General features: G+C 66.6%; 56 protein-coding genes and 2 riboswitches (2 of these 58 running past the window's edge). Of the genes, 31 read left to right on the forward strand and 25 right to left on the reverse strand.

What is annotated here, in order from left to right; genetic code table 11:
- The 3 genes in view from QUV18_RS19245 to QUV18_RS19255 are tightly spaced (at most 18 nt apart) and all read right to left on the reverse strand, a layout consistent with a single transcriptional unit that may run on beyond the window.
- On the reverse strand, window positions 1-221 hold the 5' portion of the coding sequence (locus QUV18_RS19245; RefSeq protein ID WP_300895714.1) for a potassium channel family protein. 157 nt of this gene lie to the left of the window's left edge; 221 of the gene's 378 nt are visible here — the first part of the coding sequence; its start codon is at window positions 219-221; its stop codon lies beyond the left edge, outside the window.
- Window positions 222-239: 18 nt separating this feature from the next.
- Complete coding sequence (locus QUV18_RS19250; protein WP_300895715.1) at window positions 240-890, reverse strand: DsbA family oxidoreductase; 651 nt, start codon at window positions 888-890, stop codon at window positions 240-242.
- Window positions 877-2,403, reverse strand: coding sequence for a class I adenylate-forming enzyme family protein (locus QUV18_RS19255; protein WP_300895716.1), 1,527 nt, complete (start codon window positions 2,401-2,403; stop codon window positions 877-879). The genes QUV18_RS19250 and QUV18_RS19255 overlap by 14 nt, the downstream gene beginning before the upstream one ends.
- A 65-nt stretch (window positions 2,404-2,468) precedes the next feature.
- Here QUV18_RS19255 and QUV18_RS19260 point away from each other — a divergent pair, with 65 nt between their 5' ends.
- Window positions 2,469-3,092 carry an XRE family transcriptional regulator gene (locus QUV18_RS19260; RefSeq protein ID WP_300895717.1) on the forward strand — a complete coding sequence of 208 codons (624 nt, stop codon included), beginning with the start codon at window positions 2,469-2,471 and terminating at the stop codon, window positions 3,090-3,092.
- A 173-nt stretch (window positions 3,093-3,265) separates the two neighbouring features.
- On the opposite strand, the gene QUV18_RS19265 is transcribed toward QUV18_RS19260, so the two are convergent.
- Together QUV18_RS19265 and QUV18_RS19270 are read right to left on the reverse strand one after the other, a co-directional pair.
- Complete coding sequence (locus tag QUV18_RS19265; protein WP_300895718.1) at window positions 3,266-3,958, reverse strand: EI24 domain-containing protein; 693 nt, start codon at window positions 3,956-3,958, stop codon at window positions 3,266-3,268.
- A complete protein-coding gene (locus QUV18_RS19270; RefSeq protein WP_300895719.1) occupies window positions 3,955-4,533 on the reverse strand; it encodes a nitroreductase in 579 nt (192 codons plus the stop codon). Before QUV18_RS19270 ends, QUV18_RS19265 begins: the two co-directional genes overlap by 4 nt.
- Window positions 4,534-4,636: 103 nt before the next feature.
- Here QUV18_RS19270 and QUV18_RS19275 point away from each other — a divergent pair, with 103 nt between their 5' ends.
- On the forward strand, window positions 4,637-4,891 hold the full coding sequence (locus QUV18_RS19275) for a DUF167 domain-containing protein (protein ID WP_300895720.1): 255 nt from the start codon (window positions 4,637-4,639) through the stop codon (window positions 4,889-4,891).
- On the opposite strand, the gene QUV18_RS19280 is transcribed toward QUV18_RS19275, so the two are convergent.
- Window positions 4,878-5,126, reverse strand: coding sequence for a hypothetical protein (locus QUV18_RS19280; RefSeq protein ID WP_300895721.1), 249 nt, complete (start codon window positions 5,124-5,126; stop codon window positions 4,878-4,880). The genes QUV18_RS19275 and QUV18_RS19280 overlap by 14 nt on opposite strands.
- Window positions 5,127-5,243: 117 nt before the next feature.
- Between QUV18_RS19280 and QUV18_RS19285 the strand changes: the two genes are divergently transcribed.
- The 3 genes from QUV18_RS19285 (at window position 5,244) to QUV18_RS19295 (ending at window position 6,635) form a co-directional block, all read left to right on the forward strand.
- A complete protein-coding gene (locus tag QUV18_RS19285; RefSeq protein WP_300895722.1) occupies window positions 5,244-5,939 on the forward strand; it encodes a M48 family metallopeptidase in 696 nt (231 codons plus the stop codon).
- A gap of 9 nt (window positions 5,940-5,948) precedes the next feature.
- Window positions 5,949-6,302: a YigZ family protein gene (locus tag QUV18_RS19290; protein ID WP_300895723.1), complete on the forward strand. Its 354-nt coding sequence runs from the start codon at window positions 5,949-5,951 to the stop codon at window positions 6,300-6,302.
- Between the two features lie 69 nt (window positions 6,303-6,371).
- The gene (locus QUV18_RS19295) at window positions 6,372-6,635 is read left to right on the forward strand and encodes a DUF6455 family protein (protein WP_300895724.1); all 264 of its coding nucleotides are present in this window, start codon (window positions 6,372-6,374) and stop codon (window positions 6,633-6,635) included.
- 7 nt (window positions 6,636-6,642) lie between these two features.
- On the opposite strand, the gene QUV18_RS19300 is transcribed toward QUV18_RS19295, so the two are convergent.
- Both QUV18_RS19300 and rimO read right to left on the reverse strand, forming a co-directional pair.
- Window positions 6,643-7,296 (reverse strand): hemolysin III family protein, encoded by a 654-nt coding sequence (locus tag QUV18_RS19300; RefSeq protein WP_300895725.1) that lies wholly within the window; start codon window positions 7,294-7,296, stop codon window positions 6,643-6,645.
- A 201-nt stretch (window positions 7,297-7,497) separates the two neighbouring features.
- Window positions 7,498-8,874, reverse strand: a complete 1,377-nt coding sequence (gene rimO / locus QUV18_RS19305; protein ID WP_300895726.1) for a 30S ribosomal protein S12 methylthiotransferase RimO — start codon at window positions 8,872-8,874, stop codon at window positions 7,498-7,500.
- A 107-nt stretch (window positions 8,875-8,981) separates the two neighbouring features.
- Here rimO and QUV18_RS19310 point away from each other — a divergent pair, with 107 nt between their 5' ends.
- The gene (locus tag QUV18_RS19310) at window positions 8,982-10,961 is read left to right on the forward strand and encodes an AsmA family protein (protein ID WP_300895727.1); all 1,980 of its coding nucleotides are present in this window, start codon (window positions 8,982-8,984) and stop codon (window positions 10,959-10,961) included.
- Between the two features lie 27 nt (window positions 10,962-10,988).
- The gene (locus tag QUV18_RS19315) at window positions 10,989-12,407 is read left to right on the forward strand and encodes an FAD-binding oxidoreductase (protein WP_300895728.1); all 1,419 of its coding nucleotides are present in this window, start codon (window positions 10,989-10,991) and stop codon (window positions 12,405-12,407) included.
- Between the two features lie 119 nt (window positions 12,408-12,526).
- Here QUV18_RS19315 and QUV18_RS19320 read toward each other — a convergent pair whose 3' ends face one another.
- Entirely contained in the window at window positions 12,527-12,985 is a 459-nt protein-coding gene (locus QUV18_RS19320) for an Lrp/AsnC family transcriptional regulator (protein ID WP_300895729.1), read from the reverse strand.
- 73 nt (window positions 12,986-13,058) lie between these two features.
- Here QUV18_RS19320 and QUV18_RS19325 point away from each other — a divergent pair, with 73 nt between their 5' ends.
- The 9 genes from QUV18_RS19325 to QUV18_RS19365 all read left to right on the forward strand — a co-directional run bounded on the left by QUV18_RS19325 (window position 13,059) and on the right by QUV18_RS19365 (window position 21,191).
- Complete coding sequence (locus QUV18_RS19325) at window positions 13,059-13,877, forward strand: phenylalanine 4-monooxygenase (RefSeq protein WP_300895843.1); 819 nt, start codon at window positions 13,059-13,061, stop codon at window positions 13,875-13,877.
- A gap of 75 nt (window positions 13,878-13,952) precedes the next feature.
- Window positions 13,953-14,771 (forward strand): TerC family protein, encoded by an 819-nt coding sequence (locus QUV18_RS19330; RefSeq protein ID WP_300895730.1) that lies wholly within the window; start codon window positions 13,953-13,955, stop codon window positions 14,769-14,771.
- 127 nt (window positions 14,772-14,898) lie between these two features.
- Window positions 14,899-15,114, forward strand: coding sequence for a hypothetical protein (locus QUV18_RS19335; protein WP_300895731.1), 216 nt, complete (start codon window positions 14,899-14,901; stop codon window positions 15,112-15,114).
- A 5-nt stretch (window positions 15,115-15,119) separates the two neighbouring features.
- Window positions 15,120-16,022: a 5-bromo-4-chloroindolyl phosphate hydrolysis family protein gene (locus QUV18_RS19340; RefSeq protein ID WP_300895732.1), complete on the forward strand. Its 903-nt coding sequence runs from the start codon at window positions 15,120-15,122 to the stop codon at window positions 16,020-16,022.
- Window positions 16,023-16,035: 13 nt separating this feature from the next.
- Window positions 16,036-17,235, forward strand: coding sequence for a toxic anion resistance protein (locus QUV18_RS19345; RefSeq protein WP_300895733.1), 1,200 nt, complete (start codon window positions 16,036-16,038; stop codon window positions 17,233-17,235).
- Between the two features lie 50 nt (window positions 17,236-17,285).
- The gene (locus tag QUV18_RS19350; RefSeq protein ID WP_300895734.1) at window positions 17,286-18,206 is read left to right on the forward strand and encodes a DUF2927 domain-containing protein; all 921 of its coding nucleotides are present in this window, start codon (window positions 17,286-17,288) and stop codon (window positions 18,204-18,206) included.
- Between the two features lie 21 nt (window positions 18,207-18,227).
- A complete protein-coding gene (locus tag QUV18_RS19355; protein ID WP_300895735.1) occupies window positions 18,228-19,361 on the forward strand; it encodes an SPFH domain-containing protein in 1,134 nt (377 codons plus the stop codon).
- 13 nt (window positions 19,362-19,374) lie between these two features.
- Complete coding sequence (locus tag QUV18_RS19360; RefSeq protein ID WP_300895736.1) at window positions 19,375-20,505, forward strand: TFIIB-type zinc finger domain-containing protein; 1,131 nt, start codon at window positions 19,375-19,377, stop codon at window positions 20,503-20,505.
- A gap of 11 nt (window positions 20,506-20,516) precedes the next feature.
- A complete protein-coding gene (locus QUV18_RS19365) occupies window positions 20,517-21,191 on the forward strand; it encodes a nitroreductase (protein ID WP_300895737.1) in 675 nt (224 codons plus the stop codon).
- Between the two features lie 19 nt (window positions 21,192-21,210).
- Here the strand turns inward: QUV18_RS19365 and QUV18_RS19370 are convergent, their stop codons facing one another.
- Window positions 21,211-21,708, reverse strand: a complete 498-nt coding sequence (locus QUV18_RS19370; RefSeq protein WP_300895738.1) for a hypothetical protein — start codon at window positions 21,706-21,708, stop codon at window positions 21,211-21,213.
- Between the two features lie 130 nt (window positions 21,709-21,838).
- A complete protein-coding gene (locus QUV18_RS19375; RefSeq protein ID WP_300895739.1) occupies window positions 21,839-22,858 on the reverse strand; it encodes an extracellular solute-binding protein in 1,020 nt (339 codons plus the stop codon).
- A gap of 237 nt (window positions 22,859-23,095) precedes the next feature.
- Between QUV18_RS19375 and QUV18_RS19380 the strand changes: the two genes are divergently transcribed.
- Window positions 23,096-24,994: an acyl-CoA synthetase gene (locus QUV18_RS19380; protein ID WP_300895740.1), complete on the forward strand. Its 1,899-nt coding sequence runs from the start codon at window positions 23,096-23,098 to the stop codon at window positions 24,992-24,994.
- Here the strand turns inward: QUV18_RS19380 and QUV18_RS19385 are convergent.
- The gene (locus QUV18_RS19385) at window positions 24,991-25,584 is read right to left on the reverse strand and encodes a TetR/AcrR family transcriptional regulator (RefSeq protein ID WP_300895741.1); all 594 of its coding nucleotides are present in this window, start codon (window positions 25,582-25,584) and stop codon (window positions 24,991-24,993) included. The two genes, QUV18_RS19380 and QUV18_RS19385, sit on opposite strands and share 4 nt — an antisense overlap.
- A 163-nt stretch (window positions 25,585-25,747) precedes the next feature.
- Between QUV18_RS19385 and QUV18_RS19390 the strand changes: the two genes are divergently transcribed.
- From QUV18_RS19390 to QUV18_RS19400, 3 genes are all read left to right on the forward strand, one after another.
- A complete protein-coding gene (locus QUV18_RS19390) occupies window positions 25,748-26,236 on the forward strand; it encodes an anthrone oxygenase family protein (protein WP_300895742.1) in 489 nt (162 codons plus the stop codon).
- A gap of 111 nt (window positions 26,237-26,347) precedes the next feature.
- Window positions 26,348-27,109, forward strand: coding sequence for an SDR family oxidoreductase (locus QUV18_RS19395; protein WP_300895743.1), 762 nt, complete (start codon window positions 26,348-26,350; stop codon window positions 27,107-27,109).
- A 111-nt stretch (window positions 27,110-27,220) separates the two neighbouring features.
- On the forward strand, window positions 27,221-28,036 hold the full coding sequence (locus tag QUV18_RS19400) for a hypothetical protein (RefSeq protein ID WP_300895744.1): 816 nt from the start codon (window positions 27,221-27,223) through the stop codon (window positions 28,034-28,036).
- An 85-nt stretch (window positions 28,037-28,121) separates the two neighbouring features.
- Here the strand turns inward: QUV18_RS19400 and QUV18_RS19405 are convergent, their stop codons facing one another.
- Entirely contained in the window at window positions 28,122-29,768 is a 1,647-nt protein-coding gene (locus QUV18_RS19405) for a 2-isopropylmalate synthase (RefSeq protein WP_300895745.1), read from the reverse strand.
- Between the two features lie 261 nt (window positions 29,769-30,029).
- Between QUV18_RS19405 and QUV18_RS19410 the strand changes: the two genes are divergently transcribed.
- The gene (locus tag QUV18_RS19410; RefSeq protein ID WP_300895746.1) at window positions 30,030-30,695 is read left to right on the forward strand and encodes an SDR family NAD(P)-dependent oxidoreductase; all 666 of its coding nucleotides are present in this window, start codon (window positions 30,030-30,032) and stop codon (window positions 30,693-30,695) included.
- Complete coding sequence (locus QUV18_RS19415) at window positions 30,689-32,215, forward strand: cryptochrome/photolyase family protein (RefSeq protein WP_300895747.1); 1,527 nt, start codon at window positions 30,689-30,691, stop codon at window positions 32,213-32,215. Before QUV18_RS19410 ends, QUV18_RS19415 begins: the two co-directional genes overlap by 7 nt.
- A 128-nt stretch (window positions 32,216-32,343) precedes the next feature.
- On the opposite strand, the gene QUV18_RS19420 is transcribed toward QUV18_RS19415, so the two are convergent.
- On the reverse strand, window positions 32,344-33,825 hold the full coding sequence (locus QUV18_RS19420; RefSeq protein WP_300895748.1) for a 2-isopropylmalate synthase: 1,482 nt from the start codon (window positions 33,823-33,825) through the stop codon (window positions 32,344-32,346).
- Window positions 33,826-33,982: 157 nt separating this feature from the next.
- On the opposite strand from QUV18_RS19420, the gene QUV18_RS19425 reads away from it, so the two are divergent.
- Complete coding sequence (locus tag QUV18_RS19425) at window positions 33,983-35,641, forward strand: NAD+ synthase (protein ID WP_300895749.1); 1,659 nt, start codon at window positions 33,983-33,985, stop codon at window positions 35,639-35,641.
- 18 nt (window positions 35,642-35,659) lie between these two features.
- Here the strand turns inward: QUV18_RS19425 and QUV18_RS19430 are convergent, their stop codons facing one another.
- Together QUV18_RS19430 and QUV18_RS19435 are read right to left on the reverse strand one after the other, a co-directional pair.
- Window positions 35,660-35,851, reverse strand: a complete 192-nt coding sequence (locus QUV18_RS19430) for a hypothetical protein (protein ID WP_300895750.1) — start codon at window positions 35,849-35,851, stop codon at window positions 35,660-35,662.
- Between the two features lie 142 nt (window positions 35,852-35,993).
- The gene (locus QUV18_RS19435) at window positions 35,994-36,389 is read right to left on the reverse strand and encodes a metallopeptidase family protein (RefSeq protein WP_300895751.1); all 396 of its coding nucleotides are present in this window, start codon (window positions 36,387-36,389) and stop codon (window positions 35,994-35,996) included.
- 131 nt (window positions 36,390-36,520) lie between these two features.
- Here QUV18_RS19435 and QUV18_RS19440 point away from each other — a divergent pair, with 131 nt between their 5' ends.
- On the forward strand, window positions 36,521-37,855 hold the full coding sequence (locus QUV18_RS19440) for an MFS transporter (RefSeq protein WP_300895752.1): 1,335 nt from the start codon (window positions 36,521-36,523) through the stop codon (window positions 37,853-37,855).
- Window positions 37,856-37,914: 59 nt separating this feature from the next.
- Window positions 37,915-39,240, forward strand: coding sequence for a glutamate--tRNA ligase (gene gltX / locus QUV18_RS19445; RefSeq protein WP_300895753.1), 1,326 nt, complete (start codon window positions 37,915-37,917; stop codon window positions 39,238-39,240).
- Here gltX and QUV18_RS19450 read toward each other — a convergent pair.
- Window positions 39,224-40,504 carry a DUF2254 domain-containing protein gene (locus tag QUV18_RS19450; protein ID WP_300895754.1) on the reverse strand — a complete coding sequence of 427 codons (1,281 nt, stop codon included), beginning with the start codon at window positions 40,502-40,504 and terminating at the stop codon, window positions 39,224-39,226. The two genes, gltX and QUV18_RS19450, sit on opposite strands and share 17 nt — an antisense overlap.
- Before the next feature lie 36 nt (window positions 40,505-40,540).
- Window positions 40,541-41,155, reverse strand: a complete 615-nt coding sequence (locus QUV18_RS19455; RefSeq protein WP_300895755.1) for a gamma-glutamylcyclotransferase family protein — start codon at window positions 41,153-41,155, stop codon at window positions 40,541-40,543.
- Between the two features lie 60 nt (window positions 41,156-41,215).
- On the opposite strand from QUV18_RS19455, the gene QUV18_RS19460 reads away from it, so the two are divergent.
- The 5 genes from QUV18_RS19460 to QUV18_RS19480 all read left to right on the forward strand — a co-directional run bounded on the left by QUV18_RS19460 (window position 41,216) and on the right by QUV18_RS19480 (window position 47,458).
- Window positions 41,216-41,668: an Rrf2 family transcriptional regulator gene (locus QUV18_RS19460; RefSeq protein WP_300895756.1), complete on the forward strand. Its 453-nt coding sequence runs from the start codon at window positions 41,216-41,218 to the stop codon at window positions 41,666-41,668.
- A gap of 30 nt (window positions 41,669-41,698) precedes the next feature.
- A riboswitch (glycine riboswitch) is annotated at window positions 41,699-41,786 on the forward strand.
- A riboswitch (glycine riboswitch) is annotated at window positions 41,787-41,870 on the forward strand. It abuts the riboswitch before it with no gap.
- 86 nt (window positions 41,871-41,956) lie between these two features.
- Window positions 41,957-43,081, forward strand: a complete 1,125-nt coding sequence (gene gcvT, locus QUV18_RS19465) for a glycine cleavage system aminomethyltransferase GcvT (protein ID WP_300895757.1) — start codon at window positions 41,957-41,959, stop codon at window positions 43,079-43,081.
- A 21-nt stretch (window positions 43,082-43,102) separates the two neighbouring features.
- Window positions 43,103-43,462 (forward strand): glycine cleavage system protein GcvH, encoded by a 360-nt coding sequence (gene gcvH, locus QUV18_RS19470; RefSeq protein ID WP_300895758.1) that lies wholly within the window; start codon window positions 43,103-43,105, stop codon window positions 43,460-43,462.
- A gap of 112 nt (window positions 43,463-43,574) precedes the next feature.
- Window positions 43,575-46,424: an aminomethyl-transferring glycine dehydrogenase gene (gene gcvP / locus QUV18_RS19475; RefSeq protein ID WP_300895759.1), complete on the forward strand. Its 2,850-nt coding sequence runs from the start codon at window positions 43,575-43,577 to the stop codon at window positions 46,422-46,424.
- Window positions 46,425-46,507: 83 nt separating this feature from the next.
- Window positions 46,508-47,458 (forward strand): GlxA family transcriptional regulator, encoded by a 951-nt coding sequence (locus QUV18_RS19480; RefSeq protein WP_300895760.1) that lies wholly within the window; start codon window positions 46,508-46,510, stop codon window positions 47,456-47,458.
- Window positions 47,459-47,614: 156 nt separating this feature from the next.
- Here the strand turns inward: QUV18_RS19480 and QUV18_RS19485 are convergent, their stop codons facing one another.
- The 3 genes from QUV18_RS19485 to QUV18_RS19495 all read right to left on the reverse strand — a co-directional run bounded on the left by QUV18_RS19485 (window position 47,615) and on the right by QUV18_RS19495 (window position 51,757).
- Entirely contained in the window at window positions 47,615-48,481 is an 867-nt protein-coding gene (locus tag QUV18_RS19485) for an inositol monophosphatase (RefSeq protein ID WP_300895761.1), read from the reverse strand.
- A 70-nt stretch (window positions 48,482-48,551) separates the two neighbouring features.
- Window positions 48,552-51,074, reverse strand: a complete 2,523-nt coding sequence (locus tag QUV18_RS19490; RefSeq protein ID WP_300895762.1) for an FtsX-like permease family protein — start codon at window positions 51,072-51,074, stop codon at window positions 48,552-48,554.
- Entirely contained in the window at window positions 51,071-51,757 is a 687-nt protein-coding gene (locus tag QUV18_RS19495; RefSeq protein ID WP_300895763.1) for an ATP-binding cassette domain-containing protein, read from the reverse strand. Before QUV18_RS19495 ends, QUV18_RS19490 begins: the two co-directional genes overlap by 4 nt.
- Before the next feature lie 16 nt (window positions 51,758-51,773).
- On the opposite strand from QUV18_RS19495, the gene QUV18_RS19500 reads away from it, so the two are divergent.
- Window positions 51,774-52,433 (forward strand): arylesterase, encoded by a 660-nt coding sequence (locus QUV18_RS19500; protein ID WP_300895764.1) that lies wholly within the window; start codon window positions 51,774-51,776, stop codon window positions 52,431-52,433.
- 61 nt (window positions 52,434-52,494) lie between these two features.
- On the opposite strand, the gene QUV18_RS19505 is transcribed toward QUV18_RS19500, so the two are convergent.
- The 4 genes from QUV18_RS19505 to QUV18_RS19520 all read right to left on the reverse strand — a co-directional run.
- Window positions 52,495-52,701 carry a cold-shock protein gene (locus tag QUV18_RS19505; protein ID WP_300895765.1) on the reverse strand — a complete coding sequence of 69 codons (207 nt, stop codon included), beginning with the start codon at window positions 52,699-52,701 and terminating at the stop codon, window positions 52,495-52,497.
- Between the two features lie 237 nt (window positions 52,702-52,938).
- Entirely contained in the window at window positions 52,939-53,517 is a 579-nt protein-coding gene (locus QUV18_RS19510; protein ID WP_300895766.1) for a L,D-transpeptidase, read from the reverse strand.
- 120 nt (window positions 53,518-53,637) lie between these two features.
- The gene (locus QUV18_RS19515) at window positions 53,638-53,961 is read right to left on the reverse strand and encodes a hypothetical protein (protein ID WP_300895767.1); all 324 of its coding nucleotides are present in this window, start codon (window positions 53,959-53,961) and stop codon (window positions 53,638-53,640) included.
- A gap of 124 nt (window positions 53,962-54,085) precedes the next feature.
- Window positions 54,086-54,823 carry the 3' portion of a geranylgeranyl reductase family protein gene (locus tag QUV18_RS19520; RefSeq protein ID WP_300895768.1) on the reverse strand. Its footprint extends 435 nt past the window's final position, so the window shows 738 of its 1,173 coding nt (coding positions 436-1,173); the start codon falls outside the window, past its right edge; its stop codon occupies window positions 54,086-54,088.

Raw genomic sequence — 54,823 nt, forward strand, 5'->3', positions numbered from 1 at the left:
GCGAAGATGCCGAGGCCCACGAAGATGAAGATCGTGGTGCCGATCTTGCCCGTCGCGGTGGCGGGCACCAGCTCTCCGTATCCCACGGTCGAGAGGGTCACGACGGTGAAGAAATAGCTGTCGATCCACGACCAGCCCTCGACATGGTGGAAGAAGATCGTGCCGCCGATGATGATGGCCGGCAGGGTGGAGAATAGGGCGATGACGCGGCGCCAGTTCATCCCTTGCCCCCTCGATCCTCAGCCGTTGCCGGCCTGAGCGGGCTGGTTGTTGAGCTCGTCGATCACCTTGATCCAGAGCTCGGGCGGCTGACAGCCGGGCACGGCGTGCTTGCCCGCGACGATGAAGGTGGGCACGCCGGTGATCCCCATTTCACGAAAACCGGCGTCCTTCTTGTGGATACCTTCGAGGTCGGCATCGGATTTGAGCAATTTCAGCACCACGGCGGCATCCATCTCGGCCCCGTCGGCAATGTCGGCCAGCGTGTCGTGATCGGCGATATCGCGACCCTCGTGGAAATAGGCGCGGAAGAGCGCCATGGCGACGGCCATCTGCCTGCCCTCGATGCCGGCCCAGTGGATCAGGCGGTGGGCGTCGAGCGTGTTGGGCGTGCGCTTGATGCCGGCGAGGTTGAGGTCGAGCCCCGCGGCCTCGGCCGCCTCGACGATGGGGGCATAGGCGCGCGCCGCGCCTTCCTGCCCGCCGAATTTCTTTTCGAGGTAAACGTGGCGGTCCATCCCCTCGGGCGGCATGTCGGGGTTGAGCTGGAACGGGTGCCACTCGATCTCGAACGGGTGGTCGGGGCGCTCGGCCAGCGCCTTGTCGAGCAGGGTTTTCCCGATATAGCACCAGGGGCAGATCGGGTCGGAGATGATATCAAGCTTGACCATGGAGCGCCTTGTAGATCGGCCGCAATTCGCGGCGCAGGATTTTGCCGTTCGCGCCGGTGGGCAACGCGTCGAGGTGGAAGAAACCGCGGGGGCATTTGTAGCCTGCCAGCCGCTCTTTCGCAAATGCGTGCAGTTCGGCCTCGGGAAGCGGTTCGGGGCCGGTGTAGAAGGCCATGATCAGGCGGGCGTCGGCCTTGACCTCGATATCGGTGACGGCGGTCTGAAGGATGCCGGGGTGGGCGTTGAGGACGGCCTCGACCTCCATCGGGGAGACGCGGAAGCCGCCGGCGTTCATCATGTCGTCGGCGCGGCCGAGATAGGTGATGGCGCCGGTGCCGTCCATCGCGCCCTGGTCGCCGGTGAGGAACCAGTCGCCGCGGAATTTGCGGGCCGTGGCCTCGGGCGCGCCGAGGTAGCCCAGCATCAGGCCGGGATCGGAGCGGTGGACGGCGATGGTGCCTTCCTCGCCCAGGGGCACGGGGCCGTCTTCGCCGACGATCGCGACGCGGCGGCCGGGCTGGGGGTAGCCGAGCGTGCCGCGCGGGGCCTGGTGGCCCGGCGCGGCGGAGATGAAGGTGGAGCATTCCGACATGCCGTAGGCCTCGAAGATCTCGGTGCCGGTGGCGGTTTTCCAGGCGTCGCGGATGGTGTCGGCGAGTTTTTCCCCGGCGGAGAGGCCGTGGCGGAGTTTCGGCAGGTCGAGGGCGGTGCCGTCTTTCAGGAATTTGCGGTAAACGCCCGGGGCCGCGGCGAAAATCGTCGCGTCGTGGCGTTTCATCAGCAGGGGAAGCTGGGCCGCGTCGATGCCGGATTGGGGGATGAGGGCGGTGGCGCCGGTTGTCCACGGGTCCATCAGGCCGGTGCCGAGCGTGTAGGTCCAGTTGAAGGCGCCGGCGTGGCAGAGGCGGTCGGTCTCGCGCAGGCCGGACCAGCCGTCGACCATCATCTGGCGGGCCCAGATGGCGCGGTGGGCATGCATCACCGCGCGGGGCGTGCCGGAGGTGCCGGAGGTGTAGATGATGTAGGCCATGCGCTCGGGGTCGCCCATGTCGTAGGCGGCGGGCGGCAGGGTGCGCATGGTTTCAAGGGTGTCGGGGGTGATGACGGGGATGTCCGTCTCGGGGCAGGCGATGGCGGGGTCGCGGAGGATGGCGCCGGGGGTGACGGTGGCGATGATGCCCGCGACCTCGCGCTCGGTGAGCTGCGAGGAGGTGGGCACGGGAACGAGGCCCACGGCAATGGCGCCGAGATAGGCGATGGGGAATTCGACGGTGTTGCCAAGGCGCATGAGCACGCGGTCGCCGGGCTGGAGGCCCGCCTGCAGGAGGCCCGTGCCGGTGCCGAGGACCGCCGCTTTCAGCCGGGCGTAGCTCCAGCGTTCGGCGCCGGAGAGGCCGAGGACGGCGAGCGCCACCTTGTCGGGCGTTTCGTCGGCGTGCCGGAGGACATGCGCCGCGAGGTTGAAGGGCGCGGGGCAGGGCGCGAAGGCCGGTGAATTCGTCTGCGACAACATGGCATTGCTCTAGGCACAGGCGGGCTCAGTTGCAAGTCGTTCGGGCCGGGCGTATAGCGTTTGACATGAAGGAAACGCTGCCCGGAAACCTCATCAGGATCTCGCGCCAGGACGGGGCGGAGGAGCAGGCCGAACCGCTCAACCTCGGCGAGCGGGTGCGGGAGCTTCGGAAGGGGCGCGGCTGGACGCTGGAGCAGGCGGCGAAGCAGGCCGGGCTGGCGAGATCGACCCTGTCGAAAATCGAGAACGGCCAGATGTCACCGACTTACGAGGCGTTGAAAAAGCTGGCCGTTGGCTTGCAGATCTCGGTGCCGCAGCTGTTCACGCCGCCGCAGCGGGACCAGATCAGCGGGCGGCTGGCGGTGACCAAGGCGGGCGACGGGACGCATCACGCGACCACCACGTACGAGCACGAGCTGCTGGGCGAGGCGCTGAGCAAGAAGCGGATGCTGCCCTATCGGGCGCGGATCAGGGCAAGGTCGGTCGAGGAGTTCGACGGCTGGGTCCGGCATGATGGGGAGGAGTTCCTCTACGTGCTGACCGGGGTGGTGCGGCTGTTCACCGAGTTCTACGAGCCGATCGAGATGCGCCGGGGTGACAGCGCCTATTACGACGCGACGATGGGGCATAACGTGGTGTCGGTCAGCGACGAGGATGCCACGATCTTGTGGGTGACGTCGCTGGCCTGACGACTCGGTGGTTAACGGCGTTGTTTTGCTGGGATTCCAACGTCGGTATCACGTCGGTATTCTGTCGGTATCGTGTCGGTGCGGGGTCGGTGGCCGGGGGCCGTTGACACAAGGCGCGTTGCGCAACGGCCCGGCTTTAACCCTATTTTGAGATTCGCCGGCCAGGGTGCGGGTCAGGCGTTGCCCGCAAGCCGGTGATAGATGTGGGTGAAGGTCGCCGCGCCGAGGATCGGGATGATGAGATTGATGAGCGGGATCGAGAGCGGCAGGGCCATCAGGATGCCGGCGAGCCAGATCGTCGTTACGTGGCGGCGGCGTTCTTCCTTGGCCTTCTGGCGGCCCACGCGGCGGATGGCGACGAGGGTGAAATACTCCATGCCCAGGAGGTAGCCGTTCATCGCGTAAAAGATGAATGGCGCGGCGGGCGTGAAGAAAACGTAGAGGACGAAGGCCAGGAGGTTGGCGGCGATGATGATGCCGAGGAAATTGATCGTGTCCTTCACCGCCTCGCCGAAAGGTGTGCGGTTGGCCGGCGGCAGGCGCGGGTAATGGCGGTCTTCGACGGCCTGTGCCACCTCGTCGAGGAACATCGACGTGATGGCCGAGGCCACCGGCACCATCAGGAAGGCCGAGAGGAACAGCATCAGGAAGAGGGAACCGACGCTGAGCAGATCGCCGACCCAGGTGACCTCGCCCACGATGGGGAGGTTGGTCGTCTCGCCCGTCAGCCATTCGATCACGGCGAGGAGCCCGGCATAGGTGGCGATCAGCAGCGCCAGCGTCAGGCCGATGCCGAGGATCAGCACCTTGCGGAACCGCGGGTCGCCCAGCTGGCCCAGGGCCTTGAAGAAGCTCGAGAAGATCATTCGCTTACCCAGGTGGTGATGGCCTCGAGATCGGGGCGGGGGCGTTCCGGCGGGGCCGAGGTTTCGGTGCCGATATGGATCAGCCCGGCGATGCGTTCGCCAGCGTCGAGGCCGAAGCCCGTCTCGACGAAGTCGCGGTCATGGACGGCCCAGCCGGTGAGCCAGTTGGCGCCCCAGCCCGAGGCCAGCGCGGCGTTCAGGAGCGCGAGGCAGACGGCCCCGGCGGAATAGGTCTGTTCGAGGAGCGGAATTTTCCCCGAGGGTTTCTGCACCTCGACCACGGCGATGGCGAGATGGGCGTCGGTGTACTGGGCGCGGGCCTTGGCGATATCCTCGGGCGGTTTGCCGAGCCGTTCGCCGCATTCGTCGATCAGCGCGGCGAGGCGCAGGAGGGCGTTTCGTTCCAGAACGATGAAGCGCCAGGGTTCGAGCTTGCCGTGGTCGGGGCTGCGGGCCGCGGCTGTCAGGATCGGCGCGAGCGCCGCGCGGTCGGGTGCCGGCGTGGTGAGCGTCTTGGCGGGGCGCGAGCGGCGGTTGAGCAGAAACTCCATCGCGGCCGGGTTCGGATCGGGCATGCCTAACTTCCTGTCCTGTTGCGCGCTTACATGTCGGGTGCCAGCGCGCGGGGGTCAACCCTGCATCTTCCGCCGGGCGGGGAAAGAGGCTAGGGCTGGGCACATGAAACTGCCCGACCTGAGCCATCTTGCCGAGGCCGGCGCCACCGTGACGGTGCGCGTGACGCCGAAGGCCGCGGCCAACGGGATCGTGCTGCGCGAGGGTCAGATCCGGGTCAGCGTGACGGCGGCACCCGAGGGCGGCAAGGCGAACGCGGCGGTGCAGAAGCTGTTGGCGAAGGCGATGGGCGTGCCGAAATCGCGGCTTGAACTGATCCGGGGCGCGACGGCGCGCGACAAGGTCTTCAGCGTGGATTGAGGGTCTTGCCGTTCAGGGAATAGACCCCTTCGGGCAGGTTGAGCGCCGCGCCGAGATCGCGCAGCTGGGCCGGGGAGAGGGTGATCTTCTCGACCCGGTCGGTACGCGGATCGTATTGCTCGATGGTGACGCATTCCTCGAAGGCGTTGATGATCACGTCTTCCTCGAGCCGCGGGCGGCCTTCGTCGACGAGGGTGATGACGGTGGCGTCGAATTCGTGTTCAATGGAAAACATGGCGCCACCTTATTCGCTTGGCGGGGCATTGCAAGCAGGCCGCTGCGTTTCCATTGGGGGGCTGGCGGGCGGGGCAAACCCTGCTAGAACCTATGGGAAAGACGATTGAGGATATCGATGCGCTGGTTTCTGTTGTTGAGTGTGATGATCGGTCTGGCGGGCTGCGTGACGACGGCGCCGGCCCCCGGGCCCAATGCCGTGGCACGGGCGCCGCAAGCGCCGGGGGCGAGCGACATTCAGCGGTTCCAGTCGGTGGTGAGCCGGGTGGAGCCGGTGGCGGAGAGTATCTGCCGGAGCCGCGCGCGCTCGGCGAACTGCGATTTCCGGATCGTGCTGGATGACCGCGCGGGCCTGCAGCCCAACGCCTACCAGACGCTTGACGATAACGGGCGGCCGATCCTGGCCTTCACCCGGTCGCTTCTGGCGGATGTGCAGAATGCCGACCAGCTGGCTTTCGTCATGAGCCACGAGGCGGCGCACCATATAGCCGGCCACATTCCGCGGCAGCAGCAGAACGCCATGGCCGGCGCGATCCTGATGGGCGGGCTGGCCTCGCTCTCGGGGGCGGATTCGGCCGGGATCGAGGCGGCGGTGAACATGGGCGCGGGCGTGGGCGCGCGGCGGTATTCCAAGGATTTCGAGCTGGAGGCGGATGCCATTGGCACGGTGATCGCCCACGAATCGGGCTATGACCCGGTGCTGGGGGCGGAGTATTTCATGCGGATCGCCGACCCGGGCGACAGTTTCCTGGGCACCCACCCGCGCAATGCCGACCGGATCCAGACGGTGCGGCGCGTGGCGGCCGGGCTCTGATCGCGGCTCATGCAGCAACTGCCGGATGTGGTGCGCGACCGGGGGTCGAAATATGCCGTCTCGGGCGGTGTTGCGGCCAGCCGGGAGGATGCGGACGCCTTCCTCGCAGAGCTGAAGCGGGACAAGAAATTCGCCAAGGCGACGCATAATACCTGGGCGGTGATCCTGTCGGACGGGACGCCGCTGAAGGGGGATGACGGCGAATCGGGGGCGGGCAACGTGATTTTGCGGATGCTGGAGCGGGATGGCGTGACGGACCGGATACTGGTGGTGACGCGCTGGTACGGCGGCAAGCACCTGGGCGGCGACCGGTTCCGGCACGTGCAGACCTGCGTGCGGGCGTGGCTGGAGGCGTTCGGTTGATGCAGGTCAAGGACGGGGGGTGCCGGGCGGTCTAGCCTTGGTGGCGTATAACGCGACGGGAGAGACGACATGCCCAACCTGACCTACAAGCGCCATGCCGATCTGGTCGACCGGATGGCCAACGCGCTGGGGATCGACCTGGAAGAGAAGATCATGCGGGGCAAGCTGCAGATCGACACGCTGGGGGACGCGGTGCTGCGCTGTACCGGCTGCGCCGATCCCTGTGGCTGTGAGCAGTGGCTGGCCGCCCGGGTCGAGGTGGCCGACGAGGCGCCGGCGATGTGCCGGAACGCCGAGCTGTTCGACGGGCTGAAGCAGGGGCGGCGGCTCTGACCCGGGGTCAGAGCGGGATCTGCACGGCGCTGGCCAGGGCGGCGGAGATGCCCATGAAGAAGCAACCCGTCGCCACCAGCACGAAGGCGTGCCAGATGGCGTTGGCATAGCGCAGGGTTTCCCAGCAGTAGAAGATCACCGCGACCGAGTAGATGATGCCGCCGGTGAGGATCAGCCAGAGGCTTTGCGGGGGCAGCAGCGTCCAGAGCGGCACGATGAGCGCCACGCCGATCCAGCCGAGCGCGACCTGGGGCCACCAGCCGGTGGTCATGGCGCCGCGGGCCGCCATGAGTTTCGCCCCCGCGCCCACCAGCGCCAAAAGCCAGACCAGCCCGAGGACGATATAGCCGAAGGCGGTGCCCAGAAGCACGCTGAGCGGGGTGAAGGTGCCGGCGATCTTGAGGTAGATGGCGGCGTGGTCGATGCGGCGGAGGATCGGGCGGGCGGCGGTGTGGGCGCCGAGGTGATAGGCGGCCGAGGCCGAGAGCATCAGGATGAGGCCCGCAGCATAGACCGAGGTGGCCACGAAGGTCGACCACGGCATGTGCTGGTACCACATCCAGAAGATCGTGGCGACGCCGGCGAGCGCCGCGGTGACGCCTGTGACGTGGACGATGCCGTCGGCCCAGCGTTCGGCGCGGGTGTAATTGGGATAGGACATGGTCCCGGTACCTCCTGCCCGGTTCTTGGCATCTCTCCACGACATCCTGATGTCGGCATCCGCGCAAAACTGTGGTTTGTTTTCGGCCGGTTTGAAACCGGGGCCGACGCGACGTCATGCAGGGGATCAAGCGCCGATGGGGGCGAATGGTTCCCGAGGGATGGGGCGGGCAAAGCCGGGATTGGCGGCGGAGCGCCGGTGTCAGGCGCGGGTGATCTGCCCCCACAGATCGTACTCTCCCGCCTCGTCGACCTCGACCGTGACGATATCGCCGACCGAGAGCGCCTCGGTGCCCTCGTCGATGAAGAGGCAACCGTCGATTTCGGGGGCGTCGGCCTTGGTGCGGCAGGTGGCGATGCCGTCTTCGTCGATATCGTCGACGATCACGTCTTGCACAGATCCGACCTTGGCGGCCAGTTTATCCGCGGAAATGGCCTGTGCCTTTTCCATGAATCGCTCCCACCGCTCCTGCTTGACCGGTTCGGGCACGTGATCGGGGAGGGCGTTGGAGCGGGCGCCTTCGACGTTTTCGTATTTGAAGCAACCGACGCGGTCGAGGCGGGCCTCGTCAAGCCAGTCGAGAAGGGTCTGGAATTCCTCCTCGGTTTCGCCCGGGTAGCCGACGATGAAGGTGGAGCGCAGGGTGATATCGGGGCAGATCGCCCGCCAGGCGTTGATTTCATCGAGGGTTTTCGCCGCCGCCGCGGGACGCGCCATGCGTTTGAGCGTGTCGGGATGGGCGTGCTGGAACGGGATGTCGAGATAGGGCAGGATGCGCCCCTCGGCCATCAGCGGGATGAGGTCGCGCACATGCGGATAGGGGTAGACGTAGTGCAGGCGGACCCACGCGCCGAGATCGCCGAGGTCACGGGCGAGATCGGTGATATGGGCGCGGTGGCCGCCGGTTTCGGCGTGCCTGGTGTCGACCCCGTAGGCGGAGGTGTCCTGACTGATGACGAGCAGTTCCTTGACCCCGTTCTCGACCAGTTTCTCGGCCTCGCGCAGCACCGCGTGGGCGGGGCGGGAGGCCAAGCGGCCGCGCATGTCGGGGATGATGCAGAACTTGCACTTGTGGTTACAGCCCTCTGATATCTTTAGGTAACTGTAATGCCGGGGCGTAAGCTTCACGCCCGAGGAGGGGAGCAGGTCGACGAAGGGATCGGGGCTGGGCGGGACGGCGGAATGGACCGCGTCGAGCACCTGTTCGTACTGGTGGGGCCCGGTGACGGCGAGCACCTTGGGGTGGGTGCCGGTGATGTATTCGGGCTCGGCCCCCAGACAGCCGGTGACGATCACGCGGCCGTTTTCCTGAAGCGCCTCGCCAATGGCTTCGAGGCTTTCGGCCTTGGCGCTGTCGAGGAAGCCGCAGGTGTTGACGATGACCGCGTCGGCCCCGCCGTAATCGGGCGAGATGCCGTAGCCCTCGGCCCGGAGCCGCGTGAGGATGCGTTCACTGTCGACCAGCGCCTTGGGGCAGCCGAGGGAGACCATGCCGATGACCGGCTGGCCCGGGCGGCTGGCCTCGGAAATGGTGGAGCGCGCGAGATCGGGGCGCAGGTCGGGGGGGTTGGTGCTCATGTGGCGCGATATAGTCGCTCGCGCCCCCTCGCGAAAGTGAAAACGAGGTTGTTGCGCGGGGCGCCGGGGCCTAACCTTGCGGGAAAAGACGCGGAGGGGTGAGCGGTATGCGTTGGATCGTGCGGGCCTTCGGGCTGTTGCTGCTGGCGGTGGTGCTGGTGGCGGGTGTCTTCCTGCTTCTGCCGGGCGACAAGATCGCCAAGGTCGCGGCGAGCCAGCTGTCGAGCTGGACCGGCCGCGAGGTGACGATGAGCGGGGAGACGACGCTGAGCTTCTATCCCATCCTCGGCGTCAGTACCGGGGCGGTGACGGTGGCCAATGCCGAGTGGAGCGACGGGCCGCCGATGTTTCGCGCCGAGAGCCTGAAGATCGGGGTGGAGCCGCAGGTTCTGTGGGGCGGGGATATCCGGATCACCGGGCTGGAGGCGGTGGGGCCCGTCATCAACCTCGAGAAGGCCGCCGACGGGCGCGTGAACTGGGAGCTGAATGTCGAGGGCGTGGCGCCGTCGGGTCAGGCGGGCGAGGGTACAGCGCCGGAGCAGCCGGACGGGATGGCGCGGTCGGACCGGCTGGCGCTGACGTTGGACCGGGCGTTGGTGCAGGATGCGACCTTTCTTTACACCGATCACGGCACCGGCGAGCGGACCGAGATGCGCGGCATGGCGTTCGATTTCCGCTGGCCCGAGTACGAGGGGCGGGCGACGTTCGCCATGACGCTGCGGCCGGCGGGCGAGGCGGTGCGGATCGAGGGCTATCTCGACCGGGTGGGCGAGTTCATCGACGGCGCGGTGAGCGACGTGAAGGCGACGGTCAGCACGAAGGGGGGCGAGGCGACCTTCCTTGGCCGGGCGAGTGCGGCGCCGGAGCTGCAGGGCCGGGTGACGGCGGCGGTGTCGGATACGCGCGCGTTCATGGCGTCGCTGGGTCTGCCGGCGGCGGATATTCCGGCCGGGCTGGGGCGGAGCGTGAATGGCGAGACGCTGGTGACCTACAGCGCAGATCAGCGGCTGTCGCTGCGCGAGGTGGCGTTGCAGCTTGACGGCAACCGGATCGGCGGGGCGGCGGACGTGGAGCTGGGCGGCGAGCGGCCGGTGGTGTCGGCGCAGATCAACGCGGGCGCGCTGGACCTGACGGGGATGGAGAGCGAGAGCGGCGGCGAGGCGAGCGCGGGGCGCGCGTCGGTGGCGGCGGACAGGGGGTGGTCGACCGAGCCGATCGATGCCTCGGCGCTGGGCCTGGCGAATGGCGAGATTGCTCTGACGGCGGAGAGTGTCGACCTCGGGGATCTGAAGGTCGGCACGGTACGCTCGATGATCACGCTGGACCGGTCGCGGCTGGTGTTCGACCTGCGTGAGGTTCGGGCGTATAACGCGTTGATTACCGGGAATTTCGTGGTGAACAACCGTTCCGGCCTGTCGGTGGGTGGCGACCTGAAGGCGGCGGGGATCGACATGGAGCGTTTCCTGACCGATGCCGCCGGGATCACGCGGTTTTCCGGCGAGGCGGACGCGAGCCTGAGCTTTCTGGGCGTGGGCGCGTCGCAGCAGGCGATCATGGAGTCGCTGAGCGGCAAGGGCGCGTTCCAGACCGGGCGCGGGGTGATCTCGGGGTTCGACCTGGACAAGCTGATGCGGTCGGGCGTGGCGACGGGTGGCACGACGATCTTCGACACGATGGGCGCGACCTTCACCATGGAGGACGGGTTCGCGCGAAACGACGACTTGCTGCTGAAGCTGCCGCTGGCGAAGGCGGAGGGGGAAGGGGTGGTCTCGCTCGGCAAGCGTCGGATCGATTACCTGTTCACGCCGGTGTTGCTGGAGGGGGAAACGACCAAGGGGCTGGCCATTCCGGTGCGGATCCGGGGGGCGTGGGACGATCCGGAGATCGTTCCGGACATGGAGGCGGCGATCGACCGGAACTTCAGGGACGAGAAGAAGGAACTGGAGGACAAGGCCGAGGAGGAGGTGCGGCGCGCTGTTGAAAAGGAGCTGGGCGTCGAACTGCAGGAGGACGAGTCGGTCGAGGATGCGCTGAAGAAGAAGCTGGAGGAGGAGGCCACGAAGGGGCTTCTGAAGCTCTTCGAGTGATGCAGGATCGGCGCGCAAGGGGTTGAGATGGTGTTGAATTCGGTTGACGAGGCCTTTGTCGGGCGGCTGCGGGAGGTTCTGCCGGAGGCGGCGTTCCGCGAGGTGACGCCGGCCTACCTGGAGGAGCCGCGCGGGCGCTGGGCCGGCCAGGCGGGCGTTCTGGTGGCGCCGGATTGCGTGGAGGATGTGGCGGCCTGTGTGCGCCTCGCCGCGGAGGCAAGGGTGCCGGTGGTGCCCTATGGCGGCGGCACGGGGCTGGTCGGCGGGCAGCTCGTGGCGGACGGGCCGGCGCCGATGCTGCTGAGCCTCGAGCGGATGCGGAAAGTGCGGGGCGTCTGGCCCGAGGAGAACGCGATGGAGGTCGAGGCGGGGGCGATCCTGTCGGATATCCACGCGGCAGCCGAGGCGGTGGACCGGCTGTTTCCGCTTTCGATCGCGGCGAAGGGGAGCGCGCGGATCGGCGGGATGCTGGCGACCAATGCGGGCGGGGTGAACGTGCTGCGCTATGGCAATGCGCGGGCGCTGTGCCTCGGGCTCGAGGCGGTGCTGCCGGACGGGCAGGTCTGGCACGGGCTGCGGCGGCTGCGGAAGGACAATATGGGGTACGACCTGCGCGACCTGCTGATCGGCTCGGAAGGGACGCTGGGGGTGATCACGGCGGCGACGCTGGTGCTGCACCCGAGGCCCGCGGGGGAAGGGACGGCGCTGATGGCGGTGCCGGGGCCCGGTGAGGCGCTTTCGCTGCTGGCGCTGGCGCGGGAGCACATGGCGGAGGGGGTGTCGGCCTTCGAGCTGATGCACCGGGCGGGGCTGGATTTCCTGGCGGAGACGATGCCGGATGTGCGGCTGCCGTTCGACGAGGCGCCGGAGTGGGTGGTGCTGATCGATATCGGGCTGGCCAAGGGGCTGGAGCCGGCGGGAGCGCTGGAGCGGCTCTTTGCGGAGGCGTTCGAGGCGGAGCTGGTGAGCGACGGGATGGTCGCCCAGTCGGAGGCGCAGCGGGCCGCGTTCTGGGAGGTGCGGGAGACGATCCCCGAGGCCAACCGGCGGATCGGGTCGGTCAGTTCTCACGATATTTCCGTGCCGCAGGGGGCGCTGCCGGAGTTCATTGCGCGGGGGAACGGGGCGATGGCGGCGCTGGGGGCGTTCCGGGTGAATTGCTTCGGGCATGTGGGCGACGGGAACTTGCATTACAACGTCTTCCCGCCCAAGGGGCAGAGCAAGGAGGCCTTCACCGGCCAGCGGGACGAGATCAAGCGGGTGGTGCATGACCTCGTGCATGAATTGGGCGGGTCGGTGAGCGCCGAGCACGGGGTCGGGCGGCTGAAGGTGGATGACCTGGAGCGCTATGGCGATCCGGCGAAGCTGTCGGCGATGCGGGCGATCAAGGCGGCGCTGGACCCGGTGGGGATCATGAACCCGGGGGCCGTGTTGCGGGCGGATTAGGGGGCGCTGCCCCCCACGTTGAAATCAGGGATTTCAACGCTCCCCCCGGGATATTTCCGGCCAGAAGAAGCTGGGCGCCTGGTCTTTCATCTTTCTGGAAATACTCAGAATCCTAAGGGTCAGACCGGGAGCGACGTTGTCCGTTTGAGCGCCTTCAGGGAGAAGCTGGAGTGGACGGCGCGGACCACGTCGCTGCGCAGGAGGGCGTTGGTCATGAAATGCTCGTAGCTTTCGACGTCGGCGGTGTGGATCTTCAGCATGTAGTCGGCGCTGCCGGTGATGGCGTGGCATTCGAGGATTTCGGGGTGCCGGTCGATCAGGCGGGAGAAGGCGGCCAGCGACGCCTCGGAGTGATCCTGCAGCGAGACGGTGGCGAAGACGCAGAGCTTGGCGCCGACCTTGGCGGGGTCGAGGAGCGCCACGCGGGCGGTGACGATGCCGGTGGCGTCGAACTCCTGCAGCTTGCGCCAGAGGGTGCTTTGGGCCATGCCGACGCGCTCGGCCAGCGTGGCGAGGGAGGCCGCGCTGTCCTGCTGGATTTCCCGAAGAATTGCTTTTTCCTGATCAGAAAATTTCATGGAATACGGGATAGCGGAATAATTTCTTGAATTCTACTGGTATCGGCGCGTGATCGGGAAAACTCTTCAGGCGGTGCGCGGTAGGCTGAAGGAAAGGAGAGACACCATGGCCAAGGACACCACCTACCACTCGAAAACGCCGGATGCGGACGGTTTTTACAGCTATTCTCCGGAGGAGGATGCCGTCTGGGGCGAGCTGTTCGAGACGCAGATGGCGTATCTGCGTGACAAGGCGACGCCGGAATATTTCGAGGGGGTCGAATTGCTGGGGCTCAAGGCCGGCAAGGTGCCGCAGGTCAAGGAGATCGACGCGCGGCTGGCGGAGCTGACCGGGGCAGGGGTTGAAGGCGTGCCGGCGATCATTCCGCCGAGCCGGTTCTTCGACCTGCTGAGCCAGCGGAAGTTCCCGGTGGCGACCTTCCTGCGGCGGCGGGAGCAGATGGAGTATATCGAGGAGCCGGACCTGTTTCACGAGGTGTTCGGCCATTGCCCGCTGCTGACCAACCCCGATTACGTGGCCTTCATCGAGGGCGTGGGGAAGAAGGCGAAGGCGCTGGGCAAGGGCTATAGCTGGCACCTGTTTAGGCTGTTCTGGTTCACGGTGGAGTTCGGGATGATCCGCCATGGCGATGGCTATCGGGCGTTCGGTGCCGGGATCGTGTCGTCGCCCGCGGAGGCCGCGCATGCCACGGGCGGCGAGGCGGTGACCGAGCCGTTCGATCTGCACCGGGTGCTGCGGATGCCTTACCGGATCGACATCGTGCAGCCGGTGTATTTTGCCATCGACGATTTCGCGCAATTGGCGGCGACGCTGGAGGAGGACTGGCAGGCGGCGATCGACGGGGCGCGGGCGCAGGGCGACCTGCCGGCGCCGTTCGACAAGGCGGCCTGAGCGAGGTTTCGTTTCCTATACCGGGCTGTCTGGGCTAAGCCCCTTCGTGTATTTCCAACGCGAGGGGCTTTTCCAATGGCCGATCTTCTGACCATCGAAAACCTCGGCAACCTGCTGATGCTGTGTTTCCTGCAGGCGGTGCTGGGCTTTGACAACCTTCTCTACATCTCGATCGAATCCCAGCGGGCGCCGGTGGCGCAGCAGAAATCGGTGCGGTACTGGGGCATCATCATCGCCGTCGCGCTGCGGGTGGTGCTGCTTTTCGTGATGATCCGGCTGATCGATGCCATGGCCGAGCCGTTCTACGTGTTCGACTGGGAGGGTGTGCTGACGGGGGGCGTGAATTTCGCGACCTGCGTGTTCATCATCGGGGGCGTCTTCATCATCTACACGGCGGTGAAGGAGATCAGCCACATGCTGACCATCGAGCACCTCGATACGGATATGAGCGACAAGCCGGGCAAGTCGGCCACGCAGGTGGTGATCATGATCGTGATGATGAACCTGATTTTCTCGTTCGACTCGGTGCTGTCGGCGCTGGCGATCACGGATGTGTTCGTGGTTCTGGCGACGGCGATCATCCTGTCGGGGCTGGCGATGCTGCTGCTGGCGGACGGGGTGACGCGGTTCCTGGAGAAGAACCGGATGTACGAGGTGCTGGGCCTGTTCATCCTGCTGATCGTCGGCGTCGTGCTTCTGGGCGAGGCGGGGCAGGCGGCGGCGCATGCGGTGCATGACGAGGCGCTGGCGCTGCGGTTCTTCGGCTACGAGGTGGTGCCGATGTCGAAGACGACCTTCTACTTCTCGGTCATCGTGCTGGTGGCGGTGGAGGTCATCCAGTCGGGCTATACGCGCAAGCTGAACGCGCAGCGGCGGACGGCCTCTCGCCACTGAGGCGGCGCGACGGCAAATCCCGAGGCCTTTGCCGGGCGTTAAGGCGATGTTTACCCTAGCAACGCCTGACGCCATGACCTAAGTTTCGGGGGAGTAAAGAGCCACCGACAGCGGGAGATGGCCCGGCATGGCGCGCCTGTTAATGCTCGTTATCCTGGCACTGGCGCTGTTGGCGCTGGCCGGTTTCGCCGTGTCCGCCATGACGCGGGCCGCGCGCGAGGCCCGGTCGCTGGGGCAGGAGATCGCGCTGACCACAAGGGGAACGAGTGTGCAGAAAATCGCCTATGCGGCCCTGTTCATCCTGATGCTCGGTGTCACGAGCGGCCTGCTTGGAGGGCTGTGAGGGGCATGGCGCGGAAATTCGGCGGCAAATACAGCCCGGACGGCAGCGATGTGCAGGGGCCGGATCAGACCGACGCGGTGCTCTATCGCGGGGCAAGGGTCGACCCGGCGGGGGCGCGGGCGAACCTGATGTTCCTGCCCGCGGCGGTGGTGCTGTTCACCTCGATCACCTCCGGTGCCGCCGGGCTGGCGCTGGGCGTGGCCTCGGCCGGGGTGCTGGCGCTGTCGGCGTGGATGCTGCGCAACGGGCTGAGGGCGGAGGCCGCGTATAACGCGCGGAAGGTGGCGCGGAGCCCCGGCATTCCGCGCAAGCTGTTCTCGTCCGTGCTGGCAGGGCTGGGGGTTGCGATTGCCGCCTACAAGGCCGAGCCGGGCCTGGTGGCGCCGATCATCTTCGGCGTCGTGACGACGGGCCTGCATGTCTTTTCCTTCGGGGTGGACCCGATGAAGAACAAGGGCATGGAAGGCGTCGACCAGTTCCAGACCGACCGGGTGGCGCGGGCCGTGGACAAGGCCGAGAACTACCTGAAGGAAATGATGGACGCCGTGCAGCGCGCCGGCGACCGGCAGGCGGTGGACCGGGTGGAACGGTTCCAGGTGAGCGTGCGGGAAATGCTGCGCACCATCGAGAACGACCCGCGCGACCTGACCGGGGCGCGCAAGTACCTGACGGTGTACCTGATGGGCGCGAAGGACGCGACGGTGAAGTTCGCCGATGTCTACGCGCGGTCCCGCGATGCCAAGGCGCGGGAGGATTACTTCGGTCTGCTGACCGACCTCGAACAGAATTTCAATGCCAAGACCCGGGCGCTTCTGAGCGACGATTCCGCCGATCTGGAGATCGAGATCGACGTGCTGCGCGACCGGCTCGAACGCGAGGGCATTCGCCCGGCCAACCCCAACGCATGAGGACCGATGATCCATGTCTGAGAACAGCCGTCAGAAAGCCGAGGCCGAATTGGCCGAAGTCGAGGAAGTGAGCCGGGTGATCCTGCCGGAGCCTGCGGAAGCCAATGCCGTGGTGCCGCTGGAGAAGGCGGACCCGGCGCAGGGGGCCGAGATCCGCAAGCGGATGGACGAGATCGACATGACCGACACGAATTCGATCGTGTCCTTCGGCTCGGGCGCGCAGGCGGAGTTGCAGGAGATCTCGCAATCCATGCTGTCGGGCGTGCGCAACAAGGACGTGGGCCCGGCGGGGGATTCCTTGCGCAATATCGTGACGACGATCCGGGGCTTCTCGGTCTCGGAGCTGGACGTGCGGCGCGAGCGGACATGGTGGGAGAAGCTGCTGGGCCGGGCCGCGCCCTTTGCCAAGTTCACCGCGCGGTTCGAGGACGTGCAGGGGCAGATCGACAGGATCACCGACGACCTGTTGGGCCATGAGCATGTGCTTCTGAAGGATATCAAGTCGCTCGACCTGCTCTACGAGAAGACGCTGACCTTCTATGACGAGCTGGCGCTTTACATCGCGGCCGGCGAGGAAAAGCTGAAGGAGCTGGACGAGCAGGTGATCCCGGCCAAGGACAAGGAAGTGCAGGCCGCGCCGGAGGACCAGCAGGTGATGAAGGCGCAGGAGCTGCGCGACCTGCGGGCGGCGCGGGACGACCTGGAACGCCGGGTGCATGACCTGAAGCTCACGCGGCAGGTGACGATGCAGTCGCTGCCGTCGATCCGGCTGGTGCAGGAGAACGACAAGAGCCTTGTGACCAAGATCAACTCGACGCTGGTGAACACCGTGCCGCTGTGGGAGACGCAGCTGGCGCAGGCGGTGACGATGCAGCGTTCGGCCGAGGCGGCGGCGGCGGTTCGGGATGCCAATGACCTGACCAACGACCTGCTGACCGCCAATGCCGAGAACCTGCGCGAGAGCAACAAGATGATCCGGCAGGAGATGGAGCGCGGCGTGTTCGATATCGAGGCGGTAAAGAAGGCCAATGCCGACCTGATCGGGACGATCGAGGAAAGCCTGCAGATTGCCGACGAGGGCAAGGCGAAACGGGCCGCCGCCGAGGAGGACCTGAAGAAGATGGAAAAGGATTTGCGCGACACGCTGGCATCGGCCAAGTCACGCCGCGACGGCGTGGGCGACAACGCCGGCACCGCCGTGCCCAAGAGCTGAGGCGTCATTTGAACAGAGCAGTTGGCATAGGGCGGTTCAGGCCGCTGTGGGTGGGTGCGCTTGCGGGCGCAGTTCTGTTGGCGTCCTGCGACACGCCGGAGGCGCCGACGAGCAAGCCGCATGCCCGGCCCGACGGGCTGGTGACCGAGAAACCCTACGAGCCCTCGGCCGAGAGCGCGGCGCTGAGCCGGTATTACAATCGGCTTCAGTCGCAATTGCTGGCGCAGGGCCTGTTGAGAACGGGCGGCGGCGGGGTGGACACGCCCTATACCGAGCGGGACGTCTCGCGCAATTTCGAGCGGATCGCGTTCTACAACGAGTATACGCCGGGCGGGGGGCTCGAGGAATCGAAGGACGGGCCGGACGTGCTGCGCAAGTGGGTCAAGCCGGTGCGGATGACGATCGAGTACGGGAAGACCGTTCCGGAGGAGATCAAGGAAGGCGATACCGCCGCCATCAGGGGCTATGCCGCGCGGCTGTCGCGGGTCACCGGCCATGATATCGCGCTGGATGACGGGGCCCCGAATTTCCACGTGATCATCGCCTCGGAGGATGACCGGCAGGATACGGTGGCGCGGGTGCTGGAGCTGGCGCCGACGATCGGGGCGGCGTCGCGGGACATTTTCGAGAACCCGCCGCGCAAGTTCTACTGTTTCGTGATGACCTTCGGGCGGCCCGGGGCACTGCATACGTTCGACAAGGCGATCGTGCTGATCCGCAGCGAACAGCCGGACCTGATGCGCCGGTCGTGCATTCACGAGGAGCTGGCGCAGGGGCTGGGGCTTGGCAACGACAGCGCCACGGCGCGCCCGTCGATCTTCAACGACGACAACGAATTCGCCTTCCTGACAACGCATGATGAAGAATTGCTGCGGCTGTTGTATCATCCGAGCCTGAAACCGGGGATGACGCTGGATCAGGCCCGCCCGCTGATCAGCCGGATACTGGACGGGGACCCGGGGCAGATTTGATTATTTGAGGAGACCTGAGACATGGGCATTTTCGATTTCCTGACGGGCGAGTTCATCGACGTCATCCACTGGGTCGACGATACGCGCGACACGATGGTCTGGCGGTTCGAGCGCGAGGGGCACGAGATCAAGTACGGTGCCAAGCTGACGGTGCGGGAGGGGCAGGCGGCGGTGTTCGTGCATGAAGGCCAGCTGGCGGACGTGTTCACGCCGGGGCTTTATATGCTCGAGACCAACAACATGCCGATCATGACGACGTTGCAGCACTGGGATCACGGGTTCCAGTCGCCGTTCAAGTCGGAGATCTATTTCGTCAACACGACGCGGTTCAATGACCTGAAATGGGGGACGAAGAACCCGATCATGCTGCGCGATCCGGAGTTCGGGCCAACGCGGATCAGGGCGTTCGGGACGTACTCGGTACGGGTTAGCGACCCGGCGAAGTTCCTCAGCGAGATCGTGGGCACCGACGGCGAGTTCACGATGGACGAGATCAGCTTCCAGATCCGCAACATCATCGTGCAGAGCTTTTCCCGGATCATTGCCGGGAGCGGCATTCCGGTGCTGGACATGGCGGCGAACACGGCCGACCTGGGCAAGCTGATCGCGTCGGAGATCTCGGCGGTGGTGGCCGAGTACGGGCTGATCATCCCGGAGTTCTATATCGAGAACATTTCCCTGCCGCCGGCGGTGGAGGAGGCGCTGGACAAGCGCACCTCGATGGGGCTGGCGGGCGACCTGGGCAAGTTCACCCAGTACTCGGCGGCCGAGGCGATGACCGCGGCGGCGAAGAACCCCAGCGGGGGCGCCGGGATCGGGGCCGGGCTTGGCATGGGGATGGGCATGGCGATGGCGCAGCAGCTGTCGGGCAATAACGGTCCGTGGGGGAATAACGGGCAGGGCCAGCACGCGCAGGCGCCGGCTGCCGCGCCGCCACCCCCGCCGCCGGTGGAGCATGTCTGGCACATCGCCGAGAACGGGCAGACGCATGGCCCCTATTCAAAGGCCGCCATGGGGCGGATGGCCAGCGAGAACAAGCTGACCCGCGAGAGCCTTGTCTGGACCGCCGGGCAGGATGGCTGGCTCAAGGCCGGAGAGGTGCAGGAGCTGGCGCAGCTTTTCACCATCCTGCCGCCGCCCCCGCCGGGCGCGTGAGGCGCGCGGCTTCATGAGCGAGACCACGACCGACACCGTCGCCGACGCCCCGCCGCCCGCCCCGGAAGAGCACCGCTTTCCCTGTGACCAGTGCGGGGCGGATTACCGGTTCGACCCGGACAGGGGGGAGCTGGTTTGTGACCATTGCGGCCACGTGGAGGAGATCGCGCAGGCGGGCCCGTGGCAATCGACCATCCGCGAGCTGGATTTCCAGTCGGCTCTGGCGGGCGAGCTGGGCGACGAGGAGATCGAGGAGACGCGGGTCCTGGAATGCCCGAGTTGCGGGGCAAGGGTGGAGTTCGACGACGCCACCCATTCCAAGGAATGCCCGTTCTGCGCGACGCCCGTGGTGACCGGCACCGGCACGCACCGGCATATCAAGCCCAAGGGGGTGCTGCCTTTCGCATTGGATGAACGCGCCGCAAGGCAGGCGATGACCGAGTGGCTGGGACGGCTGTGGTTCGCGCCGGAGGGCCTGCAGGACTATGCCCGCAAGGGGCGGAAGATGCAGGGGATTTACGTGCCCTACTGGACCTTCGATGCCGATACCAAGTCGAGTTATCACGGCGAGCGGGGCACGGTGTATTACGAGACGCGCACGGTGACGCGCGACGGCAAGCGGCAGACGATCCGGGTGCAGAAGGTGCGCTGGCGGTCGGTGTCGGGGCGGGTGGCGCGGTTCTTCGACGATGTGCTGGTGCTGGCCTCGCGGACGCTGCCGAAGCGGTACACGGATGCGCTGGAGCCGTGGGACCTGTCGGCGATGGAGCCCTACCGGCCGGAATTCCTGGCCGGGTTCCGGGCCGAGGGCTACCAGGTGGAGCTGGAGGAGGGGTTCGTCGAGGCGCGGGCGCATATGGACAACGTGATCGCCCGCGACGTGCGGTTCGATATCGGCGGCGACCGGCAGAGAATTCACGACATCGACACCGCGATCAGCGACGTGACCTTCAAGCACGTGCTGCTGCCGGTGTGGCTGGCGGCCTACAAGTACCGGGGCGAGACTTATCGCTTCGTCGTCAACGGGCGCACCGGCCGGGTGCAGGGAGAGCGGCCGTGGTCGGCGTGGAAGATCGCCGTGGCGGTGGTGCTGGGGCTGATCGTGGCTGGCGGCGTGGGCTACCTGATTTCGCAGAACAGTTGATGGAGGCCGGAATGCCGGAAGATTTCGACGCGCTGAACCGCGTGATGGACGGGCGTTATAGCTGCCGGGGGTTCAAGCCGGAGCCGGTGCCGGAAGAGGTGATCCGCCGGATCGTGGGCACGGCGGGCAAGGCCGCATCGTGGTGCAACGCCCAGCCGTGGCGGGTGGTGGTGACGCAAGGCAACGAGACGGAGCGGTTCCGGTCGGCGTTGCTGGAGATGGTGGCCAGTGGCAAGCCGGGGCCGGATCTCGCGTGGCCCGAGGAATATCCGGGGGTCTATGGCGAGCGGCGGCGGACCTGCGGCTACCAGCTTTACAGTGCCGTGGGAATCGACCGGAAGGATTACGGCGCAAGGGCCGAGCAGGCGATGCGGAATTTCCACCTTTTCGACGCGCCGCACGTGGCGATCGTGCATTCCGAGGCGAAACTGGGGGCCTATGGGGCGCATGATTGCGGCGAGTTCGTGCTGGGCTTCATGCTGGCCGCGACGGCGCAGGGGGTCGCGACGGTGGCGCAGGCCTCGGTCGCGGGCTATGCCGATTTCATCCGCAGCCATTTCGGGCTGGATGACAGCCGGATGGTGCTGTGCGCGATCTCCTTCGGGTACGAGGATCCGGATCACCCCGCCAATGCGTTCCGGACGGAGCGGGCGGGGGTGCGGGAGCTGCTTGATTTGCGGGGGTGAGGGGCGCGGGGCCGCCGGATTATTCCACCGGGCCTAGCACCACGCTGAAGGTTCCCTGCATCGTCATCGCCTCAGATAGGTCGATGTCGCGTCCATAATTGTCGCTGGTGCCCAGCTCGGTCTGGAAGCTGCCGGTCAGGCTTAGTTCCTCGCCGGAGACCGATGAGCTGTCGAGCGTCACGACGAGTCCGCCCTCTTCCGCATCGTCGCCGGCGTAGTAACGGATGGTGTCCCCATCCGACACCGTGCGCAGGTTGATTTCGCCGCGTTCCGCGCCGCCGGGGGCAAGGCTGAACCCGAGCATCAGGCTTTGAAGGTGAGACGATTTATCCGTAGGGAGCGCGTAGATGCTGGCGCTGCCGAAGCTTTCCGAGCCGGACCAGTCGCTTTGGCTGGGTAGAAGGGTATAGGCGTGGGTTTCGCCATCCACTTCGAGGACAAGCTCGCCGCCTTCCTCGGCATATGCGGCAAGGCCAATGGTGGAGACGAGGGTTGCGGCTGCAATTGTCCTGAACACGATAATCTCCTTCTAAGAATGCTTTCTCCTGCGTAGCACAGCTTTCGGTGGTGCACCAAACGCGTTCAACAAAAGAAAAACCCCCGGCGGTTGAACCGGCCGGGGGTTTGACTGGCAAAAGGTCAATGGCTCAGTCCCAGCCGACCTCGTTGAAGATGGTCTGGGCCGCCTTGGCGTTGCGGCTGAAGGCAGCCGTTGGGGTGGTGTCGTCGGCCTTGAAGTCGCCGAGCCGGTCTGTCGCCTCGACGCCCGGGGCGCCTTGGACGGCCGGGTACTCGTTGTTCTGCGAGGCGAAATGCGATTGCGCGAAGTCGCTGGTCAGGAATTCGAGGAACTTGACCGCGTTCTCGGGGTTCGGGGCCGCCGCGGTCATCGAGGCGGTGGCGAGGTTCACGTGGGCGCCGCGGTCGTCCTGGTTGGGCCAGACCCAGCCGATGCTGTCGATCTCGTCCGAGAGGCCGTCGACATCGCCGCCGAAGCCGCGCAGGAAGTAGTAGTGGTTGGCCACGGCCACGTCGCATTCGCCCGAGATCAGGCCGCGAAGCTGGTCGGTGTCGCCGCCCTGGGGCGCGCGGGCCATGTTGTCGACGATGCCGGCGGCCCAGTCGCGGGCGGCCTCTTCGCCATGGACCTCGATCATCGAGGCCAGCAGCGACTGGTTGTAGACGTTCGAGGAGGAGCGGATGCAGATCTTGCCCTTCCACTCGGGCTCGGCCAGCGCCTCGTAGGTGGCGGGCGGGTTTTCCACGCGGTCCTTGGCGTAGAAGATGATGCGCGCGCGCTGCGAGACGCCGAACCAGAGGTTCTCGGGGTGCTGGAACTGTTCCGGCACGCGCTCTTCGATCACGTCGGAGGTGAAGGGCTGGAGGACGCCCGCCTCTTCGGCGCGGTCCATGCGGCCCACGTCGACGGCGATGAAGATGTCGGCGGGGCTGTTGTCGCCCTCGGCCTCGAGCCGGGCGATGATCTCGTCGGCGTCGGCCTCGATCCGGTTGACGGTGATGCCGGTCTCTTCGGTGAACTCGTCGAACAGCAGGTCGTCGGAATCGTAGTGACGGCTGGAGTAGATGTTGACCTCCTGCGCGAAGGCAGGCGCGGCGAGGGCCAGGATGGCGGCGGCGGCGGTCAATGTTGGGGTGAGGCGGGTCATTCGGCGTGGTCCTCCCTCGGGTTTCCGACTGAATTTCTGGGTCTTCTGGTCGTATGTCCGACCAAATTAGTCAAGTCAATTCGGTCCGGCGCCGGGAGCCGCCCCGCCGGAGTGCGCCGATCGGCGGGGAAACGCAGCGTAAAACTTGCACCGCAGGCCAAAGACTTTCATGCTGTTCCGACGGGAGAAATGACGGCGGACCCCATCGGATGACCGCCGCGAAGGGAGGAGACGGCAATGAGTTTTGCCACGCGTCAGGATGTTCTCGACATTCAGAACGAGATGCCGTGGGAGGAGCGGGACCGGCCGGAAACGCTGTACCAGATGCTGCAGCAGGTGGCCGAGGCCTTTCCCGACCGCCCGGCCATCAGCTACCAGCTCTTTTCCGGCGCGACCGACCCGGCGCAGACGCTGACATGGCGGGAGTTTCACGAGCAGGTGTGCCAGGCGGCGAACCTCTTCCGCTCGCTCAAGGTGGAGGAGGGCGACGTGGTGGCCCTGATCCTGCCCAACTGCCTGGAGACCGCGACGGCGATGGTGGGGGCCATGGTGGCTGGCATCGCCAGCCCGATCAACCCGCTGCTCGAGCCCGAGAATATCGGCGCCATCCTGCGCGAGACCAACGCCAAGGTCGTGGTGACGCTGAAATCCTTCCCGAAGACGGATATCGCCCAGAAGACCGCCGAGGCGGTGCGCCATGCGCGGCAGGTGCACACGATCCTCGAGATTGACCTGAACGCCTATCTCCGCCCGCCGAAAAGCTGGATCGTGCCCTTTCTGCGGCCGAAGATGACCGGCAAGCACCATGCCGATATCAAGGATTTCGTGACCGAGGCCGGGCGGCAGAACACCACGCTCGATTTCGCCGATTCCGCGGGCGACCGGGTGGGCGCCTATTTCCATACCGGCGGCACGACGGGTATGCCCAAGGTGGCGCAGCACCGGTATTCGGGGATGGTTTACAATGGCTGGCTGGGCGATCAGCTCTTGTTCTCGGAAGAGGATAACATCATGTGCCCGCTGCCGCTGTTCCACGTGTTCGCGACGCACGTGATCCTGATGGCGATGATCAAGTCGGGGGCGCACGTGGTCTTCCCGACGCCCGCCGGCTATCGCGGCGACGGGGTGTTCGACAATTTCTGGAAGCTGTGCGAGCGGTGGAAGATCACGTTCGTGATCACCGTGCCGACCGCGGTGTCGGCGCTGATGCAGCGCAAGGTGGATGCGGACCTGTCGACGGTGAAGAACGCGTTCTCCGGCTCGGCTCCGATGCCGCTGGAGCTGTTCAAGCGGTTCGAATCGGCCACCGGCATGGCGGTGATCGAGGGCTACGGCCTGACCGAGGCCACCTGTCTTGTGGCCGTCAACCCGCCCACGGGGGAGAAGAAGGTGGGCTCGGTCGGCTGCCCGCTGCCCTATACGGATGTGCGGATCTACAATGCTGGGAACGCCGAGGACCCGGTGGAGGCGGCGACCGACGAGGTGGGCGAGATCTGCATCTCGAACCCCGGCGTTTACCCGGGGCACACCTATACCGACGCGACGAAGAACGCGAACCTGTACTATTACGACAAGTACCTGCGGACCGGTGACCTGGGCCGGATCGATGCCGACGGGTACCTGTGGATCACGGGCCGGGCGAAGGACCTGATCATCCGGGGCGGGCACAATATCGACCCGGCCGAGATCGAGGAGGCGCTGATGGCGCATTCCGAGGTGGCGATGGCGGGCGCGATCGGCCAGCCGGATGCCTATTCGGGGGAGATCCCCTGCGCCTATGTCGAGCTGGTCGAGGGCGGGAGTGTGAGCGGCGAGGAGCTGGTGGAGTATTGCAAGACCCATGTCCACGAGCGCGCCGCGCAACCGAAGTTCATCGAGGTTCTGCCGGAGCTGCCGAAGACGGCGGTGGGCAAGGTGTTCAAGCCTGACCTGCGCAAGCGGGCCATCACCCGCGTCTACAATGCCGAGCTCGAGAAGGAAGGGCTGGGCGCGCGGGTGGTGAACGTGATCGACTCGAAGAAGCAGGGGCTGGTGGCGCAGATCGAGAAGACCGGCGAGGTCGACGAGGCGAAACTGAGAGAGGTGCTTGGCCGGTTCACGCGGCCCTGGGAGTGGGCGGACCAGGCCAAGGACTAATCCGCCCCCGCCACGAGTGCGCGGCGCGCCATTGACAGCACCGTGGCCGTGTAGCGCGCCTGGTCCCAGCCGCATCTGACGACCAGCGATTCCCATGTCTGGAGGCTCAGGAGCGTCCAGAGAAGATCGGTCGCTTCCGTTTCCGAATAATCCGAAGAGAGGGTGCCGTCGCGGGCCAGTGCCGCCACGGCGGCCTCGCAGCCTTCGCGCATGTCCTGCATCCGTTCAAACCAGGCGCGGGCGGCGTCCTCGTCTGTCTCGGACATGACGATCAGGGTCTTGGCGATGCCGTAGATCTTCGGCACGTAGGCCGACCAGGCGGCGACAAAGGCCTCGAGCCGGGCCTCTCCGGTGGTGGCGGCGCGGCTTGGGGCCAGCTTCTCCTGCACGCGATAGACCTCGTCCATGTACTTGGTCGTGGCGACGAACAGCTCTGTCCGGTTGGGGAAATGCAGGTAGAGCGCCTGTCGGCTGATCCCGGCCTTCTTCGCGATATCCGACATGCGGGCGGCCACGCCGGGGCTCGATTCCAGCAATTCCCACGCGGCCTTGAGGATGCGGGTGCGGGTTGGATTCTTCTCGCTTGACACAATGTAAACTCCTGTCTATTGACACGGTGTCAATTTACACAGTGTCAAGTCAATAGGAGATCGAAAATGGCATGGAAGAATTTCACCTGGTTGGCCTGTCGGATGGCAGGCAGTTTGGTGGTCGCGCGCGGTATTTCGCATATGAACAAGGGAGTTGGGTTCGATGTCTGAAACCGTTGTCCTGATCGCCTTCGGGTCGGTCGCGCTGGTCATGGCGCTGGTGTCCGGCGTCTTTCTCGGGTTTTCCGATTTCATCATGCGGTCGCTGCGGGTCAGCTCGCCCCGGGCCGGGATCGAAGCGATGCAGCAGATCAATCGGGAGGTTCTGTCGTCGGCATTCGTCTTTTCGCTGCTGGCCCTGGCCCCGGTGTCGCTGGGGCTGATCGGGTACGCGTGGTTCGCGCTGGGCGGGCCTGAGCAGGGGTGGTTCATCGCGGGCGGGGCGATTTACGTGGTGGGCACGTTCCTGGTGACGCTTTTCGGCAACGTGCCGATGAACCGGCGGCTGGACGCGATGGCGGTGGAGGGACCGGAGACGGAGGCTTACTGGGCGCAATATGCCGTCGCGTGGACGCGGTGGAACCATGTGCGCACCGCGGCCTCGGCGGTGGCGGCGGCGGCCTTGCTGGTGGGGTGTGCGATCTACGCCTGAGGACTTTTCGGAAAGCGCAGGATCCGGGTCATGGCCTCGCATGATCCGGGTCGAGCGGTGGCGGGGGCGCGGCCATGGTGGCGCCCGCGACATCTGAAAAGGAGTGTACCCATGTTGCTGAAGGACAAGATCATCATCGTTACCGGCGCCTCGAGCGGGATCGGGGCGGCGGCGGCGCTGAAGCTTGCGGAGCAGGGCGCGAAGCTGGTGCTGGGCGCCCGGAGAGAGGCCGAGCTGCGGCAGATCGAGGGGCAGATCATCCAGTCGAACGGGGCCGCCGTGGCGGTGCCGGGGGACGTGTGCGATGCCGGGTACGCGGACGCGTTGGTCGCCATGGCGACTGAGCGGTTCGGAGGGCTGGACGGGGCGTTCAACAATGCCGGGATCCTCGGGAGCGGCGCGATGGTGGCCGAGACGGCTCCCGCGGAATGGGACGAGGTGCTGGCGACCAACCTGACCGCCAGTTACCACGCCGCACGGGCCCAGATCCCGGCGCTGCGGGCGCGGGGCGGGGGATCGCTGGTCTTCACCGGGTCGTTCATCGGCCACACCGCGACCCTGCCGGGGATGGGGGCCTATGCGGCCTCGAAAGCCGGGCTGGTCGGGCTCATGCAGGCGATCGCCGTGGAACACGGGGCGGAGGGGATCCGGGCCAACGTGCTGATGCCCGGCGGCACGCTGACCGCAATCGCGATGGATGCAGCGACGAACCCGGAGACGGCGGCGTTCATTTCCGGGCTGCACGCGCTGAAGCGGATGGCGGAGCCGGAGGAGATCGCCGACGCGGCGTTGTTCCTGCTGTCGGACATGGCGAGTTTCGTGACCGGCTCGGCCATGCTGGCGGACGGGGGGAACTCGATCTGCAAGATGTGAGTGCAGGTCGGAAAAAGAAGTCGGCACGATCTGTGCCGGCTTTGGCCTATGGGAGGATTGCTGTAGAAATACAGGCATGAAAGGCAGGGCCCATGTCGATCGGTCATGGCAATGAGTGATGTCGAGCGGGCGGTCGTCCGCCTTCTCCAGGGCGTGTCCATCGACGACACCGTGATCCGCCGGGATGCCTGGCGGCGCCTGGTCGATGCCGGGCCGGAGGCCGTGCCGCATGTGCGGGCGAAGCTCGACTCGGCGGCGTGGGGCGAGCGGCCGAAGGGGCCGTCGCACCTGTATCTGGGCGTGCTTCTGTCGTTGCTTCATGAGCTCGATGTGTCTGCCTTTCGGGCAGAGATCGGGCGGTTGCGATCAGTTCGGTTGCATGACCGGTATCTGCGCATCGTGGATTTCATGGCGAAGATGAGAGATGCACCGCCGGTGCTGCATTTGGCGGACGGGACGCCGGTTTTCGTGGCTGAGGAGGTCGAGGACCGGGGGCGGATTGCCGGGTATGTTGCCCGGTGGGCTCGGACACCGGGTATGGAGCTTGGCGATGTCTCGCGGATCGACGTGATCGGATGGTCGGGAGACATGGAGTATGTCGGTCTCTACCGGATCTGCGAGTCGGCCATCGTGCTGACCTGGCCCGCCAGGCGGGCACGGGGGATGCTGCGGTGGTGGCGGCGGATCGAGGCGGAGCATACGTTCTATCACGAGGTGGGGCACCATGTGTGCGGGCATCTTGAGAGCGGGCAGGCGCCGGAGCAGGAACGCGAGGCGGATGACTTCGCGCGATGGACCATGTACGCGGCGCATCCTTGGTTCTTCAGAACGGTGAAAACCCTGCTTCTTCCATTCAAACCGATTGTCCACCTTTGGATGCGACTACGCCGTCGGCGAATAAAGGCGGTGCCGCAAAACCCTGAGTGAAGCTTGGGGAGATGATCGGCGGACATGGAAAAACGCCGCCAGCGGGGCTGACGGCGTTTGACGTTTCCGGTTCTGCTTGAGGAGGTTACGAGACATCCTTGTAGCTGATCTCGCGCTTGTCCTCGCCGGTCTTGCCGCGGCGGACGAGCAGGCGGTTGAGCGCGTGCACATAGGCCTTGGCGGAGGCGAGGACGGTATCGGTGTCGGCCGACTGGCCCGTGGCGATGTTGCCCTCTTCCTCGAGCCGGACGGAGACGGTGGCCTGGGCGTCGGTGCCCTCGGTCACCGCGCTGACCTGGTAGAGCGAGAGCCGCGCGTCGTTGGGGTGCAGCTCGCGGACCGCCTTGAAGGTGGCGTCGACCGGGCCGTCGCCCGACTGGGTGGCCGTCTTCTCCTCGCCGTCGACGGACATGACCAGCTTGGCCTCGGCCGGGCCGCCGGTGCCGCAGACCACGCGCAGGGACTTGATGACAAGACGATCCTTTGCCTCGTCCTCGCCTGCGGCGACGAGGGCGACGAGGTCTTCGTCATAGACCTCCTTCTTGCGGTCGGCGAGATCCTTGAAGCGGAAGAACACGTCGTCGAGCTGGTTGGCGCCCAGTTCGAACCCGAGATCCTTGAGCTTGGCGCGGAGCGCGGCGCGGCCGGAGTGCTTGCCCATGACGATATTGGTCTCGGCGAGGCCCACATCGGCCGGGCGCATGATTTCGAACGTCTCGGCGTTCTTGAGCATGCCGTCCTGGTGGATGCCGGATTCGTGGGCGAAGGCGTTCTTGCCGACGATGGCCTTGTTGTACTGGACATTGAAGCCCGAGACCGTGGCGACGCGGCGGCTGATATGCATGATCTTGGTGCTGTCGACGCCGGTGTAGTACGGCATGATGTCGTTGCGCACCTTGAGCGCCATCACCACCTCTTCCAGCGCGGTGTTTCCGGCGCGCTCGCCGAGGCCGTTGATGGTGCATTCGATCTGCCGCGCCCCGCCCGCGACGGCGGCCAGCGAGTTGGCCGTGGCCATGCCGAGGTCGTTATGGCAGTGGGTGGCGAAGACCACCTCTTCGGCGCCCGGCACCTCGGCGATCAGGCGGCGGATGAGGTCGGCGGATTCGACCGGCGCGGTGTAGCCCACGGTATCGGGGATGTTGATGGTGGTCGCCCCGGCCTTGATGGCGATCTCGACCACGCGGGCGAGGTAATCCCACTCGGTGCGGGTGGCATCCATCGGAGACCATTGCACGTTGTCGCAGAGGTTGCGCGCGTGGGTCACGGTTTCATGGATGCGGTCGGCCATTTCGTCCTGCGTGAGGTTGGGGATGGCGCGGTGCAGCGGCGAGGTGCCGATGAAGGTGTGAATGCGCGGGCGCTCGGCGTGCTTGACCGCCTCCCAGCAGCGGTCGATATCCTTGATGTTGGCGCGGGCAAGGCCGCAGATCACCGAGTTCTTCGCGTTCTTCGCGATCTCGCTCACCGCGCGGAAATCGCCCTCGGAGGCGATGGGAAAGCCCGCCTCGATGATGTCGACGCCCATCTCGTCGAGCAGCCCGGCAATCTCGAGCTTTTCGTCATGCGTCATGGTAGCGCCGGGGGATTGTTCGCCGTCGCGAAGGGTCGTGTCGAAGATTACCACGCGGTCCTTGTTCGCCTGCGGCGAAACGCGGTCATTGTCCGTCTGCGGCGGAACGCGGTCCTTGTTCGCGTCTGGCGAAACACGGTCTTTGTCAGCGTTTGTCATGTCTGGTCTCGTTTTGTTGTCCTAAGCCTGGTGGCGCGAAGAAGGCGTATCCTCTGAGCGGTCGCGCCGGCTCACGGCACGCTCAGAGGCGGCTTAGGAGCAGCAGGACGGGAAGGCAAGCCGCGCGGGGGCGGGTGGCCTTGGGCGTGATATGGTCCTGCATCATCATGGGGCGAAGTATAGGGATGGTGCGCGGGCTTGAAAACCCCCGGATTTCACGGGTCGCTTGATACCGGGCGCGGGCGCTTTAGGTCCGCTTGCATGGAAACGGCATTGGTGATCGGGGCGTCGGGCGGGATCGGCTCGGCTGTGTGCGCGGCGCTGGAAGCGCGGGGCGTGGCGGTGACGGGGCTGTCGCGGTCGGCGGACGGGCTGGACGTGACCGACGAGGGGTCGGTCGCGCGGGTGCTGGGCGGGCTTGCGGGGCCGTTTGACCTGGTCTTCGTGGCGACAGGGGCGCTGGAGCTTGACGGGCGCGGGCCGGAGAAATCGCTGAAACACCTGGAGGCCGAGGCGATGGTGGCGCAGTTCCGGTTGAATTGCGTGGGGCCGTCTATGGTGCTGAAGCATTCGGTGAGGTTGCTGCCGCGGGACGGGCGGGCGGTGTTCGCGGCGCTGTCGGCACGGGTCGGGTCGATCGGGGATAACGGGTTCGGCGGCTGGTACAGCTACCGGACGGCGAAGGCGGCGCTGAACCAGATGATCCATACCGGCGCGATCGAGCTGGGGCGGACGCACAAGGGCGCGATCTGCGTGGCGCTGCATCCGGGTACGGTGGAGACGGCGTTGACCGCAGATTACGCGAAGGGCCATCCGACCGTGCCGGCGGAAGAGGCGGCGGCGAACTTGTTGTCGGTGATCAACGGGCTGGTGCCGGAGGATACGGGGCAGTTCTTTGACTGGCAGGGAGAGCGTGTGCCGTGGTGAAGCTGGTACTGGTGCTGGGCGATCAACTGTCGGACGGGGTGGCGGCGCTGAAGGCGGCGGACAAGTCCGAGGATATCGTGGTGATGGCGGAGGTGGGCGACGAGACCGGCTACGTGCCGCACCATCCGAAGAAGATCGCGCTGGTGCTGTCGGCGATGCGGCATTTCGCGGCGCATCTGGAGGACGAGGGCTGGACCGTCGCCTATACCAAGCTCAATGACCCGGATGCCACGAAATCCATCGTGGGTGAGCTGATGCGGCGGGGGCAGGAGCACGACACCAGCGAGGTGATCGCGACCAGCCCGGGCGAATGGCGGCTGGTGGAGGCGCTGGAAAACGCGCCGCTGAAGATGACGGTGCTGCCCGACGACCGGTTCGTGGCGAGCCTCGACGAGTTCAACGACTGGGCCGAGGGGCGCAAGGACCTCAGGATGGAGTATTTCTACCGCGAGATGCGGCGGAAGACGGGGTTCTTGATGGATGGCGACAAGCCCGAGGGCGGCAAGTGGAATTACGACCATGACAACCGCAAACCGGCCTCGGACGACATGCTGCGGGCCAAGCCCATGCAATTCACGCCGGACGAGGTTACAGAGGAGGTGCTGGACCTGGTCGAGACCCGGTTCGGGAAGAATTTCGGGGAACTGCGGCCGTTTCATTTCGCCGTGACACGGGGGCAGGCGCTGCGGGCGCTCGACCATTTCGCCAAGGAATTGCTGCCGGAATTCGGGCCCTACCAGGATGCGATGCTGGTGGGGGACAAGTACCTGAACCATTCGCTTCTGAGCGCATATCTGAATATCGGCCTGCTGGATCCTGTGGAAATCTGCACCCGCGTGGAAGAGGAATGGAAAGCCGGGCGGGTGCCGCTCAACTCGGCGGAGGGGTATATAAGGCAGGTGATCGGCTGGCGGGAATACGTGCGCGGGCTCTATTTCCGGGAGGGGCCGGATTATGCCGCGCGCAACGGGCTGAAGCATGACCGCGCCCTGCCGCCGCTCTACTGGGGGGCGGAGACGAAGATGGCCTGCCTCGAGGCGGCGGTGGCGCAGACGCGGGACGAGGCCTATGCCCACCACATCCAGCGGCTGATGGTGACCGGCAATTTCGCCCTGCTGGCCGGTGTGGACCCGAACGAAGTGCATGAATGGTACCTGTCGGTCTATTTCGATGCCTTCGAATGGGTCGAGGCGCCCAACACGGTGGGGATGAGCCAGTTTGCCGATGGCGGGATCATCGCGTCGAAGCCTTACGTGAGCTCGGGCAATTACATCGACCGGATGTCGGATTACTGCGGCACCTGCGCCTATTCGGTGAAGAAGAAGACCGGCGAGGGGGCGTGCCCGTTCAACCTGCTCTACTGGCATTTCCTGGTGCGGCACCGGGAGCGGTTCAAGGGCAATCCGCGCATGGCGCAGATGTACCGGACATGGGACAGGATGGAGAAGGCGAAGCGCGATACGGTGATAAAGGACGCGGAGGCGTTCCTGAAAAAGCTCGACGCCGGGGAGGCTGTCTGAGGATCGGGAGCCTCCGGCGGGGATATTTGGGGCCAGAAGAAGCGGCAGGGCGCGCCATGCTTCTTCTGGCCGGAAATATCCCGGGGAGCTTGAGGGGCTGGCCCCTCAATCCGGAGGGATGAACCGGGCTATTCGGTGGATTGAGGCTCGTCCGCGCCGTCTTCGGTGGGCTGGGCGTCCTGGGTGGCGGCCTCCTGCGTCGTGGAGTCCTCGGTGACCGTTTCGGTCAGCGCGCCGTCGAGCCATTCGCCGCTGGCCTCCTCGCCGCTGGCATAGCGCATGGTGCCCTCGCCCTGGCGCTTGCCGCGCAGGAAGGTGCCTTCGTAGACATCGCCATTGGTGTAGGTGGCGACGCCCTGGCCGGAGATTTCGCCCTCCTGCCATTCGCCTTCGTAGGTGAAGCCGTCGGGCATGACGATCTTGCCCTGGCCGTGGCGCTGACCGTCGGCGAACTGGCCTTCGTAGACCGTGCCGTCGGGATAGGTGGCGGTGCCCTGACCGTGGCGCTGGCCGTCCTGCCATTCGCCCTCGTAGCGGTAGCCGTCGGCATAGGTCATGACACCGGTGCCGTGGTTGCGGGCGTTCTCGAACTCGCCCTCGTAGACCAGCCCGTTGGGATAGGTCGCCTTGCCGGTGCCGTCGATCACGCCGCCGGTCCACTCGCCCTCGTAGGTCGAGCCGTCGGGATAGGTGATCTTGCCCATGCCGTTGGCGAGGTCGTCGCGGAACTCGCCCACGTAGACCGAGCCGTCGGGGTAGGTGACGGTCCCCTCGCCGGAGATCTTGCCGGCCACCCAGTTGCCCTCGTAGCGGTAGCCGTCGGTGCCGGTGAAGGTGCCCTGGCCGTGGCGGCGGTCTTCGGCGAATTCGCCTTCGTAGATATCGCCGTTGTTGTAGACCACGCGGCCCGTGCCCTCGCGCCGGCCGCGGACGAGGTCGCCCTCGTAGATGTCGCCGTTGGGCTGGGTGAGCTTGCCCTTGCCGTCGATCTGGCCGTCTTTCCAGCGGCCCGCGTAGATCAGCCCGTCGGGCATCGAAAGCGTGCCTTCGCCCTCGCGCGCGCCGTTGACGACCTGGCCCTCGTAAACCGCGCCGTCAGGGTACGTGATCTTGGCCATGCCTTCCTTGACGCCGTCAACCCATTCGCCGTCGTAGACATAGCCGCCGGGGCTTTCCATCCGGCCGCGGCCGTGGTGCATGGCATTGCGGAACTCGCCATCATAGCGGACGCCGTTGGCATAGACCGCCACGCCGCGCCCCGTGATCTTGCCGTCGAGCCATTCGCCCTCGTAGGTGCCCTCGTCGGCGAAGATGATCTTGCCCACGCCGTGGGGCTTGCCGCGCAGGAACTGCCCCTCGTAGACCGAGCCGTTGGGGAAGCGCGCGGTGCCCTGACCGCGGATCTCGCCCTCGACCCATTCGCCGGAATATTCATAGCCGTTGGGGAGCGTATAGGTGCCGGTGCCGTGCTGGAGCCCGTCCTTGAACGTGCCCTCGTAGATGCCGCCATCCTCGTATTGCTTGGTCTGCACCTCGCCATCCTGCGCGAGGGCGGCGCCGGCGGTGCCGGCGGCTGCGAATACGAGTAATCTGGTCAGCGTTCTGCTCATGTCTGCCTCTGTTGCCCCGGCCTGCGCCCCTGCAGGTGGCCCAAATCTAGTGGACCGGGCTTATGGTGACAACGGGTTTTGGTCAAATCGCCTTTCCCTCGCGGTGTCATCTGCTAAATCAGGCGGGGACGACCGGCAAGGGAAGGGCCCGCGCATCATGACCGACAGGTTTCGCCTGACACTGGCACAGCTCAATGCGACGGTAGGCGATCTGGCGGGCAATGCCGCGCTGGCGCGCGAGGCGTGGGAAGAGGGCCGCAAGGCCGGTGCGCAGATGGTTGCGCTGCCCGAGATGTTCATCACCGGCTACAACACGCAGGACCTGGTGATGAAGCCGGCCTTTCACCAGGCGGCGATTGCCGAGATCGAGAAGCTGGCCGCCGATTGCGCCGACGGCCCGGCGCTGGCCATCGGTGGCCCGGCGCTGGAAGGGGCGGGGCTCTACAACGCCTATTACATCCTGAAGGGCGGCGAGATCACCGCGCGGGTGCTTAAGCATCACCTGCCCAACGAGACGGTGTTCGACGAGGTGCGGATCTACGAGTCCGGCCCGGTCGGCGGGCCTTACGTGGTCGATGACGTGCGCATCGGCAGCCCGATCTGCGAGGACAGCTGGTACGAGGATGTCTCGGAGACGCTGGCCGAGACGGGGGCGGAGTTCCTGTTGGTGCCCAATGGCTCGCCCTATTACTGCGGCAAGCTGGATACCCGGATCAACCTGATGGTGTCGCGGGTGGTCGAGACCGGCTTGCCGCTGATCTACCTGAACCTTGTCGGCGCACAGGACGACCAGGTTTTCGACGGGGGGACCTTCGTGCTGAACCCCGGCGGCGAGCTGATGGTGCAGATGCCGCTGATGGAGGAGGCGATCTCGCACGTCGATTTCGTGCGCACCGAGGAGGGCTGGCGCGCCGAGCCGGGAGAGCTGGCGCATATCCCCGAGGGGTTCGAGCAGGATTACCACGCGATGGTGCTGTCGCTGCGGGATTACCTTCGCAAGACCGGGTTCAGGAAGGTGCTGCTGGGCCTGTCGGGCGGGATCGACAGCGCGATCGTGGCGACCGTGGCGGTCGATGCGCTGGGCCCCGAGAACGTGCGCTGCGTGATGCTGCCGTCGGAATATACCTCGCAGGCCTCGCTGGACGATGCCAAGGCGGTGGCCGAGAACCTGGGCTGCCGGTATGATTTCGTGCCGATTTCCGAGGGGCGGGCGGCGATCACCAACACGCTGGCGCCGCTGTTCGAGGGGCTGGAGCCGGACGTGACCGAGGAGAACATCCAGTCGCGGCTGCGCGGCCTGCTGCTGATGGCGATGTCGAACAAGTTCGGGGAAATGCTGCTGACCACCGGCAACAAGTCGGAAGTGGCGGTGGGCTATGCCACGATCTACGGCGACATGGCAGGCGGGTACAACCCGATCAAGGACATGTACAAGACGCGGGTGTTCGACATCTGCCGCTGGCGCAATGCCAACCACCGGGCGTGGATGAAGGGGCCCGGGGGCGAGGTCATTCCGCAGAACATCATCCAGAAGCCGCCCTCGGCCGAGCTGCGCGAGGATCAGAAGGACAGCGATTCGCTGCCCGATTACCCGGTGCTGGACGGCATCCTGAAGATCCTCGTCGATCAGGACGGGTCGGTTTCCGATTGCGTGGCGGCCGGGTATGACCGCGCGGATGCGAAGAAGGTGGAGCACCTGCTTTACATCTCGGAATACAAGCGGTTCCAGTCGGCGCCCGGGACAAGATTGTCGAAGCGGGCGTTCTGGCTGGACCGGCGCTATCCAATCGTCAACCGCTGGCGCGACGGCAGCTAGGCGGCCGGGCGTCAGGCGTCAGTTGTCGTCGTCGCCGCATTTGCCGTTCTTGCAGCCATCCTTTTCGTCGCCGGGATCGCGGCCTCCGCCACTGGCGCGGGCCTGCTGCGCGGTGATCGCGACGGCCATGGCCGAGGCGGGCACACCCAGCAGGGTGCCGAGAATGACGTTGCGCCGAGAGACGAGGGACGTCCGTTCATCGAGTTTCATCTGGTTATCCTCCCCTGAAGCGGATGCGCCAGAATACTCCAAAACGGGATTTCGGGCAAATTGGCGCTCCCGGACGGCGCGGTGAGGGCAGGTTTCGCGTGGTTTCGGGGGGCGGTTTGCCGGGCCTTGCCCGGACCGGCGCTCACTCCCACCACCTGTCGATCGTGGCGATATCGTCGTCGGACCAGCCGAAATGGTGGGCGAATTCGTGGATGGTGACGTGGGCCACGAGGTCCTCGATCTCCACATCGCCCCGGTCGCGCCATTCGGCGAGGATGGGTTCGCGGAAGAGCCAGACACTGTCGGGGCCAAGCGGCTGGTGGATGACCGATTTCTCGGTCATCGGGATGCCGTCATAAAGGCCGGTCAGCTCCAGCGGGTCGGCCATGCCGAGATCGTCGAGCATCCAGCGTTCGGGCCAGTCGACGACGCGCAGCGCCACCTCCTTGGCAGCCGGCTGGAAGCCGTCGGGAAGGTCGGCGATGGCGGCGCGGGCCATCTCCTCGATCTGGGCAAGGCTGGGGTCGGGGCGTGACATGCCCCTGATATGCGGGGTGGGGCACCGGAATGGAAGGGGCCTGTCGCGCGGGCGGGTGACAGGCGGGCCGGGCGCGCGTTAATTTGCTGGTGAGTGGGCGCTTTCGGGGCGCGGAAAAGATCGTTTGAGGCATGCTGGGACTGTTCGCCAACCGCACCTATGCCGCGCTGTTTTCGGCGCAGGTCATTGCGCTTCTGGGCACCGGGCTGATGACCGTGGCGCTGGGGTTGCTGGCCTATGACCTGGCCGGGGCGGATGCGGGCGTGGTCCTGGGGCTCGCGCTGACGATCAAGATGGTGTGCTATGTCGTGCTGTCGCCGGTGGCGCAGGCGGTGGCGCAGAAGCTGCCGCGCAAACCGGTGCTGGTGGGGGCCGATCTTGTGCGGGTCGGGGTGGCGCTGTGCCTGCCCTTCGTGAGCGAGGTGTGGCAGATCTACGGTCTGATCTTCGTGCTGCAATCGGCCTCGGCCACGTTCACGCCGGCGTATCAGGCCACGTTGCCGGATTTGTTGCCGGACGAGGGCGATTATACGCGGGCGCTGTCGCTGTCGCGGCTGGCCTATGATCTCGAGAACCTGACGAGCCCGGCGCTCGCGGCGCTGTTGCTGACGGTGACGGGGTATTCCGCGCTATTTGCCGGGACGGCGGTGGGGTTTGCGGGGTCGGCGGTTTTGATCGGGATGGCGGCGGTGCCGGCGCTTGACCCCGCCTCAGGCGCCCGGCCGTTTCGCGAGCGGCTGACGCGGGGGGCAAGGATTTACCTCGCGACGCCACGGTTGCGGGGGTTGCTGGCGCTGAACCTTGCGGCCTGTTCTGCGGGGGCGTTCGTGCTGGTCAACACGGTTGTGCTGGTGCGCGGACAGATGGGCGGGCGCGAGTCGGACCTTGCCATTGCGATGGCGGCCTTCGGGGCGGGCTCGATGGCGGCGGCGCTGATGCTGCCGCGGCTGCTGGAGCAGGGGAATGACCGGCGGGTGATGATCTCGGGGGCGACCGGGGCGGCGGCGTTGTGCGTGGGTCTTGGCGCTTGGATCGCGATGGCCGGGTTGCCGGGCTGGGGGGTGTTTCTGGCGCTCTGGGCGGTGATCGGGTTCTGTTACGCGTCGATCCTGACGCCCTCGGGGCGGCTGCTGCGCAGTTCGGCCCATGCGGAGGACCGGCCGGCGGTCTTTGCCGCGCAGTTCGCGCTGAGCCATGCCGGGTGGCTGGTGACCTATCCGCTGGCGGGCTGGGCCGGCAAGGCCCTGGGCATGGGGGCGGCGCTGGCGCTTCTGGGCGGGCTGGCGTTGCTGGGCGTGGTGGCGGCGCGGCTGGTGTGGCCGGCGGGGCTGGGCCGGGTGGTGGAGCACGAGCATCCAAACCTGCCGCCGGATCATCCGCATTTGCGGGCGCATCAGGGCAGGCGGCGGCACAAGCATGTTTTCGTCATCGATGACGAGCATCGGGCGTGGCCGACGCAGGGGTGAACTGGACAAAGCGCGCGACCTGTGACATTGCCCGCTGCGACCATCCGGAGCATGACCCAATGACCACCACCCGTTTCGCCCCGTCGCCCACCGGTTACATCCACGTGGGCAACCTGCGCACCGCGCTGATGAATTTCCTGATCGCGCGCAAGGCCGGGGGCACCTTCATCCTGCGGATCGACGACACCGACCCGGAGCGGTCGAAGGAAGAATATGTCGACGCCATCAAGGAAGACCTCGAATGGCTGGGCCTGACATGGGACCGGGTCGAGCGCCAGTCGGAGCGGCTGGACCGTTACGCCGAAGCCGCCGACCGGCTGCGCGAGATGGGCCGGTTCTACGAGGCGTTCGAGACGCCGACCGAGCTGGACCTGAAGCGGAAGAAGCAGCTCAACATGGGGCGGCCGCCGGTCTATGACCGGGCGGCGCTGTCGCTGTCGGACGAGGAGAAGGACAGGCTGCGGGCCGAGCGGGGCGATGGCGTGTGGCGGTTCAAGCTGGATCACGAGCGGATCGAGTGGGAGGACGGTATCCTCGGCCCGGTGTCGATCGACGCGGCCAGCGTGTCGGACCCGGTGCTGATCCGGGGCGACGGGCAGGTTCTGTATACCATGGCCTCGGTCGTCGATGACACCGAGATGGGTGTGACCCATGTCGTGCGCGGGTCGGACCACGTGACCAACACGGCGACGCAGATCCAGATCATCGAGGCGCTGGGCGGCAACGTGCCGTCGTTCGCGCACCACTCGCTGTTGACCGGGCCGATGGGCGAGTCGCTGTCGAAGCGGCTGGGCACGCTGAGCCTGCGCGACCTGCGGGCGCAGGGGGTGGAGCCGATGGCGCTTTTGTCGCTGATGGCGCGGCTGGGCTCGGCGGATCCGGTTGAGCTTCGCGGTAGCGTGGACGAGCTGGTCGAGGGGTTCGACATCTCGCGTTTCGGGGCGGCGCCGACGAAATTCGATGCCAATGACCTGTTCCCGCTGAGTGCACGGATCCTGCACAATCGGCCGTTTTCGGACGTGAAGGCCGAGATCGCCGCGCTGGGGGTGCCGGACGACCAGGCCGAGCGGTTCTGGGAGGTCACGCGCGAGAATGTCTCGACGATCAAGGATCTGGGCCCGTGGTGGGTGATGTTCCGCGACGGGGCCGAGCCCGATATCGCCGAGGAGGACCGGGAGTTCGTGGCCGAGGCGATGGCGCTGCTTCCGGAAGGGCCGCATGACGGCGAGACCTGGGGCAAGTGGACGGCCGAGGTGAAGGAGAAGACCGGGCGCAAGGGCAAGGGGCTGTTCATGCCGCTGCGCAAGGCGCTGACCGGTCAGAGCCACGGGCCGGACATGAGCCAGGTTCTGCCGCTGCTTCAGACGATCAAGGCGAAGCGCTAGCGCCGAAGGCGTCGTCGTAGGTTTCCCTGATCCGTTCGCGTTCCCATTCGATGGCCAGCGCGGCCTGTCCGTAGTCGAACGTATGCTTTGCCCAGTCGCGGGCGGCCCGGGCCATGCGGTCGTTGCCGGCATCCTGAAGGGCGTCGAGCGCGTGAAGCACGCGGCGCTGGACCTCGAGATGCCCGGCGCCGTCACGGGCGACCCCGGCGAAGGCGAACTCGACAAGGCTTTCGGGCGAAACCTCGGTGACGAAGATGCGGGAATAGGCCGGCGTGGCGTCGTTGCGCGGCGTGGTGGCCCATTCCCAGAGCAGGCGCTCCTGCCGTCCGACCACGTCGATGGCGGTGCCGGGGTCGTTGATGCCGGGTGACAGCGCGCGCGAGGCGACCTCGGACAGGACCAGCAGGCCATAGGTGGCGTCCTGTTCGAAGGTGCGGAACTCGCCGATGGTCAGCCCACCCTGCACCTGTTCGATCCTGGGCTCGTCGAGCCCTGCCACGTGGCCCACGGTCTGCCCCTTGAGCACGAAGGTGCCGGGCGGGGTGGTGAACCAGACGCGGGCGGCTTCGCCCGGCAGGCAATCGTCGATATGGGGCAGGTTGACGACCTGGATGTAACCCGATCGGGGCGCGGGAAGCGGCTTGGCGTCGGGCGGGATCACCGTGTCGCTGGTCAGCGGTGTCGCGGTCAGGGCCGGGCTTTGCCGCGTGGTCATCAGGCTGACGCGCGCTTCCTCGTCGGTCTTGCGCAGGGTGGCATCCATGCTGCCGAGATCGCTGAGGCGGTCGATCCAGCGCAGCATGGCGAGGATCACCAGCACCACCACCAGCACGGTCATCCCCATGAGGATCACCGCCGAGCCCTCGGCATGCAGACCGGCCTGCACGAGGATGATGGAACTCAGCGAATAGACGAAGGCGCCGATGAAGGTGGCGAGCGCCGTGTGAGTGACGGTGTCGTTGAGCAGGATGCGGTGGGCGCGGGGCGTGGCCTGGGCCGCGGCGGCGTGGTGGGCGGTGACCATCACGTTGAGGGAGAAGGTGCTGACCGCCAGCATGCCCGAGGCGAGGATCTTCAGCACGGGCATCACCGCGCCGGTGCCGAACCGCTGGCGCAGGGCTTCGGGCAGGATGGTCTCGAACGCCATCGCCAGCCCCGAGGCCAGCAGCGCCAGCACCGAGATCAGCGCCACCCGGATCCAGAGGCTGCGGACGAAGCGGAGGATCTTGAGCGCGGTCCCCGAGACGATCGCCGATCTTTTCATGAAGGTTTCCTTTTTCCGTCTTCGCAGCCTAGGCGCCTAGCGGGTCAAAAGGCGAACCTTTCTTTCGGCCAGCATGTCATCGACAAGGGCGCGCTCGTGCTCGTTGAGCGTGCGGTGGCGGGGGTAGACCGGATCGGCCCGGTCGTTGAGCACCGGGGCGTCCCATCCATCCGTCGTGTCGAAGAACCGCTGCACCCCCTGTTCGCCGAATTCGCGCAGGTAGCCCTGCACGACCACATCCAGATAACTCAGCAGCACCGGGCAGGTTTCATCCGGCGCGCCGTGCTTGCCCTCGGGGATGGTGTAGACGGCGATCTCGGGGCGGTGGGCGAGGCTGTGGGTGATCTGCCCGTGTGCAGCGATGCGGTCATAGGCGCCCTCGCGCTCGTCGAGCGCGGCCCAGTCGGCGGCGGGGACCGGGGCGATCAGCCCGTCGATCTCGGCCACGGGGTCGGGGATGACGGTGAGATAGGCGACCGGGCGGATGACGGTGTGCCGCCAAGCCCGCCGCCAACCCTTCAGGCGGGCCAGCTCGGCGTTCCGGAAATGATGGGTGTCGCGGTTCACGAGGCTGCCGTAGCCGAAGAAATACGCCTCGGGCAGGTCGGGGGCAGAAGTTGTATCTGCCGTGTATGTTTTGATCTGTGTCATGGTACGCCTCTTTATCTGCCTGCAATGTTCCCGGACATCAAGCCGGGGAGGGCATCGGGCATGCGTGTCACGAAACGAACCAACATCGCGTTCCGCGTTCTCATGTTCTGCGGTGTCCATGCCGGCCGGCTGGTGACCAAGGCGGAGATCGCCGAGCGCTGCAACACCTCCGAAAGCCACCTGGCACAGGTGATCAACCGGCTGGCGCAGCTGGGTTACCTGCACACGCAGCGCGGCCGGGCCGGGGGCATCACGCTGGCGCGGCCAATGGGCGAGATCGAGGTGGGCGGGGTGTTCCGCGACCTCGAGGCGCAGGCGCCGCTGGTGGAATGCTTTGCCGATATCGACAACACCTGCCCACTTGTCGAGGCGTGCCGCCTGCGCGAGGCGATGGCCGATGCGGCGGAGGCGTTCTATGCCCATCTCGACCGGTTGACGCTGGATGACCTGATCTGCGAGAACGTGGCGCTGGCCGATATCCTGCGCCCGCTCCCCTGCGCGAAGCGGGCTTGAAACGACTCGTCCCGTATACTAGCGTACACCCAGATCGAAACGGGAGAACCGGCCACAGCCGGTGCCGAAGGAGCAACCGCCCCGGAAACTCTCAGGCCTCAGGGACCGTTTTGCATCTGAAGTGAACTCTGGAGAGATCCCGGCAGCATGACCGGGGCGCCGAAGGGATAGCGATCTCAGGCAGAAGGACAGAGGGGGCATCGGAAATGGCGCGCGCAGTGCGTGCCGAAACGGTGCCGGATGCGACCCATCACGCGACCCGGCCTTGAAGAGCGAGAAAGGTGCGGGATGAGCGATCTCGGCAGGACGCCGCTATACGATTTGCACGTGGAACTGGGCGCGAAGATGGTGCCCTTTGCCGGCTACGAGATGCCCGTGCAGTACAAGCTTGGCGTCATGAAGGAGCATCTGCATACGCGGGAAAAGGCGGGGCTGTTCGATGTCAGCCACATGGGGCAGGTGATCCTGCGGCACGAGGGCGGCTATGGCCCGGTGGCGCAGGCGATGGAGGGGCTGGTGCCGGTGAGCCTTCTGCCCCTGGGCGAGAAGCGGCAGCGCTACGGGTTCTTCACCAATGACGAGGGCGGCATCCTTGACGACCTGATGATGACCAACCGCGGCGATCACATGCTGGTGGTGGTCAACGCGGCCTGCAAGGAGGCCGATATCGCGCATATGAAGGCGGGCCTGCCGGGGGTCGAGGTGGCCGAGCAGCGGGACCGCGCGCTTCTGTCGCTGCAGGGCCCGGCGGCGGAAGAGGTGCTGGAGCCGGTGGCACCGGGCTGCGACATCATGAAGTTCATGGATACCGGCATTTTCACTTCGGATTTCGGGGAATTGTGGGTGTCGCGCTCGGGCTATACGGGCGAGGACGGCTACGAGATCTCGGTGCACGCGACCCATGCCGAGGCGCTGGCGCGGCAGCTGCTGGCGCATGAGGCGGTGGAGCCCATCGGGCTTGGCGCGCGGGACAGCCTGCGGCTGGAAGGCGGGCTTTGCCTTTACGGCCACGATATCGACGAAACGACCAGCCCGGTTGAGGGCAACCTTGCCTGGGCGATCCAAAAGGTGCGCCGCAGTGGCGGCGACCGGGCGGGCGGTTTTCCGGGCGCCGAGCGTATCCTGAACGAGCTGGACGAGGGCACGCCGCGGCTGCGCGTGGGCCTTGCCCCCGAGGGCCGCGCGCCGATGCGCGAGGGTGTGCAGCTTTTCGCCAACGAAGAGGGTGGCGAGGCCATTGGCCACGTGACATCCGGCGCGTTCGGCCCGACGGTGGGCGCGCCGGTGTCGATGGGCTACGTGCCCGCCGAGCTGTCGCGCCCCGGTGCCCGGCTTTTCGGCGAGGTGCGTGGCAAGCGCCTGCCGGTCCGGGTGGCCGAGCTGCCCTTTACGCCTGCCAATTTCAAACGCTGATCCAACACGAGGGAGACCCACATGAAATTCACCGAACAGCATGAATGGCTGAAGCCCGAAGGCGACGAGATTGTCGTCGGCATCACCGAACATGCCGCCAACGAGCTGGGCGATATCGTCTTCATCGAGCTGCCCGAGGAGGGCAAGACCGTCAGCAAGGATGACGAGATCGTGGTGATCGAAAGCGTCAAGGCCGCGTCGGACATCATGGCGCCGGTCGATGGCGAGATCACCGAAGTGAACGAGGCGATCGTCGACGAGCCGGGCAAGGTGAACGAAGACCCGATGGGCGACGGCTGGTTCTTCAAGATCAAGCCGTCGGACCCCAGCCAGATGGACGACCTGATGGACGAGGCCGCGTACCAGCAGTTCATCAGTTGAGGCGTGCCGCATAGGGGCGGCCGTTGCGCTGCCTCCGGCGGGAGTATTTGGCGAAAGATGAAAGCCGGGCGGCGCGGCCTGCGCCGGCCCGCAATTCCAGACGAGGTAAGAGATGCCCTTCAAACCCACCGACTACCTGCCCTACGATTTCGCCAACCGCCGCCATATCGGCCCCTCGCCGGAAGAGATGGAGGAGATGCTGAAGGTGGTGGGGGCCGACAGCCTCGATGCGCTGATCGACGAGACGGTACCGAAGGCGATCCGGCAGGAGACGCCGCTCGATTTCGGCAAGCCCAAGTCGGAGCGGGAATTGCTGCATTACATGCGTGGCGTGTCGTCGAAGAACAAGGTGCTCGTCAGCCTGATCGGGCAGGGCTATCACGGCACGGTGACGCCGCCGGCGATCCAGCGGAATATCCTCGAGAACCCGGCGTGGTACACCTCCTACACGCCCTACCAGCCCGAGATCAGCCAGGGGCGGCTCGAAGCGCTTTTGAACTTCCAGACCATGATCAGCGACCTGACGGGCCTGGAGATCGCCAATGCCTCGCTTCTGGACGAGGCAACGGCCTGTGCCGAGGCGATGACCATGGCGCAAAGGGTGTCGAAATCGAAGGCGAAGGCGTTCTTCGTGGACCGCGATTGCCACTCGCAGAACATCGCCGTGATCAAGACGCGGGCCGAGCCGCTGGGCATCGAGGTGATCGTCGGCAACCCCGACAAGCTGGAGGCCGACAAGGTGTTCGGGGCGATCTTCCAGTATCCCGGCACCTATGGCCACGTGCGCGATTTCAGCGACCAGATCGCGGCGCTGCATGAGCATCAGGGGATCGGGGTCGTTTCGGCCGACCCGCTGTCGCTGACCCTGCTGAAGGAGCCGGGCGCGATGGGGGCGGATATCGCCGTGGGCAGCACCCAGCGCTTCGGCGTGCCGATGGGTTATGGCGGGCCGCATGCCGCCTACATGGCCTGCCGCGAGCCGATGAAGCGGGCGATGCCGGGGCGGCTGGTGGGCGTGTCGGTGGACAGCCACGGCAACCGGGCATACCGGCTGGCGCTGCAGACCCGCGAGCAGCATATCCGGCGCGAGAAGGCCACCAGCAATGTCTGCACCGCGCAGGCGCTTCTGGCGGTGATGGCGTCGATGTACGCCGTCTTCCACGGGCCCAAGGGGCTGAAGGCCATCGCGCAGCGCATCCACCGCAAGACAGTGCGGCTGGCCCGCGGGTTGGAGCAGAACGGGTTCAAGGTGGACCCGAAGGCGTTCTTCGACACGATCACGGTCGATGTTGGCCCGCTTCAGGCGGCGGTGATGAAATCGGCGGTGGACGAGGGGATCAACCTGCGACGCGTGGGCGAGACCCGCGTCGGCATCACCATCGACGAGGCGACGCGGCCGGAGAGCGTGGAAGGCGTCTGGCGGGCCTTCGGGATCGAACGGAAGGATGACGATTTCGAGCCCGAGTACCGCGTCCCCGAGAAGATGCACCGCACGTCCGAATACCTGACCCACCCGATCTTCCACATGAACCGGGCCGAGACCGAGATGATGCGCTACATGCGGCGGCTGGCCGACCGCGACCTCGCGCTCGACCGGGCGATGATTCCGCTGGGCAGCTGCACGATGAAGCTCAACTCGGCCGCCGAGATGATGCCGATCAGCTGGCGCGAGTTCGCCGACCTGCACCCCTATTGCCCCGAGAACCAGGCGCTGGGCTACAAGGAGCTGATCGGCGACCTGAACGCCAAGCTGTGCGAGATCACCGGCTATGACGCCATTTCCATGCAGCCCAACTCGGGCGCGCAGGGGGAATATGCGGGGCTGCTGACCATTGCCGCCTATCACCGCGCGAATGGCGAGGGGCACCGCAATGTCTGCCTCATCCCGATGAGCGCGCATGGCACCAACCCCGCCAGCGCCCAGATGGTGGGCTGGAAGGTGGTGGTGGTGAAATCCGGCAAGAGCGGGGATATCGACCTCGAGGATTTCCGGGCCAAGGCCGAGGAGCATTCCGAGAACCTGGCCGGGTGCATGATCACCTATCCCAGCACCCATGGCGTCTTCGAAGAGAATGTGCGCGATGTCTGTCGGATCGTCCATGACCATGGCGGGCAGGTCTATATCGACGGGGCGAACCTCAATGCGATGGTGGGGCTGGCAAGGCCCGGCGACGTGGGTGGCGACGTGAGCCACCTGAACCTGCACAAGACCTTCTGCATTCCGCATGGCGGTGGCGGGCCCGGCATGGGGCCGATCGGGGTGAAGGCGCACCTAGCCGATCACCTGCCAGGTCATCCGGCGACGGGGGGCGAGGCCGGGCCGGTGTCCGCCGCGCCCTTTGGCTCGCCCTCGATCCTGCCGATCAGCTGGGCCTACATCCTGATGATGGGCGGGGCCGGGCTGACGCAGGCGACGCGGGTGGCGATCCTCAATGCCAACTACGTCGCCAAGCGGCTCGAAGGGGCCTATGACGTGCTCTACAAGGGCTCGCAGGGGCGGATCGCGCATGAATGCATCCTCGACACCCGCCCCTTTGCCGAGAGCGCCAAGGTGACGGTGGACGACATCGCCAAGCGGCTGATCGACAACGGATTCCACGCGCCCACGATGAGCTGGCCGGTGGCGGGCACGCTGATGGTGGAGCCCACGGAGAGCGAGACCAAGGCCGAGCTCGACCGGTTCTGCGAGGCGATGCTGGCCATCCGCGAGGAGATCCGGGATGTGGAAGACGGCAAGATCGACGGCAAGAACAACCCGTTGAAGAACGCGCCGCACACGATGGAGGACCTGGTGAAGGAATGGGAACGGCCCTATAGCCGCGAACAGGCCTGTTTCCCGCCGGGCGCCTTCCGGGTCGACAAGTACTGGCCGCCGGTCAACCGGGTCGACAACGCCTATGGCGACAGGCACCTCGTCTGTACCTGCCCGCCGATGGAGGACTATGCCGAGGCGGCGGAGTAGCCCGCCCTGCAACGGCGGGGCTTTACGGAGCCCCGCGCATCCTCTAATCGCCGTCCGGATGGACCCATGTCCGGGAGGCGGTGATGGCCAAGACGGAAAGCTTCGTCTTTTACCTGGTCGATGAATTTGCGCATCTGTCCTTTTCCTGCGCGGTCGAGCCGCTCAGGATCGCCAATCTCGTGTCCGGCAAACCGCTCTACGAGTGGAGCTTCGCCTCGGAGAACGGCGAGACGGCGCTTGGCAACAATGGCACGGTGGTGCGGGTGCATGGCGGGTTCGACCGGCCGGTGAAGGCGGACCGGCTGTTCCTGCTGGCGGGCTCGAACATGCGCAACCATTTGACGAAGCGGCTCCTGTCGGCGCTCCGGCGCGAGCGGTCGCATGGCACGCAAATCGGGGCGCTGTGCTCGGCGGCCTATATCCTGGCATATGCCGGGATGCTCGACGGGATGCGCGCGGCCATTCACTGGGCCTATCACGATCTCTTCGTCGAGGAGTTCCCGAACGTCCAACTCGTGCCCAATGTCTTCGTCGCCGACGAGAAGATCATCACCGCCTCGGGCGGGACGGCGACGGCGGACCTGATGCTGCACCTGATGGGGCAGGCGCACGGGGCGGACCTTGCCAACGAGGTGGCCGACCAGATGGTCTACAACACCGTGCGCGAGGCCAGCGCCACGCAGAAGGTCTCGGTCCAGGCCCGGCACGGGATGCGCAACCCGCACCTGACCCAGGCGGTTCAGATCATGTCGGAGTCGATCGAGGACCCGGTGCCGACGGCGGAGGTCGCCCGGCAGGTGGGCATCTCGACCCGACAGCTGGAGCGGCTTTTCGGCCAGTACCTGGAGCGGTCGCCGTCGAAATACTACCTCGAGATGCGGCTCCAGCGGGCGCGGAACCTGCTGTTGCAGAGCGAGAAATCGGTGACCGAGATCGCGGTGGCCACGGGGTTCCGATCGACCACGCATTTCGCGCGGGTCTACCGGGGGCTTTTCGGAGTGTCGCCGGGTGGACAGCGGGCGCGCCTGACCTGAGATGCCGGCGCCTGGTCTGACTGTCGGATGCCTCCGGCGGGGATATTTGGGGCCAGAAGAAGCCGGAAGACATGCTTCTTCTGGCCAAAAGTATCCCGGGGGGAGCGTTGAAATCTCCTGATTTCAACGTGGGGGGCTGGCCCCCCTGCTGCGCTCTCAGTCCAGCAGGAAGGAGAAAGTGTCGCGCAGGCGGGTCCAGCTTTGTTCGTCGGGGGCGGCGAGGATGTAGCTGTCCATCTTCCCGGCCACGAAGTCGGAGCCGTCGAGCATGCGGGCGACGCCGCCGGCCTTCTGCGTGATCAGCACGCCGGCGGCGTGGTCCCACGGCTTTGGCGGGCCAGAGAGGAGGAAATCCATGCCGCCTTGCGCCAAAGTCCGGTAATGATGGCAGGAACAGCGCAGGGCCGTGGTGAAGGCGAAGCGGGGCAGGGTTTCAGAGAGCGCGGCGCGCTTGTCCTCGGGCAGGTTGTAGATGGGCACGTAGCCCGACAGGTCGGCCAGTTCGGCGCCCTGCGAGACGCTGAGCGGGCGGTCGGCGCCGAGGCTGCGGGCGAGCACCGCGCCGTCGCTGCCCTCGTCGGCGGTGATCCAGTCATCCATAACCGGGTCATAGAGAAGCCCCCAGACCGGGCGGCCGAAGCGGGTGGCCGAGAGGATCACGCCGAAGAGCGACAGGCCGTGGGCGTAGTTCCATGTGCCGTCGACCGGGTCGATGATGAAGGCCAGTTCGGCCTCGGCCAGCTTGTCGGTGATCGAGGGGTCGTCGGCCGCCGCCTCCTCGCCCACGACGAGGGCGTGGGGGAACATCTGCTGGATGCCGCGTGCGAGCATGGCCTCGGCCGCGATGTCGGCAGCGGTGACGAGGTCGAACCGGTCGGCCTTGGCCGAGATGTCGGCATGGCCGAGGTTGCGGAAATGCGGCATGATCTCGGTTTTCGCGGCGCGGCGGACGAGGTTCACGAGGCTGGTCTGCTGGGCGCGGCTGAGCGGCGAGGTCAGCGGGATGGGCAGGCTGTCGGGCATGGGCGATTCCCCCTTTCGGGCTGGCTTGGGCCATGAAGTGCCACCCTTGGGCGGGAAGTTCAACTTGGCCTTAGTCCTGTGCGCGGAGAACCCTTGCCGGCTTGGCGGAGACCGGCCCGAGGGCGAAGGCGAGGCCGGCGAGCAGGCTGATGACCGCCCCGCCCGCCACGATCAGCACGGCCGGGCCCCAGGCGATCTCGAAGCCGGTGTCCATGATGTAGTGGCTGACCGCCCAGCCGCCGGCGATGCCCGCGAAGAGCGCCACCAGCCCGGCGGCCAAGCCGAGGAGGGCGGAGCGCAGGGTCAGCCCGGCAAGGATGCGGGCGCGGGTGGCGCCGAGGGTTTTCAGGATCGCCGCCTCGTAGCTGCGCGAGCGCTGGTCGGCGGCCGCCGCGCCGATGAGGACGAGGAAGCCGGTGAGCAATGTCGCCGCCGCGCCCCAGGCGGTGGCCGAGGCGAGGCCCGCCAGAAGGTCGCTGACCTGGTCGATGGCGTCGCGGACGCGGATGGCGGTGATGTTGGGGTAGCTGTCGGAGAGATCGCGGAAGATCGCCGCTTCGGCGGCCTCGTCGGCATAGACGGTGGCGATGAAGGTATGCGGCGCGGCTTCGAGCGCGGCCTGGTTCATGACCATGATGAAGCCCATCCCGGCGGTCGAGAAATCGACCTCGCGGAAGGAGGTGAGGGTCGCCGTGATGTCGCGGCCGAGGATGTTGACGGTGATCTCGTCGCCGAGCTTGAGCCCCATTTCGGCGGCTTCTTCGGCGGCAAAGCTGACCTGCGGCTCGCCCTCGTAGCCTTCGCCCCACCAGTCTCCGTCGACGATCGTGGTGCGGGAGGGGACGGCATCGGCATAGGTGATGCCGCGGTCGCCCTGGACGACCCAGTGCTCGCCCGCGACCTCGGACGCGGGCTGGCCGTTGATGCGGCTGAGGATGCCGCGCAGCATGGGCGCGTTGTCGATGCGGCTGACGCCGGGGTCGGTTTCGAGGCGGTCGAGGACGGGGCCGATCTGGTCCTTCTGGATGTCGACGAAGAAGAAGGAGGGGGCCTGGTCGGGCAGGTCGCGGGCGATGGCGCCGCGCAGGTTCTGGTCGATCTGGCCGACGGCGGCGAGGACGGAAAGGCCGAGGCCGAGCGACAGGACGACGGGGCCCGCGGTACTGCCCGGCCCGCCGATGGCGGCCAGCGCCCAGCCCAATGCCGGGCGGCCGCGGGCGGCGGGGCGCAGGGCGCGGGCGGCGGCCTGGATGCCGAGGCCGGCGATGGCGAGGATGAGGAGGGCGCCGAGGATGCCGCCGGCGGTCCAGAGGGTGAGTTCGAGGTTGCCGGAGAAGCCGGCGGCGGCGAAGAGAAGGAGGGCCAGAAGCGCCAGCGTGGCAAGGACGAATGGCCACGACGGCAGGTTGCGGGCCCGGGCGAGCGCGTCGCGGTAGAGGGCGGCGGCGCGCACGTCCTTGGCGCGGGCCAGCGGCCAGAGGGTGAAGATCAGCACCGTCAGGACGGAGTAGATCGCGGCCTCGATCATCGGGGCGGGGTAGGGGGCGAAGACCGCCGGGACGGGGAGTTGCGCCTCGATGAGGGGCGAGAGGAGCACGGGAACGCCCACGCCGAGGGCGAGGCCGAGGACCAGCCCGAGGGTGGCGAGCGCGCCCACCTGCAGGAAGTAGGTGAGGAAGATGGTGGACTGCCCCGCGCCCAAGGTGCGCAGGGTGGCGATGGTCTGGGTCTTGCCGGCGAGGTAGGCGCGCAGCGCGGCCGAGATGCCAACGCCGCCGACGGCGAGGCCCGAGAGGCCGACGAGCACGAGGAAGGCACCGAGGCGCTGGACGAACTCGGCGACGCCCGGCGCGCCGTTGCGGGCATCGCGCCAGCGCAGGCCGCTGTCTTCGAGCGTTGCCTTGGCGTCGGCCTCGACCAGCGGCAGGATGGCGCCCGGCGGCAGGTCGAGCCGGTACTTGGTGGAGTAGAGCGAGCCGGGTTCGAGCAGGCCGGAGCCTTCCAGCGCCTCGGTCGCGACGATGGTACGGGGGCCGAGGCCGAAGCCGGCGGTGGCGTTGTCGGGCTCCGACTCGAGCGAGGCCATCAGGCGGAAGTCGCGCGTGCCGAGGCGGACGGTATCGCCGGGGGCGATGCCGAGCCGGTCGATCAGCAGGGGGTGCATGACGAGGCCGGGGGTGTCGTTTTGGCCGGCCAAGGCCTCGGCAAGCGGCATGGGCGGGTCGAGCGTGACCTGGCCCACGAGCGGGTAGGCGTCGTCGACCGCCTTCACCTGGGTCAGGCCGCGGGGGCCGTCGGGAACGGCGGCCATGGAGCGGAAATCGGCGATCTCGGAGACGCGGGTGGCGGTTTTCTCCATCCACGCGCGTTCCGCCTCGTTGGCGAAGCGGTAGGTGAGTTCGATCTCGGCATCGCCGCCCAGAAGGCGGGCGCCTTCCTGCGAGAGGCCGGTGGCGATGCTTTCGCGCACGGTGCCCACGGCGGCGATGGCCGCCACGCCGAGGATCACGCAGGCGAGGAAGATGCGGAAGCCGCGCAGGCCGCCCCGCAATTCCCGCGCTGCCAGTTTCGCGGCCAGCCGCAGTGTTCTCATGCGGCGGCCTCGGTCCGGGAGAGGCGGCCGTCGGTCAGGGTGATGACCCGGTCGCAGCGATGGGCCAGTTCGGGGGCGTGGGTGACGAGGATGAGCGTGGCGTTGTGGCGTTCGCGCAGGCCGAAGAGCAGGTCGACGATGGCGGCGCCGTTGACCGAGTCGAGGTTGCCCGTGGGTTCATCCGCCAGCAGGATATCGGGGCGCGGGGCGGCGGCGCGGGCGAGCGCCACGCGCTGTTGTTCGCCGCCCGAAAGCTGCGAGGGGTAGTGGTTCATGCGGCTTACGAGGCCGACGGTCTTCAGCTCTTCCTCGGCGCGGGCAAAGGCATCCGCTGCGCCGGCTAGCTCCAGCGGGGTCGCCACGTTTTCGAGCGCCGTCATGGTCGGGATCAGGTGGAAGGACTGGAAGACCACGCCGAAATGATCGCGGCGGAGGCGGGCGAGCTGATCCTCGGTCATGCTGGTGAGGTCGTGGCCGAGCGCGGTGACGGTGCCGCCGGTGGCCTGTTCCAGCCCGCCCATCAGCATCAGCAGCGAGGATTTGCCGGAACCGGAGGGGCCGATGAGGCCCACGGTCTCTTGCCGGTGGACATCGAGGGAGATCGCATCAAGTATCCGGACGGGGCCCGCATTGCCCTTGAGTGAAAGCGAAGCGTCCTGAAGCGAAAGAACGGGTGAAGACATGAACTGGCGCCTGAAAATGAAAGGTTTTCTGTCATATGGGGTCACGCTGGCGCGGGGCAAGGCGCTGGCGGTCATTATGCTGGCCGCGACGCCCGCCTGGGCCGAGGAGGTCACGGTGCTGGCCTTCGGCGACAGCCTGACGCAGGGCTACGGGCTGGCCGAGGCGGACGGGTTCGTGCCTCAATTGCAGGGCTGGCTGGACGGGCAGGGGGCCGAGGCCACGCTGATCAATGGCGGGGTGTCGGGGGATACCACGGCGGGCGGTGCGTCGCGCGTGGAATGGAGCCTGACGCCCGAGGTGGACGCGATGATCGTGGCGCTGGGCGGGAATGATCTCTTGCGGGGGATCGACCCGGCGGTGTCGCGGGAGAACCTCGACCGGATACTGGCCGCGGCGGAAACGCAGGAGGTGCCGGTGCTGCTGGTGGGGATGGACGCGCCGGGGAATTACGGGGCGGAGTACAAGGCGGCCTTCGACGGGATGTACCCGGAGTTGGCCGAGGCGTATGGCACGCTTTACGTCGAGAGCTTCTTCGAGGGTCTGGGGACGACTGACCCGGCGGAGGCGCGGGGGTTGTTCCAGTCGGACGGCATCCACCCCAACGCCGAGGGCGTGGCCCGCATCGTCGAGGCGATGGGGCCGAAGGTGCTGGAGCTGATCGGGGAGGTCGACTGACCGCCACCCAACGAAAAAGGGCCCCGGCGAGGGGCCCTTCTCTATCTTGTCAACACGCGTCTCAGGCGAGGGCGAGGTTGGTCGCCGCTTCGCGGCCGTCACGGCCGGCTTCCACGTCGAAGGTCACCTTCTGGTTGTCGGCGAGGCCGGTCAGGCCGGCGCGCTCGACGGCCGAGATGTGGACGAAAACGTCCTTGCCGCCTGCGTCAGGCGCGATGAAGCCGAAGCCTTTGGTGGTGTTGAACCATTTCACAGTGCCAGTGGCCATGTGCTGTCTCCTGGTATGTTTCTGCCCGCGGAATTGCGGCAGACCGGCAAGTCATTGCTAGATCGAGTGACTGAGCCGTGGATAGGAGCAGGTGGTCGATAGAGATAACGTCGCGCGCCTGATATGGCCCTGTTCCGGCGCTAACACAAGAAAAATTTCTATGACAGCACGAAACTTACCCCGTTGACCGGGCCGGAAAGTGCCACCGATTCGGTTAATGAACCGTTAATGGCCGGGTTAAAGAACCGTGACCTTGGTGCCGATCGGGACACGCTCGTAGAGGTCTTCCACGTGGGCGTTCAGCATCCGGATGCAGCCGTTCGAGACCGACAGGCCGATGGTGCGCGGCGCGTTGGTGCCGTGGATGCGGAAATAGGTGTCGCGGCCGTTCTTGAAGAGGTAGAGCGCCCGCGCGCCGAGCGGGTTGCCCGGGCCGCCGGGCTGTCGATAGCTTTCGTCCGCGGCGAACTTGGAATAGGTTTTCGGCTCCCGCTCGATCATCTCGTCGGTGGGACGCCAGTCGGGCCATTTGCGCTTGGCCTGGATGGTGGCGGAGCCCTGGAATTCGAGCCCGGCGCGGCCGACGCCGACGCCGTAGCGCATCGCCTCGCCCGGGGCGGTGACGTAGTAGAGGAAGTGCGCCCGCGGCAGGATCAGAAGCTGCCCCGGCCCGTAAGGTGCCTTGATCTGCACCTTGGTGGGCTGGTAGCGCGGCTTGATCACCGAACTGGCCGACTGGGCGATGGCCGGGGCGGCCAGCGTGGAGACCCCCGTCATGGCGAGCCCGGTGGCGATGAAATGGCGTCTGTCGATCATGGCAGCCTCCTGCTTGGGCGACCTGACATAAGCGGCCCGGAGGTCATTTGCCACCATGTCGGGAAAAATGTCAAAACTCCGTAAACAAGGCGTGCCGGAGGTGTGGCCGCCATGCGTCGCTCAGAGCAGGATCTGCCCGATATCGGCCGGAGTGAGCCCCGGCACGCCGGCCACGGTGGCCACGCGCAGCCCGTTGATCAGCACGTCTGTACCCCGCCCGTCGCGGGTGGGGCGGGTTTCGATCACGGCCTCGGCGCCGGTGTCTTCCAGCGCGATGACGAGGATATCCTCGGCCGGGTCGAAATCGTCCACGGTCACCGGGTTTTGCGGCAGGGCGGTGACGCCGGGCAGATCGGCGAACGGATCGTCGGCCGGGCCGCCCGACGGCGATTCGCCGAAGATCGGGCCGCCGAATACCGTATCTTCGAATACCGTATCGCGCATCATACTATCCCTTGTGGCGGGGGCCGGCGGTAAGGCGGTTGGCAGGCCGCGGCAAGCCCCGTTGGCAGAACGGCATGCAGTATTCCCCGGAAAGGCTTGTCAAACCAAGGAAAAAATCACGGTGCTACCGGGAAACACTGCGTTTCCCCCGGACCATCCAGCGCCATGCCGCCCGGGGCAGGCGAAGGATCGTGCGGGCCAGGAGGGCCGGGTATTCGACCTCGCCGGAGAGCAGGTGCATGTAGTCGCGCTTGAGCGTGCGGGAGGCGCGGAAGGTGCTGGCGAAGAATGGCTTGAGCGTTGGCGAGAAGATCATCGGGCGCAGCAGGCGGGCCGAGCGCAGCGCGGTGCGGATCGGCCGGGTCATCGGGCGGTAGCGGGCCAGCGCGGTGTCGGGTTTGCCGGCGGCGATGGCTTGTGCGGCGGCGGTGGCGGCCAGCGCGCCGGAATGGATGGCGTGGCCGATCCCCTCGCCGGTGATCGGGTCGACGAAGCCCGCCGCATCGCCCGCCAGCAGGACGCAGCCCTTGCCGGGAACGCTCCTGTAGCCGCCGAAGGGCAGGAAATGTCCTTTGATCTTGGTGCCTTGGCCGGTGTGGAGCTGATCGAGGTAGCGGGAGAGGCGGGCCTTCATGTCGGGGTTCTTCAGGTGCAGACCGCCCAGCCCGATGGTGGTGCTGCCACGCTTGGGGAAGGACCAGCCATAGCCCCAGTCGGCGGCGGCGAAATCGATGCGGACGGGGGTGTCTGGCGTGGGGGCGCGGGCGGGCGCCTCGATCTCGAGGGCAAAGCCCACGCGGGCGGGGTCGAACGGCGCGCCGAAAAGGGCGCGGGCGACGATGCTCTGGACGCCGTCGGCGCC

Origin of the sequence: Roseovarius sp., assembly GCF_030373445.1 — a bacterium.
Lineage (GTDB): Bacteria > Pseudomonadota > Alphaproteobacteria > Rhodobacterales > Rhodobacteraceae > Roseovarius.

Bases quoted from the DNA above. Each gene is read 5' to 3' on its own strand.
- QUV18_RS19505 (WP_300895765.1), bottom strand. From the start codon at position 52,701: ATGGCCACTGGCACTGTGAAATGGTTCAACACCACCAAAGGCTTCGGC.
- QUV18_RS19300 (WP_300895725.1), bottom strand. From the start codon at position 7,296: ATGTCCTATCCCAATTACACCCGCGCCGAACGCTGGGCCGACGGCATC.
- QUV18_RS19295 (WP_300895724.1), top strand. From the start codon at position 6,372: ATGCCCAACCTGACCTACAAGCGCCATGCCGATCTGGTCGACCGGATG.
- QUV18_RS19425 (WP_300895749.1), top strand. From the start codon at position 33,983: ATGACCGACAGGTTTCGCCTGACACTGGCACAGCTCAATGCGACGGTA.
- QUV18_RS19480 (WP_300895760.1), top strand. From the start codon at position 46,508: ATGGCCAAGACGGAAAGCTTCGTCTTTTACCTGGTCGATGAATTTGCG.
- QUV18_RS19390 (WP_300895742.1), top strand. From the start codon at position 25,748: ATGTCTGAAACCGTTGTCCTGATCGCCTTCGGGTCGGTCGCGCTGGTC.
- QUV18_RS19405 (WP_300895745.1), bottom strand. From the start codon at position 29,768: ATGACAAACGCTGACAAAGACCGTGTTTCGCCAGACGCGAACAAGGAC.
- QUV18_RS19315 (WP_300895728.1), top strand. From the start codon at position 10,989: ATGGTGTTGAATTCGGTTGACGAGGCCTTTGTCGGGCGGCTGCGGGAG.
- QUV18_RS19340 (WP_300895732.1), top strand. From the start codon at position 15,120: ATGGCGCGGAAATTCGGCGGCAAATACAGCCCGGACGGCAGCGATGTG.
- QUV18_RS19285 (WP_300895722.1), top strand. From the start codon at position 5,244: ATGCGCTGGTTTCTGTTGTTGAGTGTGATGATCGGTCTGGCGGGCTGC.
- gcvP (WP_300895759.1), top strand. From the start codon at position 43,575: ATGCCCTTCAAACCCACCGACTACCTGCCCTACGATTTCGCCAACCGC.
- QUV18_RS19375 (WP_300895739.1), bottom strand. From the start codon at position 22,858: ATGACCCGCCTCACCCCAACATTGACCGCCGCCGCCGCCATCCTGGCC.
- QUV18_RS19430 (WP_300895750.1), bottom strand. From the start codon at position 35,851: ATGAAACTCGATGAACGGACGTCCCTCGTCTCTCGGCGCAACGTCATT.
- QUV18_RS19260 (WP_300895717.1), top strand. From the start codon at position 2,469: ATGAAGGAAACGCTGCCCGGAAACCTCATCAGGATCTCGCGCCAGGAC.
- QUV18_RS19360 (WP_300895736.1), top strand. From the start codon at position 19,375: ATGAGCGAGACCACGACCGACACCGTCGCCGACGCCCCGCCGCCCGCC.
- QUV18_RS19335 (WP_300895731.1), top strand. From the start codon at position 14,899: ATGGCGCGCCTGTTAATGCTCGTTATCCTGGCACTGGCGCTGTTGGCG.
- QUV18_RS19440 (WP_300895752.1), top strand. From the start codon at position 36,521: ATGCTGGGACTGTTCGCCAACCGCACCTATGCCGCGCTGTTTTCGGCG.
- QUV18_RS19250 (WP_300895715.1), bottom strand. From the start codon at position 890: ATGGTCAAGCTTGATATCATCTCCGACCCGATCTGCCCCTGGTGCTAT.
- QUV18_RS19380 (WP_300895740.1), top strand. From the start codon at position 23,096: ATGAGTTTTGCCACGCGTCAGGATGTTCTCGACATTCAGAACGAGATG.
- rimO (WP_300895726.1), bottom strand. From the start codon at position 8,874: ATGAGCACCAACCCCCCCGACCTGCGCCCCGATCTCGCGCGCTCCACC.
- QUV18_RS19420 (WP_300895748.1), bottom strand. From the start codon at position 33,825: ATGAGCAGAACGCTGACCAGATTACTCGTATTCGCAGCCGCCGGCACC.
- QUV18_RS19320 (WP_300895729.1), bottom strand. From the start codon at position 12,985: ATGAAATTTTCTGATCAGGAAAAAGCAATTCTTCGGGAAATCCAGCAG.
- QUV18_RS19265 (WP_300895718.1), bottom strand. From the start codon at position 3,958: ATGATCTTCTCGAGCTTCTTCAAGGCCCTGGGCCAGCTGGGCGACCCG.
- QUV18_RS19435 (WP_300895751.1), bottom strand. From the start codon at position 36,389: ATGTCACGCCCCGACCCCAGCCTTGCCCAGATCGAGGAGATGGCCCGC.
- QUV18_RS19515 (WP_300895767.1), bottom strand. From the start codon at position 53,961: ATGCGCGATACGGTATTCGAAGATACGGTATTCGGCGGCCCGATCTTC.
- QUV18_RS19490 (WP_300895762.1), bottom strand. From the start codon at position 51,074: ATGAGAACACTGCGGCTGGCCGCGAAACTGGCAGCGCGGGAATTGCGG.
- gltX (WP_300895753.1), top strand. From the start codon at position 37,915: ATGACCACCACCCGTTTCGCCCCGTCGCCCACCGGTTACATCCACGTG.
- QUV18_RS19460 (WP_300895756.1), top strand. From the start codon at position 41,216: ATGCGTGTCACGAAACGAACCAACATCGCGTTCCGCGTTCTCATGTTC.
- QUV18_RS19495 (WP_300895763.1), bottom strand. From the start codon at position 51,757: ATGTCTTCACCCGTTCTTTCGCTTCAGGACGCTTCGCTTTCACTCAAG.
- gcvH (WP_300895758.1), top strand. From the start codon at position 43,103: ATGAAATTCACCGAACAGCATGAATGGCTGAAGCCCGAAGGCGACGAG.
- QUV18_RS19400 (WP_300895744.1), top strand. From the start codon at position 27,221: ATGAGTGATGTCGAGCGGGCGGTCGTCCGCCTTCTCCAGGGCGTGTCC.
- QUV18_RS19395 (WP_300895743.1), top strand. From the start codon at position 26,348: ATGTTGCTGAAGGACAAGATCATCATCGTTACCGGCGCCTCGAGCGGG.
- QUV18_RS19290 (WP_300895723.1), top strand. From the start codon at position 5,949: ATGCAGCAACTGCCGGATGTGGTGCGCGACCGGGGGTCGAAATATGCC.
- QUV18_RS19500 (WP_300895764.1), top strand. From the start codon at position 51,774: ATGAAAGGTTTTCTGTCATATGGGGTCACGCTGGCGCGGGGCAAGGCG.
- QUV18_RS19310 (WP_300895727.1), top strand. From the start codon at position 8,982: ATGCGTTGGATCGTGCGGGCCTTCGGGCTGTTGCTGCTGGCGGTGGTG.
- QUV18_RS19275 (WP_300895720.1), top strand. From the start codon at position 4,637: ATGAAACTGCCCGACCTGAGCCATCTTGCCGAGGCCGGCGCCACCGTG.
- QUV18_RS19355 (WP_300895735.1), top strand. From the start codon at position 18,228: ATGGGCATTTTCGATTTCCTGACGGGCGAGTTCATCGACGTCATCCAC.
- QUV18_RS19365 (WP_300895737.1), top strand. From the start codon at position 20,517: ATGCCGGAAGATTTCGACGCGCTGAACCGCGTGATGGACGGGCGTTAT.
- QUV18_RS19255 (WP_300895716.1), bottom strand. From the start codon at position 2,403: ATGTTGTCGCAGACGAATTCACCGGCCTTCGCGCCCTGCCCCGCGCCC.
- QUV18_RS19455 (WP_300895755.1), bottom strand. From the start codon at position 41,155: ATGACACAGATCAAAACATACACGGCAGATACAACTTCTGCCCCCGAC.
- QUV18_RS19330 (WP_300895730.1), top strand. From the start codon at position 13,953: ATGGCCGATCTTCTGACCATCGAAAACCTCGGCAACCTGCTGATGCTG.
- QUV18_RS19280 (WP_300895721.1), bottom strand. From the start codon at position 5,126: ATGTTTTCCATTGAACACGAATTCGACGCCACCGTCATCACCCTCGTC.
- QUV18_RS19510 (WP_300895766.1), bottom strand. From the start codon at position 53,517: ATGATCGACAGACGCCATTTCATCGCCACCGGGCTCGCCATGACGGGG.
- QUV18_RS19270 (WP_300895719.1), bottom strand. From the start codon at position 4,533: ATGCCCGATCCGAACCCGGCCGCGATGGAGTTTCTGCTCAACCGCCGC.
- QUV18_RS19410 (WP_300895746.1), top strand. From the start codon at position 30,030: ATGGAAACGGCATTGGTGATCGGGGCGTCGGGCGGGATCGGCTCGGCT.
- QUV18_RS19485 (WP_300895761.1), bottom strand. From the start codon at position 48,481: ATGCCCGACAGCCTGCCCATCCCGCTGACCTCGCCGCTCAGCCGCGCC.
- gcvT (WP_300895757.1), top strand. From the start codon at position 41,957: ATGAGCGATCTCGGCAGGACGCCGCTATACGATTTGCACGTGGAACTG.
- QUV18_RS19345 (WP_300895733.1), top strand. From the start codon at position 16,036: ATGTCTGAGAACAGCCGTCAGAAAGCCGAGGCCGAATTGGCCGAAGTC.
- QUV18_RS19450 (WP_300895754.1), bottom strand. From the start codon at position 40,504: ATGAAAAGATCGGCGATCGTCTCGGGGACCGCGCTCAAGATCCTCCGC.